General features: G+C 67.2%; 50 protein-coding genes, 1 pseudogene and 1 other annotated feature (1 of these 52 only partly in view). Of the genes and pseudogenes, 22 read left to right on the top strand and 29 right to left on the bottom strand.

Translation table 11 applies throughout. The annotated features are described in order from the left end of the window. Positions 1–164: 164 nt before the first annotated feature. The gene (locus tag AB0F40_RS00005; protein WP_357462202.1) at positions 165–791 is read right to left on the bottom strand and encodes a superoxide dismutase; all 627 of its coding nucleotides are present in this window, start codon (positions 789–791) and stop codon (positions 165–167) included. Positions 792–855: 64 nt separating this feature from the next. After that, a complete protein-coding gene (locus AB0F40_RS00010; RefSeq protein ID WP_357462204.1) occupies positions 856–1,692 on the bottom strand; it encodes an NAD(P)H-dependent oxidoreductase in 837 nt (278 codons plus the stop codon). Between the two features lie 111 nt (positions 1,693–1,803). Here AB0F40_RS00010 and AB0F40_RS00015 point away from each other — a divergent pair, with 111 nt between their 5' ends. Next, on the top strand, positions 1,804–2,157 hold the full coding sequence (locus AB0F40_RS00015; protein ID WP_357462207.1) for a helix-turn-helix domain-containing protein: 354 nt from the start codon (positions 1,804–1,806) through the stop codon (positions 2,155–2,157). Between the two features lie 23 nt (positions 2,158–2,180). Here the strand turns inward: AB0F40_RS00015 and AB0F40_RS00020 are convergent, their stop codons facing one another. From AB0F40_RS00020 to AB0F40_RS00030, 3 genes are all read right to left on the bottom strand, one after another. After that, positions 2,181–2,552 carry a nuclear transport factor 2 family protein gene (locus AB0F40_RS00020; RefSeq protein WP_357462209.1) on the bottom strand — a complete coding sequence of 124 codons (372 nt, stop codon included), beginning with the start codon at positions 2,550–2,552 and terminating at the stop codon, positions 2,181–2,183. Between the two features lie 112 nt (positions 2,553–2,664). Beyond that, positions 2,665–3,051: a VOC family protein gene (locus tag AB0F40_RS00025; protein WP_357462212.1), complete on the bottom strand. Its 387-nt coding sequence runs from the start codon at positions 3,049–3,051 to the stop codon at positions 2,665–2,667. Between the two features lie 148 nt (positions 3,052–3,199). Further along, a complete protein-coding gene (locus AB0F40_RS00030) occupies positions 3,200–3,589 on the bottom strand; it encodes a nuclear transport factor 2 family protein (RefSeq protein WP_357462215.1) in 390 nt (129 codons plus the stop codon). Between the two features lie 88 nt (positions 3,590–3,677). On the opposite strand from AB0F40_RS00030, the gene AB0F40_RS00035 reads away from it, so the two are divergent. Both AB0F40_RS00035 and AB0F40_RS00040 read left to right on the top strand, forming a co-directional pair. Next, positions 3,678–4,385: a TetR family transcriptional regulator gene (locus AB0F40_RS00035; RefSeq protein WP_357462218.1), complete on the top strand. Its 708-nt coding sequence runs from the start codon at positions 3,678–3,680 to the stop codon at positions 4,383–4,385. A 479-nt stretch (positions 4,386–4,864) separates the two neighbouring features. Further along, positions 4,865–5,077: a helix-turn-helix transcriptional regulator gene (locus AB0F40_RS00040; RefSeq protein ID WP_357462220.1), complete on the top strand. Its 213-nt coding sequence runs from the start codon at positions 4,865–4,867 to the stop codon at positions 5,075–5,077. 25 nt (positions 5,078–5,102) lie between these two features. Here AB0F40_RS00040 and AB0F40_RS00045 read toward each other — a convergent pair whose 3' ends face one another. From AB0F40_RS00045 to AB0F40_RS00070, 6 genes are all read right to left on the bottom strand, one after another. After that, the gene (locus tag AB0F40_RS00045; RefSeq protein ID WP_357462223.1) at positions 5,103–5,915 is read right to left on the bottom strand and encodes a GIY-YIG nuclease family protein; all 813 of its coding nucleotides are present in this window, start codon (positions 5,913–5,915) and stop codon (positions 5,103–5,105) included. A 25-nt stretch (positions 5,916–5,940) separates the two neighbouring features. Continuing rightward, positions 5,941–6,309, bottom strand: a complete 369-nt coding sequence (locus AB0F40_RS00050; RefSeq protein WP_357462226.1) for a hypothetical protein — start codon at positions 6,307–6,309, stop codon at positions 5,941–5,943. An 88-nt stretch (positions 6,310–6,397) separates the two neighbouring features. After that, positions 6,398–6,613: a helix-turn-helix transcriptional regulator gene (locus AB0F40_RS00055; protein WP_357462229.1), complete on the bottom strand. Its 216-nt coding sequence runs from the start codon at positions 6,611–6,613 to the stop codon at positions 6,398–6,400. Beyond that, positions 6,610–9,723, bottom strand: a complete 3,114-nt coding sequence (locus AB0F40_RS00060) for a type I restriction endonuclease (RefSeq protein WP_357462232.1) — start codon at positions 9,721–9,723, stop codon at positions 6,610–6,612. The genes AB0F40_RS00055 and AB0F40_RS00060 overlap by 4 nt, the downstream gene beginning before the upstream one ends. Continuing rightward, entirely contained in the window at positions 9,720–10,937 is a 1,218-nt protein-coding gene (locus tag AB0F40_RS00065; protein ID WP_357462235.1) for a hypothetical protein, read from the bottom strand. Before AB0F40_RS00065 ends, AB0F40_RS00060 begins: the two co-directional genes overlap by 4 nt. Next, positions 10,934–12,880, bottom strand: coding sequence for an N-6 DNA methylase (locus tag AB0F40_RS00070; RefSeq protein WP_357462238.1), 1,947 nt, complete (start codon positions 12,878–12,880; stop codon positions 10,934–10,936). Before AB0F40_RS00070 ends, AB0F40_RS00065 begins: the two co-directional genes overlap by 4 nt. 703 nt (positions 12,881–13,583) lie before the next feature. On the opposite strand from AB0F40_RS00070, the gene AB0F40_RS00075 reads away from it, so the two are divergent. Next, positions 13,584–14,336 carry a DNA methyltransferase gene (locus AB0F40_RS00075; RefSeq protein ID WP_357462241.1) on the top strand — a complete coding sequence of 251 codons (753 nt, stop codon included), beginning with the start codon at positions 13,584–13,586 and terminating at the stop codon, positions 14,334–14,336. Between the two features lie 27 nt (positions 14,337–14,363). On the opposite strand, the gene AB0F40_RS00080 is transcribed toward AB0F40_RS00075, so the two are convergent. Beyond that, the gene (locus AB0F40_RS00080) at positions 14,364–15,983 is read right to left on the bottom strand and encodes a DUF6119 family protein (RefSeq protein WP_357462244.1); all 1,620 of its coding nucleotides are present in this window, start codon (positions 15,981–15,983) and stop codon (positions 14,364–14,366) included. Between AB0F40_RS00080 and AB0F40_RS00085 the strand changes: the two genes are divergently transcribed. Continuing rightward, positions 15,867–16,988 (top strand): restriction endonuclease, encoded by a 1,122-nt coding sequence (locus AB0F40_RS00085; protein ID WP_357462246.1) that lies wholly within the window; start codon positions 15,867–15,869, stop codon positions 16,986–16,988. The genes AB0F40_RS00080 and AB0F40_RS00085 overlap by 117 nt on opposite strands. A gap of 25 nt (positions 16,989–17,013) precedes the next feature. On the opposite strand, the gene AB0F40_RS00090 is transcribed toward AB0F40_RS00085, so the two are convergent. Further along, positions 17,014–17,832 (bottom strand): endonuclease domain-containing protein, encoded by an 819-nt coding sequence (locus AB0F40_RS00090; RefSeq protein WP_357462249.1) that lies wholly within the window; start codon positions 17,830–17,832, stop codon positions 17,014–17,016. A 200-nt stretch (positions 17,833–18,032) separates the two neighbouring features. Here AB0F40_RS00090 and AB0F40_RS00095 point away from each other — a divergent pair, with 200 nt between their 5' ends. Then, positions 18,033–18,866 carry a hypothetical protein gene (locus AB0F40_RS00095; protein WP_357462251.1) on the top strand — a complete coding sequence of 278 codons (834 nt, stop codon included), beginning with the start codon at positions 18,033–18,035 and terminating at the stop codon, positions 18,864–18,866. 48 nt (positions 18,867–18,914) lie between these two features. Here the strand turns inward: AB0F40_RS00095 and mobF are convergent, their stop codons facing one another. Continuing rightward, positions 18,915–22,361 carry a MobF family relaxase gene (gene mobF, locus AB0F40_RS00100; RefSeq protein ID WP_357462979.1) on the bottom strand — a complete coding sequence of 1,149 codons (3,447 nt, stop codon included), beginning with the start codon at positions 22,359–22,361 and terminating at the stop codon, positions 18,915–18,917. 1,118 nt (positions 22,362–23,479) lie between these two features. On the opposite strand from mobF, the gene AB0F40_RS00105 reads away from it, so the two are divergent. The 4 genes from AB0F40_RS00105 to AB0F40_RS00120 all read left to right on the top strand — a co-directional run bounded on the left by AB0F40_RS00105 (position 23,480) and on the right by AB0F40_RS00120 (position 28,090). Further along, entirely contained in the window at positions 23,480–24,736 is a 1,257-nt protein-coding gene (locus AB0F40_RS00105; RefSeq protein ID WP_357462254.1) for a cytochrome P450, read from the top strand. Positions 24,737–24,885: 149 nt separating this feature from the next. Then, positions 24,886–26,181, top strand: coding sequence for a hypothetical protein (locus tag AB0F40_RS00110; RefSeq protein ID WP_357462257.1), 1,296 nt, complete (start codon positions 24,886–24,888; stop codon positions 26,179–26,181). A 148-nt stretch (positions 26,182–26,329) separates the two neighbouring features. Then, on the top strand, positions 26,330–27,652 hold the full coding sequence (locus tag AB0F40_RS00115) for an extracellular solute-binding protein (protein WP_357462259.1): 1,323 nt from the start codon (positions 26,330–26,332) through the stop codon (positions 27,650–27,652). 147 nt (positions 27,653–27,799) lie between these two features. Then, positions 27,800–28,090, top strand: coding sequence for a hypothetical protein (locus AB0F40_RS00120; RefSeq protein ID WP_357462262.1), 291 nt, complete (start codon positions 27,800–27,802; stop codon positions 28,088–28,090). 377 nt (positions 28,091–28,467) lie between these two features. On the opposite strand, the gene AB0F40_RS00125 is transcribed toward AB0F40_RS00120, so the two are convergent. The 7 genes from AB0F40_RS00125 to AB0F40_RS00155 form a co-directional block, all read right to left on the bottom strand. After that, the gene (locus AB0F40_RS00125) at positions 28,468–28,893 is read right to left on the bottom strand and encodes a hypothetical protein (RefSeq protein WP_357462265.1); all 426 of its coding nucleotides are present in this window, start codon (positions 28,891–28,893) and stop codon (positions 28,468–28,470) included. Beyond that, positions 28,890–30,122, bottom strand: a complete 1,233-nt coding sequence (locus tag AB0F40_RS00130; protein WP_357462267.1) for a hypothetical protein — start codon at positions 30,120–30,122, stop codon at positions 28,890–28,892. The genes AB0F40_RS00125 and AB0F40_RS00130 overlap by 4 nt, the downstream gene beginning before the upstream one ends. Continuing rightward, entirely contained in the window at positions 30,119–30,982 is an 864-nt protein-coding gene (locus tag AB0F40_RS00135) for a hypothetical protein (RefSeq protein WP_357462270.1), read from the bottom strand. Before AB0F40_RS00135 ends, AB0F40_RS00130 begins: the two co-directional genes overlap by 4 nt. A gap of 59 nt (positions 30,983–31,041) precedes the next feature. Beyond that, on the bottom strand, positions 31,042–32,265 hold the full coding sequence (locus AB0F40_RS00140; RefSeq protein ID WP_357462272.1) for a lanthionine synthetase LanC family protein: 1,224 nt from the start codon (positions 32,263–32,265) through the stop codon (positions 31,042–31,044). Between the two features lie 140 nt (positions 32,266–32,405). Further along, a complete protein-coding gene (locus AB0F40_RS00145; RefSeq protein ID WP_357462274.1) occupies positions 32,406–32,744 on the bottom strand; it encodes a hypothetical protein in 339 nt (112 codons plus the stop codon). Further along, positions 32,741–33,697: an HAD family hydrolase gene (locus AB0F40_RS00150; protein WP_357462277.1), complete on the bottom strand. Its 957-nt coding sequence runs from the start codon at positions 33,695–33,697 to the stop codon at positions 32,741–32,743. The genes AB0F40_RS00145 and AB0F40_RS00150 overlap by 4 nt, the downstream gene beginning before the upstream one ends. Before the next feature lie 376 nt (positions 33,698–34,073). Further along, positions 34,074–35,308 (bottom strand): IS3 family transposase gene (locus AB0F40_RS00155; RefSeq protein ID WP_357462280.1). Its coding sequence is split into 2 segments (ribosomal slippage): positions 34,074–35,029 and positions 35,029–35,308, totalling 1,236 coding nucleotides; the frame shifts between segments, so codons are not numbered across the junction. Beyond that, positions 34,917–35,030, bottom strand: a sequence feature (AL1L pseudoknot). (Overlaps the previous gene by 114 nt.) A 202-nt stretch (positions 35,309–35,510) precedes the next feature. Between AB0F40_RS00155 and fxlM the strand changes: the two genes are divergently transcribed. Further along, a complete protein-coding gene (gene fxlM, locus AB0F40_RS00160; protein WP_357462283.1) occupies positions 35,511–36,758 on the top strand; it encodes a methyltransferase, FxLD system in 1,248 nt (415 codons plus the stop codon). Positions 36,759–36,766: 8 nt separating this feature from the next. On the opposite strand, the gene AB0F40_RS00165 is transcribed toward fxlM, so the two are convergent. The 7 genes and pseudogenes from AB0F40_RS00165 to AB0F40_RS00195 all read right to left on the bottom strand — a co-directional run bounded on the left by AB0F40_RS00165 (position 36,767) and on the right by AB0F40_RS00195 (position 46,910). Next, complete coding sequence (locus tag AB0F40_RS00165; protein WP_357462286.1) at positions 36,767–37,990, bottom strand: lanthionine synthetase C family protein; 1,224 nt, start codon at positions 37,988–37,990, stop codon at positions 36,767–36,769. Between the two features lie 20 nt (positions 37,991–38,010). After that, the gene (locus tag AB0F40_RS00170) at positions 38,011–40,899 is read right to left on the bottom strand and encodes a lantibiotic dehydratase (RefSeq protein WP_357462288.1); all 2,889 of its coding nucleotides are present in this window, start codon (positions 40,897–40,899) and stop codon (positions 38,011–38,013) included. A gap of 463 nt (positions 40,900–41,362) precedes the next feature. Next, positions 41,363–41,839 (bottom strand): GNAT family N-acetyltransferase, encoded by a 477-nt coding sequence (locus AB0F40_RS00175; protein ID WP_357462291.1) that lies wholly within the window; start codon positions 41,837–41,839, stop codon positions 41,363–41,365. After that, positions 41,836–44,709 (bottom strand): orotidine 5'-phosphate decarboxylase / HUMPS family protein, encoded by a 2,874-nt coding sequence (locus AB0F40_RS00180; protein WP_357462982.1) that lies wholly within the window; start codon positions 44,707–44,709, stop codon positions 41,836–41,838. Before AB0F40_RS00180 ends, AB0F40_RS00175 begins: the two co-directional genes overlap by 4 nt. Before the next feature lie 45 nt (positions 44,710–44,754). Next, positions 44,755–44,901: pseudogene (locus tag AB0F40_RS00185) on the bottom strand (helix-turn-helix transcriptional regulator); the annotation flags it as partial. 340 nt (positions 44,902–45,241) lie between these two features. Beyond that, positions 45,242–46,057: a hypothetical protein gene (locus tag AB0F40_RS00190; protein WP_357462293.1), complete on the bottom strand. Its 816-nt coding sequence runs from the start codon at positions 46,055–46,057 to the stop codon at positions 45,242–45,244. 1 nt (position 46,058) lies between these two features. Then, complete coding sequence (locus AB0F40_RS00195) at positions 46,059–46,910, bottom strand: helix-turn-helix domain-containing protein (protein WP_357462296.1); 852 nt, start codon at positions 46,908–46,910, stop codon at positions 46,059–46,061. A gap of 408 nt (positions 46,911–47,318) precedes the next feature. On the opposite strand from AB0F40_RS00195, the gene AB0F40_RS00200 reads away from it, so the two are divergent. From AB0F40_RS00200 to AB0F40_RS00210, 3 genes are read left to right on the top strand one after another with little or no spacing between them, the layout of a single operon-like run. Further along, the gene (locus AB0F40_RS00200) at positions 47,319–47,639 is read left to right on the top strand and encodes a hypothetical protein (protein ID WP_357462299.1); all 321 of its coding nucleotides are present in this window, start codon (positions 47,319–47,321) and stop codon (positions 47,637–47,639) included. Then, positions 47,636–48,010, top strand: coding sequence for a hypothetical protein (locus AB0F40_RS00205; RefSeq protein WP_357462301.1), 375 nt, complete (start codon positions 47,636–47,638; stop codon positions 48,008–48,010). Before AB0F40_RS00200 ends, AB0F40_RS00205 begins: the two co-directional genes overlap by 4 nt. Then, complete coding sequence (locus AB0F40_RS00210) at positions 48,010–48,579, top strand: hypothetical protein (RefSeq protein ID WP_357462304.1); 570 nt, start codon at positions 48,010–48,012, stop codon at positions 48,577–48,579. The genes AB0F40_RS00205 and AB0F40_RS00210 overlap by 1 nt, the downstream gene beginning before the upstream one ends. 134 nt (positions 48,580–48,713) lie before the next feature. Here the strand turns inward: AB0F40_RS00210 and AB0F40_RS00215 are convergent, their stop codons facing one another. Then, positions 48,714–49,775, bottom strand: a complete 1,062-nt coding sequence (locus AB0F40_RS00215) for a PIN-like domain-containing protein (RefSeq protein ID WP_357462307.1) — start codon at positions 49,773–49,775, stop codon at positions 48,714–48,716. Between the two features lie 713 nt (positions 49,776–50,488). On the opposite strand from AB0F40_RS00215, the gene AB0F40_RS00220 reads away from it, so the two are divergent. The 8 genes from AB0F40_RS00220 to AB0F40_RS00255 all read left to right on the top strand — a co-directional run. Then, entirely contained in the window at positions 50,489–51,106 is a 618-nt protein-coding gene (locus tag AB0F40_RS00220) for a hypothetical protein (RefSeq protein ID WP_357462309.1), read from the top strand. 182 nt (positions 51,107–51,288) lie between these two features. Beyond that, positions 51,289–52,134: a hypothetical protein gene (locus AB0F40_RS00225; protein WP_357462312.1), complete on the top strand. Its 846-nt coding sequence runs from the start codon at positions 51,289–51,291 to the stop codon at positions 52,132–52,134. Between the two features lie 107 nt (positions 52,135–52,241). Then, positions 52,242–52,844 carry an SAF domain-containing protein gene (locus AB0F40_RS00230; RefSeq protein WP_357462315.1) on the top strand — a complete coding sequence of 201 codons (603 nt, stop codon included), beginning with the start codon at positions 52,242–52,244 and terminating at the stop codon, positions 52,842–52,844. Positions 52,845–52,887: 43 nt separating this feature from the next. Further along, on the top strand, positions 52,888–53,601 hold the full coding sequence (locus AB0F40_RS00235; protein WP_357462318.1) for a hypothetical protein: 714 nt from the start codon (positions 52,888–52,890) through the stop codon (positions 53,599–53,601). Continuing rightward, the gene (locus tag AB0F40_RS00240) at positions 53,598–55,157 is read left to right on the top strand and encodes an ATPase, T2SS/T4P/T4SS family (RefSeq protein WP_357462321.1); all 1,560 of its coding nucleotides are present in this window, start codon (positions 53,598–53,600) and stop codon (positions 55,155–55,157) included. Before AB0F40_RS00235 ends, AB0F40_RS00240 begins: the two co-directional genes overlap by 4 nt. Before the next feature lie 2 nt (positions 55,158–55,159). Continuing rightward, positions 55,160–56,083: a type II secretion system F family protein gene (locus tag AB0F40_RS00245; protein ID WP_357462323.1), complete on the top strand. Its 924-nt coding sequence runs from the start codon at positions 55,160–55,162 to the stop codon at positions 56,081–56,083. Then, positions 56,080–56,985, top strand: a complete 906-nt coding sequence (locus AB0F40_RS00250; RefSeq protein ID WP_357462325.1) for a hypothetical protein — start codon at positions 56,080–56,082, stop codon at positions 56,983–56,985. Before AB0F40_RS00245 ends, AB0F40_RS00250 begins: the two co-directional genes overlap by 4 nt. Before the next feature lie 108 nt (positions 56,986–57,093). Next, positions 57,094–57,276, top strand: the 5' portion of a protein-coding gene (locus AB0F40_RS00255; RefSeq protein WP_357462327.1) for a hypothetical protein. Its footprint extends 45 nt past the window's final position; 183 of the gene's 228 nt are visible here — the first part of the coding sequence; it begins with the start codon at positions 57,094–57,096; its stop codon lies beyond the right edge, outside the window.

Raw genomic sequence — 57,276 nt, forward strand, 5'->3', positions numbered from 1 at the left:
TGTGTGGTTCGGTTAAACCGGGTTCATATCCGCAACCAACTCTGCACTCGGCGTTGAGGGCCGCAACCATGTCTGCACTCGGCGGGTGGGGTGCCTGGCTCGGCGCCGACAGTCCGGCGCCGTCGGCCGTCACACCGCTGGGATGAGGAGCCTCATGGCGGCCGTCACACCGCCGTGATGAGGCTCCCGGTAGCGGCGCGCGCCCGATCGAACCGGGCGGCGACGTCGGACCAGTTGGCGAGGTTCCAGAACGCCTTGACGTAGTCGGCCTTGACGTTGAGGTAGTCCAGGTAGAACGCGTGCTCCCACATGTCGAGCATCAGCAGCGGGGTGACGCCGAGCGGCACGTTCGCCTGCTGGTCGAACAGCTGGAACACCAGCAGCCGCTCGCCGATGCTGTCCCAGCCGAGCACGGCCCAGCCAGAGCCCTGGATACCGGTGGCCGCGGCGCCGAAGTGGGCCTTGAACCCCGCGAAGCCGCCGAACTGCTCGGTGATCGCCGCCGCGAGCTCGCCGTCCGGCACGCCGCCGCCGTCGGGCGAGAGGTTGTGCCAGAAGACCGTGTGGTTGGTGTGCCCGCCCAGGTTGAACGCGAGGTTCTTCTCGTGCAGGTTCACCGCGGCGAGGTCGCCGCTCTCGCGGGCCGCGGCCAGCGCGTCGAGCGCGGCGTTCGCGCCGGCCACGTACGTGGCGTGGTGCTTGTCGTGGTGCAGCTCCATGATCCGCCCGCTGATGTGCGGCTCGAGCGCCGCGTAGTCGTAGGGCAGTTCAGGCAGGGTGTAGACGGGCATTGGTCGTCCTCTCATCGAATGCTTCCGACGCTAGAACCTCAACCACAGTTGAGGTCAACGAACGTCACGAGGCGAGACGGTGATCGTCGACACAGTGCTCGGCCGGACCTTGCTCGCCGAGCTCTCGCTCGCCGTCGCGGCGTTCGTGGATCCTTACTCCACGCTCTCCCGGCAGCACATCGACTCGCAACTTCCGGTCCCGCCCGTAGTCGCCGTCGGCCAGCGCGCGGTACCGGACCGGCTCCTCGGCGCCGAGGCCGGCGATCCGCTCGCGCAGACGCTCCACCTCCCGGTCGAACCGGTCCCATCCCGGCCGGTCGACGCCGGCGACCAGGTGCGGTCGGAACGGCTCCATGCCGGTGTACCACGCGACCCCGTGCAGGAAGGGGAAGAACAGCTCGTCGAGGTCGCCGTTCAGCCCCCGCGGATCGAACGACTCGGCCCGGTCCCCCGCCGAGACGACCGCGAGCACCCGCCGCCCGGCCAGGCCGCCGTCGCCGTACTTGCGGGGCAGGCCGGCGTCGTCCTGGAGGCCGAACGCGAAGCCGTTGACGAATACCCGGTCGAACCAGCCCTTGAGGATGGCGGGCATACCGTGCCACCACATCGGGAACACCAGGACCAGCAGGTCGGCCCGGCGCAGCTTGTCCTGTTCGGCGACGATCTCGGGCGCGAGCGCACCGGCGTCGTACGCGCGCCTCGACCGCACGGAGACGGTCTCGGCCCCGCCCTCGACGGCGCCGTAGTCCTCCAGGCGGACCGCCGGATCCCAGCCCATGGCATAGAGGTCGGACACCTCCACGGAGCTGCCGGAGCCCTCCAACGCGGAGCCGGCCACGCGGGCCAGCTCTGCGGTCAGCGAGCTCGGGCTGGGGTGCGCGGTGACGACCAGCGCGTGCATGTGCTTCTCCTTCGACGGCGAGCGGTACCTGCCTCACGCTAGGAACTCGGTACGGTCTGCACAAGTACGCACATCTATGACACATACTGACGGTTCGGATACTGTCAGTTCATGACCACAGCCGCCGAGACCATGCGTCCCCCCGTCCAGCGAGCCATCGAGGTCTGCCCCGTCGAGGTGTCGATGGCGGTGCTCGGCGGCGCCTGGAAGCTGAGCGCCGTCAAGTACCTGCTCGAACGCACGCACCGCTTCGGCGAGCTGCAGCGGCGCCTCGGGACGGTGACGCCGCGCACGCTGACGCGCGTGCTCCGCGACCTGGAGGCCGACGGCATCGTCGTCCGCACCGTGTACGCGGAGGTGCCGCCGCGCGTCGAGTACTCCCTCACCGACCTCGGCAGGTCCCTCGACCAGGTGGTCGGGTGGCTCGACGCCTGGGGCGACGCGTACCCGCGGCCCGTGGGCTGAGACCGGTCCGGGCGTACTGCCGCTCAGCCGGTCCGCGGCACCGGCGTCTGCTGGTAGAGCGCGAGCCGCCACGCGTCGTCCTGCCGGGTGTAGACGCTCGACATCAGCGCCACGAACGCCGGCTCGGCGCCGTCACGGTAGGCGCGGCCCGTGTAGACGAGGATCGCGTCGCGGTCCCCGAGCCGGATCAGCCGCTCGTCCGATATCTGGTAGGTGCGCCAGGGCGGTGCGGCATCGAGGGAGGCGACGACGGCCTGCCGATCGAGGACCTCGCCGTGGGCCAGGACCATGACGCCGTCCTCGGTCATGACCGACCCGTAGAAGTCCGCACCCGTGCTGTCGCACAGGGACTTCCACCCCTGGTGCTCAAGGTCCAGCAGCTCGTCGACGTCCACGGCCTCGCTCCCCTCGTCCGCTGTGGACGATAGGCACGGCGGGCCGCACCGGTCAACCAGCACGGGACCGCCGCGCCGCTCGACCGGCCCGAGCTGCAGGACCAGAGCCGGCTCAGTCCTGGATGAGCGCGACGACGTTGCCCGCCGGGTCGGCGATCCAGCCGATCGTCGGACCCTTGCTCGGGTCCGTGCTGCGCGATACGCCGCGCTCGTCCTGGTCGAACTCGGCGTACCGGATCAGGCTCGCTCCAGCCGCCTCCAGCTCGGTCACCGCCTCGTCGATGTCTGGCACCACGAGGTTGAGCACGGTGTACGACGCCGGTGTGTGAGCCGCCCCCTTCGGGTAGACGAACACCGTCGAGCCGTCGGTCAGGTCGATGTCGAGACCGCCCATGGCGTTCTCGCGCGCGGGCAGGCCAAGGGTGTCGCGATAGAAGCGGAGGGCGGCGTCGGCGTCGTCCACCGAGAAGCCGCTGAAGCTGCGGAGCGTGGTGACCATCGTGGGTTCCTTTCCTCGGAGCGGTTGTACTGCCGACTCCGGAACGCACGGGAAATCATCGGCTCGTGCCGCCGCTCGAAGCGGACCGGCACCTCCAGGCCGCGGGCCCGGCCATGCAAGCTCCGCCCGGGCCGGGCCCACCGTGGGATCAGAACATCCCGTTGTCGTTCACGGAGGTCTTCGGCACGTCCTGGATCACGTCCCAGTGCTCGACGACCTTGCCGTCCTCCAGGCGGAAGTAGTCGGCCAGTGCCTGGCCAGGATTGTCGGGGTCGCCCGGCTCAAGATCCAAGTGGGAGTGGGTGACTACCATGTCGCCCTCACCGATGATGCGCTTGATGACGAGTTTCAGGTTCGGGTACTCGCCGCGCAACCAGGTCACGAACCCGATGAACGCCTCCGGCCCGTCCTGCGCGGCCGGGTTGTGCTGGATGTAGTGAGACCCGAAGTGGTCCGCGATCGCCTTGGCGGGGTCTCCGGCGAAGGCGGTGGTGTAGTAGTCGACGACGACCTGTTTGTTGCGCTCGATATCCGACATGCTCTGCTCCAGCTTCTCGTGAGCCGTACGTACACTTGGTGTCACTACAAACTTACCGTAGCACCAAGTTCCCGTGTAACCTGCGATCGTGAGCTCGCACACCGTCGACTGGACCGCGCTACTCGCCCCGACCGCTGTCGCCGGCGAGGCCGCCGGGCTGCGGGAGCGTCGCAAGCGCGCCACCCGCAAACTGCTGATCGACACTGCCGTCGAGATGTTCTTGGCCCACGGTTTCGACGCGGTCACCATCGCGGACATCGCCCGCGTTTGTGACATCTCGCCCACGACGGTGTTCAACTACTTCCCGACCAAGGAGTCGCTCGTCCTCGACCTGCCGGACACACTGGTCGACGTCTTCCGCGCCGAGCTCGGTGATCCGGGAACCACACCGCTCCAGGCCATGCGACGAATCCTCGCCGGCGAGCTGGACAATCTGATCTCCTGGCTGGACGCCCAGGACGACAAGCTCCGAGCCATCGAAGCCGTGCAGCGCTTCGAAGCCATGGTCCGCGACACCCCCGCGCTCCAGGCACACCACCGCAACCTGCTCCAGCAGATGGCCCGCACGGCCGCCGAAGTCCTGGCACGCAGGGCCGGAGTGGACCAGTACGCCCCAGAGCCTCAGATCACCGCGACTGCACTTCTGGGACTGTGGCCCATCCAGGTCCATGCCTCGTGCAGGCTCCTGGACGGCACCCGGACCCCGGCCCAAGTCCGCGACGCGGTCACCGCCGAGGTACACCGGGCGGCGCGTCTGCTGGAAACCGGCCTGGCGGGGTTCCCTCCGGTCCGCTGAGGCCAGCTCCACGCCATCCAAGGTCAGGGGTTAGCGGGCCGGAGCAACAGCAACCCCCTACTGGCGCAACAACGAGCGGGAGCCCGGCCGCTGGCCGGACTCCCGCTCGAACGTTCCCGATATGAATGATGACGCGAGACATCAATGAACGATGTCCCGCGTCATCACATCGGTGGAGCTGGGGGGACTCGAACCCCCGACCCCCTGCATGCGGTGCTCGCACGCGGGGCTCGACGGGAGACCTCGACAACTCTCGGAGAAACACCGCTGACCTCGGACTATCCCGGAATCGGGCGGATGTTTGCGACCCGATCTTACCCCGAACTCTCGGCGAATCTCGTGGCTTCTCGGCGGCTCAAGTGGTGAGTTTCTGGCGGGACACGGGAGTCAGAGAAGTCAATCGGTGGTGATCATCGCCCCGGGAGGTGCTTGCGACATCATGAGGGGGCCGCCGTCCAGGGGCTCAGCCGCGACACGACGTGGCAGCGCAGGCACTCAAGTCGGCGCTCGGAGAGCAGCTCCGCGCCATTCGCCTGTCCCGGGGGCTCACGCAAGAACAACGCGCAGAGCAACTCGAGATGACACCCCGCTACCTTGCCGGGATCGAACGGGGTGAACGGAACCTGACGCTCGACTCCGTGGACGTTCTGGCCGAGCAGCTCGGAGCGGGCGTGCCCCCTGGCCTTCGGTAGCCGCTGAGGCCAGAGGCAGCTCAATTCAGTTGCGGTTGAGGCCATGCCTTCTGGTGTCCAGCGCGTGCTTGAAGTGACTCTCCGCTTCGTCGATGACACGCGTCGGCGTCGCCGGGTCGAAGACCCTCAGGATCGAGTACCGGAAGCTGGTCGGGTCAACGTTGCGCAACTCGACGTTGCCGCCGTGGCCGTTGGCCGCGTACGCGCTCCAGCGCTGGCGGATGCTCTCCGCACCATCGGCCTTGCCGACGTACTTACGTCCGTCTCGAGTATCCGTGATGAGGTAGATGCCCACCACCGATGACAGCGCCGTCCTCCAGGCCGCGTACCGGTGCTCGCGCATGACTGCCTGCAGCTGCGGGCGGTCGAGGACGAGCCGGTCGAAGCCTGGGAACGGCACCGGCTGGGCGTCGGCGATCTCCATAACCGGGTAGCCGGCCGCCGTCGGGCCGTTGAGCCTCCAGGTGCGCGGAGACCGCCAGCCGATCACGAGTCGGTTCCCCAGATCGGCGAGGTGCTCGGAGGCGACCAGGTCGAAGGTGCGCAGAGCGCCGTCGTTCGAGACCTCGCCCCGGTTCTCCAGCACCGACCAGAGGCGGGCCCTGTCACCGCCTTCACGGATGAACACCACCCAGATCGGCGGAGGATCGACCGGGAAGATCCGCGGCTTCGTCGACTGCTGGCTCGTGTACGCGAGGATCTCCTCGTCGGTCGAGTCCGCATGGATACCCGCGAGACCGGTGTCTTCGTGCTCGCGCACGAATGCATGGCGGATTGCCTGGGCGTCCACAGAATCGATCCCGGCGCTGCGGAGGATCACGTCGAGCGTCAAGGCCATCGCAGGTCCCTGCTCCTCGACGAGCTCATGTGGGCAGTCCCAACTTGTCGAAGGACGCCCTGTTGCGCTCCGTGGCCGCGTCGACCAGACCGTCGAAGCTCATGACCTCGATGTATGCCTTGGCAGCGTTGTTGTAGCCGACGTCGTCCGAGATCGTGAATCCGATGATCGGCTTCAAGGGGGCGCGCCCGGGGCCGGCCGGGCCGAAGCCGAGCTCGGCCTGGGAGTCGCGGTGCACCCTCACGTCGATCCGTCCGGGATCGTCGGGGCCGCCGGGCCACGCGTCGACCGCCTGTATGCCGTTGACGATGGCCTCTAGAAGCGCCAGGAGGGCATGGCTCTTGGGCAGGCTCGTGTTCCAGACTCTGCCGGCAAGCAACGTCGTCAGTGCCATGATCATCCCTCCCTCAGCCGTTGAGCTGAGCGTACTGGCGACCACTGACATGAGACGCGCAGAGGCGAGCCCAGGACATCCCGCGTGATCAGACGTCGTCCCTGAGCTCCAGCTTCAGGCCGAGCGCCTGCGCGACCTTCGCGATGGTCGCGGTCGTCACGTCGTTGTTCGCCTCGACGCGCGCGATGGTCGGGCGCGACAGGCCCGACATCTCCCCGAGCTCCGCCTGCGACCATCCCTGCTTCTTCCGGGCCTCGCGGATCACGTCTCCGAAGCCTCGCTGATCCGCCTCGCCCATGCTCATTGCCCTTCCAGGTCGGAGCCCGCGTCCGCGTCGGGGCGGTGCTGGGCATGGAGCGCGTCAGCGGCGATGTCGGAGAGCTGGCCGATGAACGCCGGGTCCGTCATGTAGGTCTGGATCTCCTTCGACTCGTTCACGGTCTTGAGGACCGCGAGCCCCACCGCGTTGCTGAAGCCTTCGGAGGCCTTGAGCTGAGCCACGGTGTTGTTCTTCGCCATCGCGGCCGCTTCCTCGCTGGCGTCCAGGAAGCCCCAGAAGGTCGTGATGAAGCCGGACACGCTCTCGGGGCTGACGTCGACGCCCTTGGCCTTGAACATCTCGTTGACCTTCTCGATGGCCTCGTCGAGCGGCCCCTTCTTCGGCGCGGCGCTGCCGCCGTACTCGCCGTCGAAGATGGGCAGCTTGATGCCGTCGCCGCTGCCTTCGCTGATCGAGTGGTCCTCCTCGATCGCGGAGGGGACGAGCTTGACGCCCGAGAGCTGCACGCCCTCGAGGAAGCTGTCATCGCGGTCCTCGCCATCCGTGTGGAGGTTCCGGCCCAGCAGCGTCGCGAGGATCGCACGGCGATGCAGCTCCGGGTCCTGGTAGTCGACGATCTGGCTGAGGAACTGCCAGGCGTTGCGGTAGCCGAGCACGTCGGCGCGGAAGGCCTCGAGTTCCTTCTTCCGCTTCTTGTCCTTCGACAGGACGGCCTGACGCCATTGCCCGGTCCAGCGGTTCTTGATCGGCGACAGGACCTTGGCGATCGCCTCGCCGCCGGCGTCGGTCAGGAAGGCGTCGGCGACCGCGTCCATTTCCTCGTGCGTGTAGAGCCCCGCGGTGTCGAGCCGCTCGCCGACCGTGATCAGCGCGTTCGGGTCGACGTCGCCGTCGACGTGGGCGTCGGAGTAGTAGAGCTTGAAGTCAGCCTGGACGCTCGCAGGGGTGTTGCGGAAGTCGACGACCATCGGCGCGGTCTTGCCCGGGTAGATGCGGTTCAGCCGGGACAGCGTCTGCACCGTGGCGACGCCGGAGAGCTTCTTGTCGACGTACATCGCCATGAGCCTGGGCTCGTCGAAGCCAGTCTGGAACTTGTTCGCGACGATGAGGACGCGGTAGACGCCCTCCTCCCGGAAGGCCCTCGCGACATCGCTCACGCCGTTGACGGACACCTCGGTGACGCTCTCGCCGTCCTCGTCGGTGAGCGAGCCCGAGAACGCCGCGAGGGTGTGCAGGTCGTAGCCCTTCTCGGCGATGTAGGCGTCCATCTTCCGCGACCAGCTCAGCGCCTCCATGCGCGAGCTGGTCACGACCATGGCGCGCGCCTGGCCGCCGATGAGCGGCTGCACGTTCCGCCGGAAGTGCTCGACCACGACCCGGACCTTCTGCGCGATCGCGGTCGGGTGGAGCCTCGCGTAGCGGACGATGCTCGAGACCGCCTCGCCGGTGTTGACCTGGATCTCGCTCTCCGACTCCTCGCCCTCCAGGGTGCTCTTCACCCGCAGGAACATGTCGTAGGTCGAGTAGTTGGTGAGCACGTCGAGGATGAAGCCCTCCTCGATCGCCTGCGCCATCGTGTACGTGTCGAAGGCCTCCCACCGGTCTCCGACCTGGGTGCCGAACAGGCGAAGGGTCTTCCCCTTCGGAGTCGCGGTCAGAGCGACGAAGGTGATGTTGGCAGACGCCGCGATCGCCGAGTCCTTGGCGGCCAGGAGGTCGTCGGCGCTGATCTCCTCGTCGGGGTCGACCTCGACGTCCACGAGCAGCTCCTTGAGCTGCTTGGCCGCGGAGCCCGACTGCGAGGAGTGCGCCTCGTCGGCGACGACTGCCCAGCGCCGGCCCCGCAGCTCCTCGGTGTCCTCGATGAGCTTCATGACCTCGGGGAAGGTCTGCAGGGTGCAGGTGACGATGTGGTCGCCCTCGACGAGCGCCTTCTTCAGCTGCGGGGACTTCGCGCCGAACCTCTCGCCCACGCCCACGACGAGGCCCTTACTTGACTGCACGAGGTTCATGTCGTCGCGGATGTTCTCGTCCAGGACCGTGCGGTCCGTGACGACGATGACCGAGTCGAACGTCGACTTCGAGTCGGCGCTCATGTGCCGGATCAGGCGGTGGCTGAGCCAGGCGATGGTCTTGGTCTTGCCGGACCCGGCAGAGTGCCAGACCAAATAGCGCTTGCCGGGGCCATACGCCTCGATGTCGGCGACCACGCGCTCGACGGCCCGCAGCTGGTGGAAGCGCGGGAAGACCAGGCGGCCGTCATCCTTCTTGCCGGACTTGCCAGGCTCGAAGAGCGCGAAGTCCTTGAGGATGCGCATAAAGGTCGAGCGCTCGAGGATCTCGTGCCACAGGTAGTTGGTCGACGATCCGGTGGCCGACGGCGGGTTGCCCCCGTGGCCGTCGTCGCCCTGGTTGAAGGGCAGAAAGACGGTGTCCCCGCCCTGCAGCTTCGTCGTCATGTAGACGAGGTCGTTGGACACCGCGAAGTGGACAAGCGCCCGGCCCGGGGCAAGAAGGGGCCGGCTCCTGCCGGGCTTGCGGTCCTCCTTGTACTGGCGGATCGCGTGGTTGACCGTCTGCGTGTTGTCGGTCTTGAGCTCCAGCGTGACTACCGGCAGGCCGTTGGCGAGGAGCACGACGTCGATGCTCTCGTTCGTCTTCGTGTCGAAGCGCACCTGGCGCAGGACCCTGAGCCGCACGGCCGCAGCCGCCTCCACGACCTCGGTCAGGTTGGGATTCGCCGGCGGGAAGGCCATCATCGGCCCGAACTTCGCCGTGGGACGGCCGATCTGGGCGTAGGAGAAGCCCTTGCGCAGCACGCCGAGCAGGCCGCCGACCGGGTGCCCGGTCGTCGGGTCCATCCGAGTCGCCTTGGCGAGCTCCTTGGTGATGTGCTCGAGGAGCTTCCGCTCGGCGTCTGATCTTGCCTCGCCGACCAGGTCGCCGGGGACGGCCTTCTCGTACTCGTCCGGGTACTGCGTGGCCAGCCAGTGCAGCACGTCGGCAGGCACCATCGCCAGGCCGACGTCCCAGCCGGTCGGCTTCCCGTCGCCCTCGTAGAGCCAGCCGCGCTCTGCCAGCTCGGAACAGAGGTTCTCCTCGAACTCGAGCTCCATCAGCTGCGCATGGCTCATGCGACTTCCTTCCGTCCGGTCACGACATCGAGGAGGAACGTAGATGAGCGCTCCACGAGCAGTTCGCGAAGGCTGGCGATCTTCGCCAACATCCCTTCGATGCGACCGGTAACCTCGTCCAGATCGTCCGCGATGCGCTTCTGCTCGTTCATGGGAGGCAGGGGCAAGGGCATCATGTCGAGCGCGATCTTCGTGACGCGCTGGGCGTTCGGACGAACCCCTGTGCCGATCGCCCCGAAATAGTCGACGTATCGGGGGCTGCGGAGCAGGTGGTGCACGTAGCGCGGGTGGAACCGCGGTGAGATCCAGAACGCCTTGTAGTCGGGGCTGATATAGCCGGTGAGCGATGACACCCCGAGGCCCCCGTGGTTGAGCCACATCATGTTGGCGGCGAGCTGGTCAGGTCTCACGACCCGGTACTTCGCCACGTCCAGCGACGCCTGCTGGCCGTCCGTCCGCGTGTTCAACTCGACGCCTCGGTACTCCGAGATCGAGAGGAGCGGACCCGGCGGGTCGTCGCCGTTCCGCTCGGTGCTCTCGGTGAAGTCGTAGCCGAACTTCGTGCGGTCCCAGTGCTCGGGCGTCCCGGACAGCGGGGACTGCGCGTCCTCGCCTCGACGGGAGTCGTCTTCGGAAAGGCCGAACAACGCAGCAGTGTCGATCGCTCGCGCTCGCAGCGCGTCGGTCAGCTGATCGAGCTTCCCGACCATGGCGTCGACCTCGTCGAGCCGGGCAGCGAGGTGACACTGGACGTCCAGCGGCGGAAGAGGGACCCGGATCCGCGACATCCGAGTGAAGTTCGTCGACCACAAGTCGTCGACGATGCCCGTACCCCAGCGGAAGAACTCGTTCTGAAACGCGATGCTGCGGAACAAGTGGTGGCCGTACTCCGGGAGCAGGAGGTCTGGCCTCGGAGTCATGACGGAGTAGACGACCGAGACGCTCCCGTCCTGCCGCGCCAGCCCGGACGCTCCACGCCTGTCGGATCTAGAGTTGATGACCAGGTCGCCGGCCCGGACGAGCTTCCGATCGCCTTCGGTCTGGGACTTGGCAACGCCCGCCAGCTGGGGCGTCACGCCCAGCTTCCCGACCGACAGCGGCGGATAGTCGGTCTCGCCGACCTTCTCGTTCCGCTCGATGACGACAGACCCGACCGGAGCCATGACGAAGGCGGGACTCTCGAGCAGCGACTGGTGGACCGCCTGATCGGTCACTGATCGCTCACCAGCTTGAACATGTCGACGAGCTCGCCCATTAGCCCCTGAACCTCCGAGTCGATCTCGTCGAGCGGACGCGGCGCGCGCGGCGTGTAGAAGATCCTCGTGAACGGGATCTCGTTGCCATGCTTCGCCTTGCCTTCGTCCCATTGCGCGTCCGGAGAGAAGGGAACCACCTCGCGCGCCATGTGGTCGGCCAGGTCTTCACTGAGGGGCACTCGCTCTGTGATCTTCCACCCGCTCGACGTGACCGCGTTGCCCTTCCTGTCGACTGCCGGCGGCGCGGACTCATCCGGCACCGCCATCGCCTTCATCACGGCGTCCACCAGGCCCAGCGGAGCCTTGAGCCCAGCGGCCTTCGCCGCCTTCGGCAAGCTCCTGGACAGTTCGTTCCAGCTCGTGCCGTCCAGCGACTTGAGCAAGGAGACGTGCTCGTCCGTGAAGTCCTTCCGCTCACGCAGGGCCTCTACGACTTCGTCGCTGAAACGGGCGGCCAGGCGAGCCTGCTTGTAGACCGGGATGTCCCGGAACCTGAAGTCGTCCGGAGTCATCACGCGAGAGATCTCCGGGTCCGCGCGGTCAAAGGCCTTGTACGCCTCAAGCACCGGATCCCGGTCCGTCGTGCTCATCTTGCGGCGCTTCTCGCCCATGGGCCTGCGCAGCAGAGTCCACTGGTCCGATCCGTCGAGCAACTGGATCTTGCCCACGCGTTCCGGGTCCTTGTTCGTGTCGAGGATCCAGACATAGGTCGGGATGCCGGTCCCGTAGAACATGCTGGGCGGCAGGGCGATGATCGCGTCGATGAGGTCCTCGTCGAGGAGCCACTCGCGGATGGCCGTCGGCCCCTTGTCCCCGTTGAAGAGCGGAGCCGCGTTCGAGACGACGGCTGCGCGACCGCCCTGGCCGTTCTTGCCGGCCGGGCTGAGCTTCGACGCGCAGTGGGCCAGGAACAGCATCTGCCCGTCGCTGATACTGGGGAGGCCGTGGTTGAACCGTGAGCCGGGCGTCCTCGCCTGCTCCCGTACAGACTTCTCCTCGACCTCCCAGTCGATCCCGAACGGCGGGTTCGAGAGCACGTAATCGAATGTCTGCCCCCCGTAGAGGTCCTCGATGAGCGTGTTGCCCTGCTTGATCGCGTCGGGGCGGCCGCCCTGGATGAGCAGGTCAGCCTTGCCGAGGGCGAACGCGGACGGCATGAGCTCCTGGCCGTAGAGCGTGACGTCGATCTTCTCGTTCATGCGCCTCAGCGCGTCCTGAGCGATCAGCAGCATGCCGCCGGAGCCGGCCGTCGGATCATAGATCGAGCGAGCTGCGCTCTCGCCGGCGAGGGTGTCGTCGTCGTTCGCGATCAGGACGTCGACCATGAGCTTGATCGCGTCGCGCGGGGTATAGAAGTTGCCCGCGGCCTTGCCCTTCTTGTTGAAGGCCCGGTACATCACGTCCTCGAAGACGTCGCCCATGCCGGTGTCGCTGAGCTCCTTCGGGCCGAGCGGCAGCGTCGAGAAGTGCTTGACGACGGCGTGCAGACGGTTGGCGTCGGCGAGGACCTTCGCGCGCCGATCGAAATCGAACGAGACCCAGATGTCGGCAATGTTGTTCGAGAAGCCGTCGATGTAGCTCTTGAGAGACTTGTCCACGTTGTCGTCGACCGAGGCGATGGTCGCGAGGTCGAGCGGCGAAACGTTGTAGAAGCCCAGGCCGAACCGGTCTTTGACTGCGATGTCGATGAGGTGCTGCGGCATGCCGGCCAAGGCGTCGACGTACTTGATGACGTCGTCCTTGCTGTCGGCGAGCATGCACTCCAGCCGGCGGAGCACCGTGAACGGCAGGATGTAGTCGCCGTAGTCCTCCTCGTCGACGATGTTGCGCAGGTACTTGTCCGCCGTGTCCCAGACGATCCGTGCCGTGGTCTTCCTGGATGCCTCTGCCGACTCGGCCATGCGTGCTCGTTCCTGCTCGTCGCGGTAGTCTCCTGTATCAAGAACTTTACACGGATCGGTGTATCAGGAACGTGACATCCCGCCTCGTGTCCGAGTCGATCCGGGTCCTCTGCGTCACCTGAGCGGCGACGCTGTTCGAGACCCGCTAGCCACCCCGAATGCCATCCGTGTCTCCCGCTCTCGCTCAGCGGTGCGTCTTGGCCGGCAGCCGACCCGGCAACGTCGTCTTGGATCCGTTCTCCGGATCTCGGGCGCCACTGGGCCGGCCGCGACCGAGTCCGGCCGTCGCTACATCGGGATCGACCTCAACAAGTCCTACCTCGACCTGTCACTGCGGACCCGACTGCGCCAGGGCGTGCTCGACCTCGAGACGGGCCCCTGACCATCCGCGCCTCGACAAAGGTGAACGGGCTATCCGTCACACTCATGCCAGAACCCACTGCTTCATGGTGGCCGCTCGAGGCGCTGGCTAATCCCGCGTGACGAGACTCCCTGAGCGGCTCTGGCCGCCATATGGCGGCAGGACGGGTGCGTCAGAGCACCTGAGCAGCATGAAGAACTCTTCCGGCAGTGAAACCGTGCACGGGGCTGGCCAGCAGCTCGATCTGGCACGCTCGACCACGACCGCTTTCCGAGACGCCGCCGATGGGCTCAACGACGCCGTCAGCTGCCCGGCGTACTTCCTCACGTTGCGAGGTCGGTCGTGACGCCGTACTTCAGTGACCAGGACGTCACCCTGTACCTGGGCGACGTCGCAGAGGTCCTGCCCACGCTGGGCACTTTCGATGCGGTCGTGACCGACCCTCCGTACGGTGAGACGTCGCTGGACTGGGACGTCTACCCGGTCGGGTGGCCGCAACTCGTGAGCGATCACGCGTCGTCGATGTGGTGCTTCGGGTCGATGAGGATGTTCCTGGACCACGTCGATGACTTCGCCGGGTGGCGCATGTCCCAGGACGTCATCTGGAACAAGGGAGCCGGAACCAGTCCCGCGACAGATCGTTTCCGGCGCGTCCACGAACACGTCCTGCACTTCTACCGTGGCCCCTGGCGAGACACGCACCACGACACCCCCCGAGTCCAGATCATGGGGCGGGCACGCAGCAGCCGGTCATCGAGTGGTCCCGGGCCGTCGACGCATGCTGGATACGGTCCGTCCGCCTGGGTCGACAACGGGACTCGCCTGATCGAGTCGGTGATTCACGCCCCGAAGGACCGCACTGGAAAGGCAACCAACCCCACCGCGAAACCGGTCGGGCTGCTCGAGCTGCTCATCACCTACTGCACACCGCCCGGGGCGATGGTGCTGGACCCGTTCGCCGGATCGGGCTCCACCGCTGTGGCTGCCCGTCATATAGGGCGCCGGGCCGTGCTCGTCGAGAAACGGGAGGAGCAGTGCGAGGCCGTCGCCCAGCGCCTGGCGCAGGGCGTTCTCGACCTGGCGGCAGACGCATGAGCTACTCATCGTCGAAGATCCTGCCGATTACTCGACGAGGATGGGCGCGACGTACACGTCGATGCCGCGGCCCTGGATGTCCTGGACCGCCCGCACGAGGTTGACCCGCGAAAATGTGAACAAACTCTGCGCGGATACCTCGGTCCTTCTCGCCATGGCGAGCACCACTCGTTCGGGACGGCCTCTGACCCATGACGGGTCGCCGCCCTCGGCCTCCACCCGCTCCCTCAGCCGCTGTACCGCTTGCTGATCCCACGCGAGTGCGTGGGTCGAGACGTAGGCCTGCGCGAACAGGTGGCTCGCCGGCGCCGAGGAGTCGAACTTCTTGACGTGGATCAACGATCCGTCACTGAGCAGCACATCGCACGCTTCGAATCCCCTGGGGTGAGCGTCAGTTCGGATCAGCTTTTGGTCGAGACAGATCCCACCGAGCTGGACTGCGAGGGCCCGGTTGTACTGCGCCTCGTTCTCCATCGCGGCCGTCCAGCCGGGCAGGGGCGGCTCGAGCCGCTTGCGGAAGATCCCCTCGGTCAGGCGCAGCAGTCGCTCGGCGTACTGCTCGTCCATCTGGAACCACTGCCCGTCGAACAGGCAGTACTTCTTGCCGTTGTGCGAAGTTTCGAAGGCTAGCCACTTGCGGGCTGGGATCGCTCCGCTGATCGGGTCGTCTTCGTCGGCGCTGCTGAACAGCTGGACCTTCATCTGCTTGAGCCGCCGCAACGGAGCCGTCGATCCCGCAAGGGGCGAGATCAGGTCCTCAAGAACGGGCAGGCCATCCTGCAAGGCTGAACTGCCTCTGCCAGCTCCGGAGCCCATGAGCTTGAAGTGCGTCGGAGGTGCGTTGTCTCCGATGTGCTCGAACGGCCAGGACAGGCCCAGCTGGCGTTCTTCGTCCGTCGTGAGCGCGTCGGCGAGCTGTTGGTCCAGCGCGCTGACCAGACTGGCGGGCTTTCGAATGGGGACCAGCTGCTCCAGGACGCTCATTCCTGGTGGAGGGTCAGCCGCCAACAGGGTCTCGATGTGGTCCAGGTCTGCCACGAGGTCTCGCGCCGTTCGGCCCAGCGGGATGTTGAGAGCATCCGCCCCGCGAACGGTCGTCTTACCTTCGTGTGTGAGGCCGGGCGCCGTCCCGCGGACGACGATCCGGGTTGCCATCTCACCGAACGCTTCGAAGCCGAACCCGTTCAGGCCGTCTCCGCTGGGCACGGTCACACGAGCAACCTGCGCGCGTGAGTCGATAGCGCTGCGAGTCACCGAGCTGATCTGGGTGGGGTCCGCGAGCCGGATCGCGACGCGCTGCCCGAAGCTGGAGTCCACGTATGACTGATCGATGAGCTGGAACCCCATGCCGAAGGTGACGGCCCAGGCGCCATCGTCTGCACGACGAACGATCAGCGCGCCTGCCGCCGTTACGTTCCCGATTGTTGCCGGGAACCCTGTCAGGGATTCGACGTCCCGGGCCCACTTGGCGTACTCCGTCGCCATGACGCCCAGCACGAGCAGTGCCTCACGTCCCCCGACGACGACGTCGTGCATCTCGAACTCCTCGTCCTCGACGTATCGTTCACGGACGGCGGCGCGCAGGTCTTGGACATCCACGAGGCGGTAGAGGGTGCGGGCGGTGGCGTTCGACTCTTTGCGAGGCACGAGATCGATGCTCCCAGCGTGCGTGAACTGCGCAAACGCTCGACGCGAAGATCACCCGCCCACGCAACTCCGCCGTCGTTCCACGGCCCGTGTCAGTGTCCGCCAGTACGGTCAGGAACACCTGATGGCCAGCGAAGGGACCGACCCGTGGCGGTGAACTCTGGTGAGCTCTTTGAGAGTTACGTTCACTACATTTATCAAACACTTCTGGGCTCTGCCGGCAAGAACATAACCGTCGCCAGAAGAGCCGACGTGTACGACAATCAAGGAAACCGGTACAACATAGACGTATTCTATGAGTTCGATGTCGTCGGCGTTCACCACAGGGTGGCAGTGGAATGCAAAGACACTCGTCGGCCGATCGAACGCGATGACGTCCTGGCTTTCGAGGCAAAAGTTCGCAACTTATCCAACACCATCGGGATATTCATTTCCAGGAGCGGATTCCAGTCCGGCGCGAAGAAATATCTCGAGGACCATGGAATCACACACTTCTCCGGCGACGACATGCCACAGTTCGGGAGTGTTATTGCGTCCAGGGTGAGGTCAGTAGCGCTCCCGGATGATTCCGCTGTAGGCCAGCCGTTCTGGGGCCTCATGGAAGTCAAGGAGGGCAACGTAACGGGGACTTGGGTAGCCATTCCGGACCGCAGCGAGACCCAATCCACCAGCGAAGGCTTGATTGACGCGCCAGAATCAAGCCTTCTCCCGCTGTTCCACTCCAGGCCGCAGGCCGACCGGTTTCGAAGGTTCGCCTGCAGCAACTCGGACGTGTGCGTACGAGGGATCGAACAGCCGACGTTACAGTTCCTCATACAAATGGCTTACTTTGACGGTCGAAAGTTTGCCATATGCGTGATTGTTGAAGACGAAATCGGTAACCCTCAAATGATGGCCCAGCCTTGGAGCGCAGTCGATCTGGCCAATGAGTACTCCACGGTCGATCTGACCTCACGATTCGATAAGGCGGCGGCACGGCTGCACAAGAAGTTCAGCAGTTCGTGAGCGCGGTGTGGCGCAGCAGGGATAGCTAACTGCCCGTCAGCCCGAGGCTGGCGGCAGCGAGCTCCCGCACGCGGCGTAGGCGGGCCTTCTCGCGTGGACTGGGCGTGCGCGGGTAAACCAGGCCCAGCGCACGAGCCGGCGGATCGTTGAGGTAGTCGGCGAAGGCGCATCCGGAAACGTGCAGGCAGCCCCCGACGCGGGTGTTGCAGTCACGGCACAGGTAGCCACGCACGAGTCCGGTCACCGGGTCGTGATCCACGGCAACTGCGATTGCCGTCTGACAGCACGCGCAGCCAGGCCCGAAGTTGGTGGTCAACCGTTCGCGGACACGGCCGATCCGGGTGCTGTCGATCGGCCGCGGCCAGTACTCGGCAAGGATTGGGCAACGCTCCACGCCAGCGACGCGGTCGGGTAGCTTCGCCGGTCCACTGACCTCCACTGTCCAGTCGATGTCGTCGCGGCCCGCCTCCCACTCCTCCGCCCCCTTGTAGGGCATTTGGATCCGGTAAGACGTCCCGTTCGTCGCCCAGAGGATCCACTGGCTGTGCTCGTGGTCACCGCACGGCACAGTCGATCCCGCTTGAACGAGGTGGTAGCGGCCGTCCGAGCCCAGCATCGCCATCGTGTCCGCGGCTGGGTATCGACGACTGTGCCGACCTACGCTGCAGGGCAGGTCACCCTGCCGAAACCGCGGCTCGGCGGCCGTCTGCTCCCACAAGACGTTCATCCATCGATGCGCGGGCAAGTCTCCCCAATCCAGAGCGGGCACCGCATGGGTCACCGCTTTCCGGTCGACCCCGAACACAGCGTTCGGATGTTCAGGGGGGCGCGGAAAGTCGACCATGGCGCCAGTGAAGCACTCGACACCGACACCCCCAACGCCCAGTCCTCCCGTAGCCCTCAGCACCAGCCTCCGACCTCTTCGCGCCTCCCTTCTGCTTAGCAGGGGCTGTCGGTGACTGCCGGTACGGTTCGCGACGCCAGCCAGCTCGCACGGGGCCGGTGGGTTTGATCATCGACGTGAGGGGAAACATGGCGTCAGGGATGTCCTCGGATCTCAAAGACCTGGGGTCGCACATCGAGAAGCTGTTCGGAGTCTCGTGGGACCGGGTCCTGGCCGGGTTCGTCTACAGCCTCGCCAGCGGCTGGCTCTTGTGGGCCGTGCTCACGTCGACTCGTCCGAGATCTCCGCTCGACGGCTTGACCCGCCTGCTGGAGACGCTCGCGATCACACCTCCCGCGTGGATCGGTGATGCAGCGGCCTGGATGAGTCACCCGGAGCGTGACGTCTTCGTCGTAGTCCTCGCGGTCGGTGCCGGACTCGCTGCCACGTTTTACGCCGGGACGCAGAGCACCGGTTCAGAGGCCGCGTCCGTGTTCCTTACCTTGGCTGCTCTCCAAGGCGGAGGCCCGGCCATAGTCATGATCACGCTGGTGACGATCGTGATCCCGGTGACGCTGTCGGTGCTGTTGGCGGTCGCGCAGGACAATTCGAAAGCTTCTGCCGGTGATCGCCCTCTCGAGAAGCTGCTCGGCCATCACACCGGATTCGTCACGGTCAATGCCGCGCTCACCTCGTTGTTCCCCTTCTTATTGATCCCATTTGCACCGCTCGCACTCGTCGTGATCGTGACACGGTGTCTGCGTGCGGACCGTGCCGTCGACGAGGCCGCGGCGCTGTCCTTTACTGCGCTTCACCGACTTCGGACCGGCTCGGCCGCGGACCAGCAGGCGGCGGCGCAAACACTGATCCTGGCCGGCGCCCTGCTGGCCGACCCCCACGACAACCAGGCCCGCCAGGACGCTGCTGGCAGCCTTCGCCAACTGTTCACCGGGCCGACCGGCGCAGGCCCCGGACAGTTGCGGCCCCGTCTGTGACGGCGCGGAAGGCCTCACGCTCACCAGGGTGGTAGTTCCTCTGGTCTGCTACGGACGAATCGGTGCAGCGCCGCGATGCCCGGACCGTACCGGCACCGGCACCGGCACCGGGCGACTCGGCTCCAAGTTCAGGGCGTTCGGAACTCGAGCAGCATCACCTGCATCGTGCACGGCAAGGGCGGCGATCAGACGTGCTCTTTCCTCAAGGGCTGCCCGCTCGTCCTGGGGCATCGGGCCGAGCGCTTCGGGGACGTCATCGGTAACGAAGCGCGTGTCCCCGGCGCCGCGCTTCCTGGTCGCTCGGGTCAGGCGTGCGGCGAGCATGGCGCATGCGTCGTCGGCGATCAGCAGGCCACGCTGGGCCGCGACCCGTGGCAGAACCGTCTCGACGTCGTGCCCGAGGGCTTCGGCACGGCGCAGGGCTCTGCACAGTGGGCCGAACGCGTCGGTCGTGACTGCCGCGGCGGCTTCGGTCGGGGTGAGCTTGCCCGTCGTGCTCAGCGTCGTGGTGACCAACCGGGTCCAGCGTAGCCGTTGGGCGACGTCGGCGATGTGCTCGTACTCGGCGATCAACTGGTCCCGCCCGGCCCACTTCTCGTGCTCCGCTCGACGGGTCTCATGTGCGGAGAGCTCTGCACCCGGGCGGGCCAGGATCCGGTAGAGGATCCCGCGCGCTGTGAGGTTCTCGGCGGGTGGGGTGTGGTCGTCGTCGGGCAGGTCGGTGGCGACGTAAGCATGGTTGGCGTGCCGGCCGCGTGTCAGGGCGACGTACAGGTTCTCCCGGACGGTCTTGGCGGTGATCAGGACGTGGGCGGTGTCGACGGTGATGCCCTGGGCGCGGTGGGCGGTGACGGCGTACCCGAGGTCGAGGTGCTCGGCCACGTACTGCGCGGGAAGGGTCACGCTCGACCCCAGTCGCGTGGACGCTCCGCTGTCTCGCCGGGCGGGCAGGACGCGGCGTGCTTCGACCGTGCCGTCGCGGCGGATGTTGGTGATCTGCCAGCGGTCGCCGTTGCGGACGAACCCGCCCCGGACGGTCACCAGGCGGCGGCGGTTGCGGCGGGTGATGACGAGGTCGCCTTCGGAGGCTTCGGTCCCGTCCGCCAGGGCTACGGCGCGGCGGGGGTCGACCCCGCCAGCGAGGATGCGGTCGGCGCGGGCGCGCCGGTTGAGCTCGGCCACCATGACGTTCGTGTCCGCCACGAGGACCGTTGCTCGGCCTGCGGTGTGGTCGTAGTGCCAAGCGGTGTAGGCAGCGTCGGCCATCTCCTCGGTAGTGCCGTCGTGGAGCCGACTGTGGTCGTCGTAGGCGGGTACGGCCTCGGGGCGCCCGTCGCGGAGCGCGAGGGAGGCGGTCTTCTCCCATGCGTGGGTGAAGCGGTGCAGCTCGAGCAGGCGGGGCGGACTGATGCGGGCGTGGACGAGCATCGCGAACGCTCCGCCGGCGTCGACGGCTTGGAGCTGGGCGGGGTCGCCGACCAGGAGCAGCTTCGCCCCCGCGCGCTTTGCCGCGGTGGCGAGGGCGTTGAGGGTGTGGGTGCCGGCGAGGGTGGCTTCGTCCACGATCACCAGTTGCCCCTGGTGCAGTTCGGCGTGGTGCCAGGGCTTGGTGCTGGTGTGGTCGTGGAGCCACTTCGCGGTGGTCTCGGCGTGCAGTCCGACGTCGTGTCCGAGGACGCTCGCGGCGGCAGCCGACGGCGCCAGTCCCACGACGCTCCCGTCACCGTGTTGGTGGGTCCATGCCTGGACGAGGGCGCGCATCGTGGAGGTCTTGCCCGCACCCGCAGGCCCAACGAGCACGTCCACCGTCCGGCCGGAGGCCGCGACCTGTCCAATGGCGGTCGCCTGCTCGCTGCTGAGGGTCCGGCCTCGGCGTGGGCGTTCGGTCGTGAACGCGACGTCGCTGGGGTGCAGGGTCGGTGCGGTGGTGTCGTCAGCCAGGTCCAGGAGGTGCTGTTCAGCGTCCCAGACCGCGGTGCTGCTGAAGACGGTGTGGCGCTTGGGTCGCAGCATCGTGGTGCCATCCGGGCGTCGCAGCGTGTCCGGGGTAGGTGCGAACTCGCCTGGTGTGAGCGGGATAGACCCGGCCTCGGCCAGGGCGACGATCCGGGTGGTGATCTGTTCCCGGTCGGCAGCCGAGGCGAGGCGCCAGCCGGTGGTCTGGCGGGAGGCTTCTGCCCACAGGTTCCAGTGCGTCCAGGTCGCCTTGCTGTCGGACACGGCCGCCAGGGTGCTGGTGGCGGCCTTGGCCAGCGCGTCGTCGGGCACCTGGTCCGCGCTATGGGTGCGGGCGATGCCGGTTGTGGTCAGGCGGCGGGCGAAGGCGACCGGGTCCCTGCCGTCGAGCGCGGGCAGCAGCAAGGCCACACGACGGCGCCAGGTGGTGGTCAGGTCGTGCAGGGAGTGCAGGGTCTTCTCCGGACGGGTGGCCAGCGTGGCCTGTGCCCGCAACTGGCCGACCATCGTCTTCGAGGGGCGGCGTCCATGCCGGGCGATGTACTCGGCGATCAGGACATCGGTAACGGCGTTGATCTGGGTGGACCGGGTCGAGAACTCGGCGATCAGATCCTCGCTGACGCCGTCGATCTCCCACTGTCGGTTCCGATCGGCCCCGCGCCGGCGATGCTCCCAGGTCAGGCCGAAGGTCCCGGTGAGGCGGTCGCGCAGGACCGCGTCATAGTGCGCCGACAACGCGACCGCCGCAGCGAACAATGGCTGACCGTCCAAGGTCCGCCAGATGCCATCGAGGACCGTCTTGACCTTGTTGGAGACCACGACGTGGGTATGGAGTTGGGGGTCATTGGCCCGGGAATCCCAGTGGTCGAACGCGGCAGCGATCACGCCCTCGACGTCGGCCTGGGCGATGCCGTCCCTGCCGACCCGTGTCGCGGCGACATGGCGTTCGAGCAGATCGAACGTCTCGCGAACCGCGGCGTGATGGGCCTCCACGATCCGCGCCTGCGTGTTCGCGTCCGCCAACGCCCACAGCACGCTCACCGACTTCGGCACCGAGAACGTCAGGTCGAAACCCGCCACCGCATGCCGATCACCAGCGCGGTGCTCCTCAGACTCGATCACCGCCGTTGCCACGGCGCGCTCGTCGTCAGTGAGCCACCGGTCAAGTTTCGCGACCCGATCCTCGATCCGCTGCGCGACCGGCTTGTAAGTCCGGTAGTCCCGGCCCAACCGCGCACCTGTGACTGGATGCCGGCCAGCGCCGATCAGCAGCTTGAGCTGATCCTCGGTCACCATGTCGCCCTCAGCCAGGCAAGCACTGTCGGGCGCCCCGTTACCCGGCGCAGCCTCCGGATCGGCCAGCGCGAGTGCTGGGTCCAGCCCCTCCAGTCCGGCGCCGAGCCAGAACCCTGGTGGCGTTCCTGCCTCCAGGTAATACCGCGTTACCCGATCCGGCGCTGACCGATCCCCGTCCCCACGGACGACAGAGCGCAGGAGGTAGGCGTAGCCGTCTCCAGCCGAGATCTTCCGGATCGACATCGTCACGAGCACGCACCCCCCTCGCTTCAGAGGTGGGCGAGCACAGCCGACCACACTCCTCTAGCCATGCCTGAATGCAATCAGTGTGAGGGGTGGCGAGGAGGGGGCTGGCGAGCGGGTGGGCCAGGGCGGAGGTGAGGAGGGGGCTGGGCAAGGCGGAGTGGGAGGCGAGAGCTGGGTGATGGAGGGTGACGCGGGAGGACCGGGGTGCGAAGGTCTGTGGCGTGGATGAAGGGGTGAGTGAAGGTCTGCCAGTGGGAGTCGGAGCCGTGCTGCGCCTGCGGTCAGCCCAGCAACAGACATGGAAGAGGCGGACGTTTCAGCGATCATCGCTTGCCTGCGCCGCGTGGTGGCTGGGTTCCCTTTCCGGACACGCGCAGACGTGAAGACCGGGATCGATTACGCGCTGGCGTTGCGGCGCTGCTCGAGCAGCGAGGGCGAGCTAACGGGCTCGGCGCGGACGAGTGTTGAGCGCCACGCGCATCAGGCTGCCAAACCCGACTAGCGCAAGCCATCCGGCGACCAGTGTGAACTTCGCAGCGTTGTAAGCGAATAGCACGACGAGAACCCAGGTCACCATGTGGTTCACCTCGTAGAAGAACCACGCACCACCGGCGTAACCAAGAGCGGCCAGAACAGCCAGGGAGAAACCCCAGCGGCGATTGCCGCGCTTGCACATCCAACGCGCTGCATGTGTGGTTGGGCCGGCCTCGAACCTCGGCGAAGCTGCTCTGGCCGGTCCGCCATGGAGCGGGGCAACGCGGGCACTCGGCGACTTACGGTAGCGACTGAGGTATGTGGGCACGCTCGTGTCGGGCAACAGGCCTGACCCAGCGGCATGAGTCATTTCGTACTTCACAGCAGTCGGTGCAGACATGACGTCTCGCCTCCGGTGTCGCCTTGTTCGAGTGCGCAGTTCAAGGTACGCCGATGCCCCGGGAGAACCAAGTAAGCGCGCCGATTTCGGCGTCATTTCCTGGGTTGTCGCTCATCGATGTCACGCCTGGGCGTCGCGCGCTTCGTAGGCGCCCCAGTCTGGCTGTTTGGGGCGCCCCAAACAGCCAGACTGGGGCGCCTGGACCTTGTGAGGAAATCTGGCCGCTGGTGCGGTTACGCCTATGACTTCTGAGGCGCCTGCGCGGCATGTTCTGGACCCGACCGGGCAAGATGTGTACGGCGAGATCGACCGGCTCCGCGGCGACGGTCCGGTAGTCCGGGTCGAGATGCCCGGCGGGCTACACGCATGGGTAGTCCTCGGGTACGCCGAGGCCGTCGAACTGCTCAAGGTCCGTAACAAGGACCCGCTGGTGTCCAAGGACATCGCGTACTGGGCCGACTACCTCGCGGGGCTCGTCCCCAACGACTGGCCGCTGCTGAGGTGGGCGGTCAAGGCCGGGATGTTCACCGCCGACCCGCCCCTGCACCGTGACCTCAAGTCGTGGGCAGCACCCGCGTTCACGCGACGCCGGATCACGCGGCTGACACCGGTCATCGAGCAGATCGTGACCGACCGCCTGGATGTCTTGCCGCGCGAGGCCACAGCTGGGCAGGTGGTGGATCTGCGGAGCGCGTTCTGCCTGCCCGTGCCGATCGAGGCGATCGGGGCGCTGTTGAGTGTCCCGGACGACCTGGCTCCGACGTTCCTGCTCGGCGCGGACGCATTGTTCGACACCGCGCTCGACCTCAAGCTAGCCGAAGCACGGTTCATGGCCCTGCTGAGCGCGATCGAGACGATGGTCGACCGCACGATCGCCGACCCGGACCTCCTGAGCCGCAGGGACCTGACCAGTGACATGGTCAGGTCCCTGGGCGAGAAGGACGCCTACACCCGTGAGGCGTTGCTGGAGACGATGCGGCTGACGATCGTGGCCGGGTACGAGACCACCGGCAACCTCATCGACCAGGCGACGTTCGCGCTGCTGACCCACCCCGAGCACCGGACGGCCGTGCTGGCGGGGAAGGTCTCGTGGGACGCGGTGATCGACGAGACCTTGCGATGGGCCGGCGTGGCCGGGAACCTCCCACTGCGGTTCGCCGTCCAGGACTTCGAGCTCGGCGGTGCCCACATCAAGGCGGGCGACGCGATCCTGGTCTCCTACGCCGGCACTGGACGCGACCCGGCCAAGTACTCCCAGCCCGACGTATTCGACCCGACCCGAGACTCTCGTGACCACCTCGGGTTCGGGCACGGCACCCACTACTGCCTCGGCGCACCCCTCGCTGTCCTGGAGGCCAAGACCGCGCTCCCGGCGCTGTTCGAGCGGTACCCGGACCTGTCCCTGGCCGAGGACCCCACGACGATCCCAGCGAACCCCGGGTTCATCACCAACGGGCACGCCCGCTTGCCCGTCCGCCTGGGCACCCCGACCGCCTGACCGACCCTGCCGGGGCCGCCATCCATGGCGGCCCCGGCTGCACCGTTTCACGAGCGCCGCCCACCGATGACCCTCGGGCGGGCACGTCCACGTTTCGTCGCGCCTGGGCTTCGTGCGCCCTGAACCCGTCCCCTTCGAGGAGAAATACGTTGTACGGCATTTCTGATGTCCGTCTGGATGTCCTGGCCGCCAACCCTGTGCCGGGGCTGCCGATGCTGGCCGCGGCGACCATGGCGCCCGACCCTGCGGCCGTGTATCGCACGTGGCGGGCGCAGTGGGGGCCGGTGGTCCCGGTCGAGCTGTCCGACGGGGTGCTGGCCTGGCTCGTGCTCGACTACACAGCTGGCATGGGCGTGCTGAAGAACGAGACCGCGTTTAGCCGCGACGTCGAGCACTGGGCCCCGTTCCAGGACGGGCGTGTCGCACCCGGCACCGGCCTGCACGCCTTCTTCAGCCCACGCGCCAACGCGTTCTACACCGACGGCAAGCCTCGTGCCCGCCTGCGGCAGGTGGTCGACGACGGATTCGCGAGCATCGACGAGACAAAGCTCGTCCGAGCCGTCCGCACCCAGTGCCGCACGCTGCTGGCCCAGATCGCGCCCCTGGGTAGTGCCGACCTGGTCGCCTCCTACACCGCAGCCGTCCCGGCGCTGGCCGTGGCCGCGATGTACGGGCTGCCGTCCCGCCTGGCCGACCGGGTCCGTCAGTTCGCCACCGACATCTTCTCCAACACTCCCGCCGCTGGGCCGGCGTTCGTCGGTCTGAACGCGTTGCTGACGGAGTTGATCGCGATCCGGCGCCAGGATCCGGGTGACGACCTGCTCTCGACGATCGTGCACCATCCGCTGGCTCTGGATGACCTTGAGCTGCTCGATACCGCACAGATGATCCAGTCCGCGGGGCACGAGATGTCCGTGGCCTGGACCACCATGACGCTCCTGCATCTGATGTCCGACCACGACTTCGCTACCCGCACCCGCCACGGTCGCCTCGGTATCGATGAGGCCCTGGACCACGTCCTGGTCCACCAGTCCCCGACCTGGCACACCCCCGCCCGGTTCATCACCGCCGACACCGAGCTCAGTGGCCGCGTCGTGCACCAGGGCGAAGCGATCGTCTGCGCGGTTGCGCACGCCACCAAGACCATGCACGAAGGCGCCAGCCTCTGGGACGCGTCCACCAGCCGCGCCACTCTCGCCTTCGGCGCCGGCGTGCACCGCTGCCCCGCCACACGTGTCTCGCGCCTGATCACCAAGACCGCCGTCGAGGAAGCAATGCGCGGCCTGCACGGCCTCAAGCTCGACACCCCCGTCGAGAACCTGCCCTTCGTCCCCGGGTTGTGGGCCCGCTCCGCGGCGACGCTCCCGGTGACCTACCTGCCGGGCCACCTGACCACTCCCGCCCGTCAGACCGCGTCAGCCGAGTGGGATCTCGTCGGCGCCTGACGCACACCCGGTGCACCGCCATGACCGCACCCCGCTGCCAGCTCGGCTCCGCCCGATGCGTGCCCAGCCTGCAAACACCCCACCCGTCGAGAGGAACCGCTCCATGCCCCGCTCCACATCAACCCACCGACCACGCCGGCACCGACGGATGATCGCCATAGCCGCCGCACTCGGTGCGCTCCTGGCCCTGAACGCATGCACCACCGGGCCCCGCAGCGCTGGAAACGTGGACTCGTCCGTTGGGACCGATGCGCAGGCTGACGTGCTGGCCGAGGGCGGTGAGCTGCTGGTCTGGGCTTGGGAACCGACCCTGGCACAGGTGGTCGAGGACTTCGAGGCCGAGTACCCCAACGTCGACGTCGAGCTCGCGAATGTCGGCACGGGCAACGACCACTACGTCGCGCTGCAGAACGCGATCAGCGCCGGCTCCGGCGTCCCCGACATCGCCCAGGTCGAGTACCACGCCCTGCCCCAGTTCACGATCGCCGACTCCCTGGCCGACCTGACCCCCTACGGCGCCAGCGACCTCGGCCGCACGTTCTCCCCGGGTACCTGGGATGCCGTCACCGGCGGCACCGACGCGGTGTTTGCGTTGCCGATGGACTCTGGACCCATGGCCCTGTTCTACAACGAGCAGGTCTTCACCGAGGCCGGGGTGGCCGTGCCGACCACGTGGGACGAGTTCGCTGACGCCGCCGAGGCCCTCCAGGACTATGACCCGGACACCTACATCACCGCGGACAACGGCATCAGCACCTTCACCACGTCGATGATCTGGCAGGCCGGCGGCCACCCCTTCACCGTCGACGGCACCACCGTGACCGTGAATCTGGCCGATGAAGGCACGCTCCGGTTCGCGAGCATGTGGCAGCAGCTCATCGACCAAGGCCTGGTCGCGGATATCTCGGACTGGTCTGACGAGTGGTTCCAGGGGCTGTCCGACGGGTCGATCGCCGCACTGGTGACCGGGGCTTGGATGCCCGCCAACCTCAGCACCGGCGCCGGCGCGGCGTCCGGGGACTGGCGGGTGGCCCGGATGCCGCAATGGACCGAGGGAGCCAACCAGACCGCTGAGCTCGGTGGGTCCTCTCTCGCGGTTACGCAAGCCAGCCGAAACCAGGAGCTCGCATACGCGTTCTTGAAGTACGCGAACATCGGTGACGGCGTCGCCACCCGACTGGACGCCGGTGCGTTCCCCGCCACGATGCGCGACCTGACCGACCCTGGCTTCCTGGCGCAGGAGCCGGAGTATTTCGGTGGGCAGCAGATCAACCGGGTCCTTGCCAACTCCGCCACCCACGTCATCCCCGGCTTCCAGTACCTGCCCTACCAGGTCCACGCCAACAGCATCTACCCCGACACTGTCGGCCAGGCCTACACCGGCACCACCACCCTCACCGACGGACTCGCAGCGTGGCAGGACGACATCGCCCGATACGGCACCGAGCAAGGCTTCACCGTCGAGCAGTAGCTACGGCAAGCCCTCAACCAGACGCATGAGGGGCAGCCGCGCGGTGCGGCTGCCCCCTCATCTTGTCCAGACGCGCCAGAACGGGCCGTCAATGCCCTCCATCAGGGCGTCACGCAGTGCGACCGGCTGCACGTCGTGATGGACCAAATGATCAACCTCGAGCCAATGAACGTCGGGCTCCGCGTCACGGTCGTGCTCTCGGGCGGACAACACTTGTGCCTCGAAAACCAGGTCCACTGCGTACTGGGCGTCGTCGCCTGTCCTCTGATGTTGTTCGACACCGCCGGCGAAGCCGGTGATCCTGGCAGTCAGGCCGGCCTGTTCAGCTATGTAGTCGACAAGGCTGCTCTGCACGGGCATCTCGGGTCTGACCAGGCCGCCGGGCAACGTCCACGACGCGTCCGCGTCTCGGCGGACCACTGCCAGCTGACCGCCTGACCGGATCAGTGCGTGCACCGCCAGCTGGCCGACAAGTCGTTGAACGGCTGCCCTGGCTTGAACCTCTCCCTTGCCTTGCCCGGCCGTGGGTGCACTGGTCCTCGGGGTGTTTCCGCGTGGCGTGCGCACGAAGCCGAGTTCCGCGTCAGAGGCCGCGCGTAGGACGCTCCGGAATGCCTCCCTGTAGCGAACACTCGGCCATAACACTTCGCCCCGTTCGTAGCGTCCAATGTCTTTGGTCCGTAACCCGCCAAGGCGCCCAGTCCGCGCACGGATGTACTCGTTGACGAGAACGGCCAGCTCCGATCGCGACATCGGCCGGCCTGGAACCGAGGGTGAGCGCATTGCCTCTCGCCGCACACGCAGCTTTTCGTTCCTCATGCATCACCTGCTGCAAGACCCTGCCCGGTCTCCATGCCGGTGCCGCTGGACACCGTGATCGACAACAGGATGTCGTGGGTGACGTCGCCAGCCAGCCATCCGCGCCAGCGCCAGTCGCCCCCTGCGCCGCGACAAGGAAGGGCGGACAGGCGCAGGACCGCGGCGAAAAACGCGGCATCGCCCCACACAGGAATGCGCAGGTGTGCGTCGATGACACGGATCGGGCTTCCATCGACACTTCGCAGAGGGAGGGCGCTCGCGCCAAACTGCACGACGCAGTTCGCCGAGATCCCCGTGATCGCGGCCAAACGGCGCAGATGGATCCCTACCTCGGACAGCCGGGCCTTGCCCACCCGCAGCGGGTCGACTCCCTCGCGGCGTGTCTCGTCGCCGGCTCCGGTGCGAATCGCCGGGCCGGTCATGGGTCGTGCCTGACGGCGTAGGCGGCGAGCTCGACAGCGTCCTCGAGCTGATTGAGTAGACGGCCGGTCAGACCCTTCCCGGTCAGCCCCGCCACCTCGACAATTTGTTCAAGGCGGGCGCGGTGCTGATCGGAGATCGTCGCCCTGATCGCGACGTGCCGCAGGACTTCCTCGGCCGCGTACCCGTCACCCGAGCCCAAGGCCTCCCTGCCTACCTGGACCGCGACACCTGCGGCGGCGGGGTGCCGGTGTGCACGGGCGATGACGGCGACAGCAGCGCCATACCGTGCCCGGAAGTACGCGTACCCATCGCCCGGGCTCCTGCTGGCCCGGTACCGGTCGACCATCACGCTGGCAGCGTCGTACCTCTTCGCGGTCGGCGCGCACAGCGCCGTCAGGCAGGCAGCCAGGTCGTCGTCGATGTCCGAGGGCCTGTCCGACTGGGCTATGAGGTCCCGGGCGACGTTGCCGTCCCGGGTCAGCAGGCGCGAGATGGCCTGGACCTGTCGGCCTTCCAGCAGACGTTTGCCCGTCCCGCCGTAGGTGCGGGCAAGGTCGGCAGCCTCAGCCCAACGACCGACATGCGCGAGAGCCGTAGTTCCGCCGACGAGGAGCTGGGCCTGTGCCAGCGCGACGAGCCGGCGGTGCTCCTCCGGGGTGCTGTTGACGTCACCCAGCGGGAGAATCAGCGGCTGGATTCCTCGTTCGGCCTGAGTTACCGAGTCGAGCTCGATCGTTGCTCTGCGGTAGGTGGCCTCCAAGATCCGGACCAGCAACGCTAGACCACGGTCCGGGCCTGGGTCGGCCTGCAGCGCGGTGCGCGCGAGACTGGTCGCCGCCCCGACGACCTGCCCTGCTTCCAAGGCCGTTAGTGGGCGTGTGAGCCCGGTGTAGAGCTCGATGTGCCGGGTGATGATCTGTCGGGCACGGTCCAGCTGGTGGCAGTCTCGGGCGATCAGCGCGGCACCGGTCAGCACCTTGCCGGCCTCCTGGACCACGCGTGGCTCGTCGGTCTCGGAAAGCGCCGCTCGCGCAGCAATCGTGACCCGGTCCAGCCGGGCACGCAGCGGCAGGCATGCCGGGCGACGCCGGGCCGCCAGCGGGAAGCAGACCCCGATCTCGCCCTTCTCCACTCGTGCTGTCCCGGCCGAGGGTGGTGTGCCCCGACCCAGTGCGGTATCGATAGGCGACTGCTCTTCCTGGGTGGTTCTTGACGTGGTAGTGCTCATGAGGCTCGCCTTCTCAGTGCGCCGCGGGTCGCGACGGCGAGGATGGTCTGGTCTGTCCTGGTCAGCCCCAACCGGTCCCACTGGGCCGCGAGCGCGAACTGCAGCTGGGCGCGCAGGTGCGCGACGCCTTCGGCGTGCGGTAGGCCGCTCAGCTGTGCAGCCGAGCCAAGGCTTCGGGCGATCACGAGCAGGTCCGTAGCCCACGGGGTGATCGCCCCGCCAAGAGTGTGAGAGGCAGGTGCCTGCCACAGCAGGGTCAGGAGGTCGGTCAGGCCATGTGCACGGACCCGGGCCGATTCGTTCAGCCCACCCGCGTTGCGGCGCGCCAGGGAATCCAGGACATCCGAGGACATCCCAGCGTCGAACCCGGCCTCAGTGCAGACTGTGCGGGCCAGGATCCCGAGGACGTGCGCGGTGCGCAGCGGCGATCGATGGGTCTCTGGTAGGCCTAGTTCACGCAGGTAGGCCAGCGTGCCACGCGAGTCCGCGCGGTGCAGATCTGTCGCGGCGCCAGGTGCCAGCCGATCGCAGGACAGACCCCCGATAACTGATCCCGTCGTCGGGCCAACAGGGCTAGGCGCGCACCTGAGGTCCGTGGTCCAGTCCTGCAGGATGCCGCGCTGGACGAGCCTGTTCAGTGCCAGGGCGATGCGCGCCCGATCGACGCCGTCCAGGTGCACATGCCATCCGCTCGCGTCTCGCAGGAACCACCATGTCCCCCGGGTCGCAGCGCAAGCCTCGTCCAGGTGCGGCCCGACGGCGTGTGCGCCCAGGCTCGTGATCGCGTCGACCTTCGAGAACTCGATCTCGACCCGCAGGCTGGTTGCTGCGGCGCGGCGCGGCCCCGGTGAACCGGGCATGCGGGCACGTCCCGCGCGGGGCCCGGGGCGTGCAGGGGTGATTGCGGTGCTGGGCTGGTTCATGAGTCGGCCCATGCAATGCCCAGGCACCGGTCCCAGCCGCAGACTGGCTCCCAGCGGCGTAGAAGGGTTTGGTTGGCCAGCCGGGTCCCGGACCGCCCTGTCAACAGCGCGGTGTCCTCGGCCCAGCCGCGGCCGGTGCGGGCCAGAGCTTCGGCCGCGACGGTCAGGCGTTGCCTCAGCAGCGGGGATGCTGCGTCCTGCACGGCCCGGAACGCCGTCTGGTAGACCCCCGCTGTCCCAGTGACCAGCCCTGGGTCGGTCAGCCGGCCCAGCGACTGGGGGCTCAGGGCCGATGCCATCGCCTGCTCGGCGGTCTCTCGCCAGGCAGGCTCCCCTGTGACAATGCCCGCCATCTGCAACGCACGGGCGATCCCTACTGTCCCGACCCATGTCGGTGCCGAAGGTGTGGCCTGAATGCTGCGGCCAGTGCGTAGCTCGTCCAGGGAGAGCCGGTATGGCCACCACGGCCCGTCAGGACCGTCCTGCTTCCAGGCGTCCAGCCATCCGACCAGGCTGTCGAAGGCCGCCTTCGGGACCTGGTCGCCATGGCCTGCCCGTATCGCGCTGGCCAGGAACGCCAGCAATCCTGCAGCGCCCTGCTCCATCCCAAGTTCCGCGTACCCTTCGTGCGGGGCGAACAGGCGCGGATCGGCCCACCACCCCGGCACCCGCACCCCGTCCAGAGACAGGTCCCGCGTCAAGTCGACGACATGGTCCACCACCCTGCTAAGGGTTCGACTGTGTGGCGCGCGGCGCAGCAACAGCACACCGAGACCGATGAGACCGTTGAAGAGGTTGACCTCGTCGATCAGGGGTGCGAGGCCTGCGGCCTTGCGCTCTTTGATCGCGGTCAGGTGCGCCGCGGTGAGAGTCTTGACGACCTTGTCCAGGTCCACCAGCACGTTCGCGTACCGGGCCGTGCCGTCCACATCGGCAGCATCGAATACGAATGCCGCTGCTGGCGCACCGTAGAACAACCCCTCAGGAAGTGCGCCATCGCCGCGCAGCTCGCGTGCCGTCACCGACCGCGGGTCGTACGCGTGCGTCACCTCGTCCCACGAACCGAAGCTGGTCAGGGCCAGCTCGACGTTCAAGAGCGCTTCACCGAGCGCACCATCGACGAGCGAGATGTTCCGCTCGTGCGCGGGACCAGCGGTGCGGTGCCCGGCACGGTCGCTCGGGGGCTGAAGGTGGGGAACGGGGTTGCGGGTGACGTTCATGGTGCTACCTCGGTAGTGATCAGTGCGAGTTCGAGTTCCGTATCCCACGGGCTGTCCTCGGACGGTCCCGTGGAGCGCGTAGTCGTTGATGGTCCGTGGCAGTTCGGGCGGGTAGTCCGTGGTCGGGACGGGGCGTCTGGTCATGTCCGTGTCACGTCCAACGTGTAAGTCGTGGTCTCGGCGCAGTCCTTCTGCCAGGCGGGCCGGCCATCAGACGTGAGCGGGTACGCGTATCCGGCCAACGTGATCACGTGTGCGAGGTCGCGCTGACTCGTCTCGATGCCCGAAGGCATGTCGCTCAGGTAGGTCCACCGACCTTCAGGGGCCGCAGCCCAGACTTCGCAGGTCGGTGATGTCGGCCCCAGGCCGGCCAGTGAGATCCGGATCGACGCCCGACCCTCGGGGCTGGTCCACTGGTCGAGCTGAGTGCGGATCACCTCCACCAGCGCGGCGGGAATCTCGGTGTTCGTGGCGATCACCCCGCGGCGGGGGCCTGGGCTGAGAGCCGGGGGTTTGGCAATGATTGCAAGACAGCGATGACGCCCTGCTCGTCTACCGAGCCGGTAGTTTCGTCCGCAGCAGCGCGGACCTCCTCGCTGGCCTGGCCCATCGCCACTGCCCGCGCGGCCCAGTGGAAGGCCTCGATGTCGTTGACTCCGTCACCGACTGCAACGGTTCGCTCTTGCGAGACCCCGAGCCGGTTCCGCACCTGCTCCAGTGCGCTGGCCTTGGACAGACCGGCGGGCGTGACGTCGATCCAGTCCGGACCGTCAGAGTGCGCCGTGACACCCAGATCGTGGAGAGGCTTGAGCAACTTGTCGACGATCCCCGACCCGGACAGGACGACGCGAGGCGCGGGCCGCTCCCAGAGCTCGACTGTTCCATCCACCGTCCGCTGTCTGCCGTTGAGCTGGCCGTCAGCGAATTGTCGGTTGACCAGATAGCCCCACCCGGTGTCCTCGACCGCGACCCGAAGTTCGGGGGCAAGCGCCAGCCCCATGCGGACAACGGGCGCGACATTGAGCGTGCTGGCGTCGACTAGGACGTACCCACCAGGTGCCTGCGCGTCTAGGCGCGCGGTAATCGCGCCGTTGGACGCAACCACCCACCCGGTCGGGCCAAAGGCATTCGCGATCGGCAGCGCGCCCACCAAGGATCGTCCCGTGGCGACCACGATCTCGTGGCCGCTGGCACGTGCCGACCTGACCGCGCCAGCGGTTTCCGGGGGCACATCGGGGCGCCCTGGGCCGGTCAAGGTGCCGTCGACGTCCAGGGCCACAAGCCAGCCCGGAACGACGCCCGCACCCGTGGAACCCATCGCAGGGCCGCCCGCTAATGGCGAGACCTCGATGCCCCAATCGTGTGGGCCGATCGACCAATAAGCATCCATGGTTAATATCGAACCGTCCGGCAACGGGTCGCCCCAGGGCACCCATGTAGCACCCCTGTGGCAGGTCTGTTGCAACAGGCTTACCCCACCCGCGAATGTCCGTTACACGGCGAGACGGCACAACGTCGCCGAGCAAGTGATCGTGATTCCAAACGTCCCGAACGATCTTCTCGGAGCGCCCGTCCTCTTCACGCCGCTCCCACCGATACGGCGTCGAACGATCCAACCGCCCTGATCCCGCACGATGATGGCTGCCTGATTCCGGACGACGTATCGATGCACCGTCTTGGCAAGCGGATCTTGATGCAGAACGCCATGAGATTCCTGAGGGTCGTGTCGGGTCGATCGCCCGGACAAAGTGCCCGACACTGCGACGTGCCATTGAAGGCAGTTCCAAGTCCACTGTCTCGCCCCGGGTTTAGTGGAGGCTCGGAACTGACGCGTCGACGGTAGTCGGCGCGGGGTTGTGACGGTAATACGCCTCTTCGAACTCGGTCGGAGGGACCAGGCCGATCTCGCCGTGCAGGCGATGGTGGTTGAACCAGTCGATGTACTCAGCGATAGCGAGCTCGAGGTCGTCGATGTTCTTCCACGGTCCCTTGTTGCGCACGAGCTCGGCCTTGAACAGGGAGTTGAATGCCTCGGCCAGGGCGTTGTCGTAGGAGTCTCCGGTCGAGCCGACCGAGGCGACGATGCCTGCCTCGGCGAGGCGTTGGGTGTAGCGAACAGCGACGTATTGAACGCCCTTGTCGCTGTGGTGGGTCAGCCCGCTCACGTCCTGCCCGGTCCGGGTACGGTTCCACAGCCCCATCTCCAGGGCGTCCAACGCGAGGTCGGTGCGCAGCGACTTGGAGACCTGCCAGCCGACCACCCGGCGAGAGAACACGTCGATCACGAACGAGGCATACGCCCAGCCGGAGAACGTGCGGCAGTAGGTGATGTCCGCGACCCACAGCCGGTTCGGGGCGGTGGCGGTGAAGTCGCGCTCGACCAGGTCCGGGCGGGTCTCCGGACCGGTGCCAGCCACCGTGGTGCGCGGCCCTTTGGCCCGGGTGATGCCCCGCAGTCCCGCGGTCCGCATCAGTCGTTCGACCGTGCAGCGCGCGATCTGGTGGCCCTGCCGGTGCAGCTCGGCGTGCATCTTGCGGGCGCCGTAGACGCCGTAGTTGGCTCGGTGGACCTGCTCGATCACCTCGGTCCTGGCCGCGTCGGTGACCGACCGGGCCGAGGGCGGGCGGGACACGGCCGCGTAGTACGTCGACGGGGCGACCTGTAACACCCTGCAGATCGGCTCGACCCCGAACTCCTGACGGTGGGTCTGGATGTAGTCGACGATCACCTTTGTGGGCGGTCGAGCTCCGCCGCGAAGAAAGCCGACGCGCTGCGCAAGATCGCGTTCGCCCGCCGCAGCTCACGCACCTCGCGCTCCAGCTCCGCCGACCGCTGGGCATCGTCGCTACTCGTACCCGGCCGGTCACCGGCATCGATCTCGGCCTGGTTGACCCAGTTCCGTAGCGTCTCCGGATGGATCCCGAGCTGCTCACCCACCCGCCGTAACGCGCCAGGCTTCGTGGCCGGGTCCTTCCGCAGGTCCACCGCCATCCGGATCGCTCGCTCCCGAAGCTCCTCGGGGTACTTCCTCGGTGCAGCCATAACTCTCATCCTTCCCTGGAATGAGAGCCTCCATCAGACCCGGGGCGAGACACACCGTTCTTGCGTCGGCAAGGTGACGCGGAATGTAGCAGCGGCAGTGGACCGTGGCCCGACGGTGACCGTTGTGGCATCTGTGTGGCATCTGGACTCGTTGCGCCGGTTCGTCGGGACAGCGAATCCAGCCGGCTCGTAGCCTCTGCGCGTGGACGAATCGAACAAGGAAGCTGAAGCACTGCGGGCCGAGATGCTGGACCGGTTACGAAGAATTCAGGGTCACCTCGCCGAGGATGTCGCTGGAGCGATGAGTGTGGTTCCGCGACATGTGTTTGTTCCACAGGTGTCGTTGGAGCGCGCTTATGGCGCTGGGCCCGTGGTCACGCATCGTGACGAGCAGGGCGTGGCGATCAGCTCGGCCTCGGCTGCGGGAACGGTGGCCGGGATGCTCGAACAAGCACAGGTCCGACCGGGGCATCGGGTGCTCGAGATCGGGTCCGGTACCGGTTACAACGCTGCTCTGCTCGCGCATCTAGTCGGCCCGTCCGGCGCGGTGACAACGATCGAGTACGACACCCGAGTCGCCGACGCGGCGCGCCATGCCCTGAGCGCCTACGGTGCGGAGCATGTCAATGTGATCACCGGGGACGGGACATTGGGCAGCGTGGAGGACGCGCCCTTCGATCGGATCCTGGTCACGGCCGGGGCATGGGATATCCCTTCCGCGTGGCGCGATCAGCTGGCACCCGGGGGCCGGCTGGTTCTGCCGCTGCGGCTACGCGGCCTGACGCGCGTGGCCGCGTTCGAACGAGACGGCCAGGCGCTGCGCAGCTTGTCTGTGGCCGAGGACGGCTTCATACCGATGCAAGGCATCGGAGCGGTGGCGGAACAGAACGTCTCGATCGGTCCAGGGCCTGACCTGACCCTGCGCGTCGATGACGGACAGCCGATGGACTATGCCGCGCTCGCCCAGGCCCTCGACCGGGCGCCGTCGATCGTCTGGACCGGCGTCAGCGCGCCGTGGGCGTGGACGGAGAACCTCGACTTCTGGCTGGCCACATTGCCTGGGTTCTGCCGGATCTTCGTGGATCAGGACGCGGTCGCCGCCGGACGCGTCCCACGTCCGAAGGACTCTTGGGGAGGATCATGGGGTGTCTTCTCGGGCGGCTCGGTCGCATATTTGACGGCACGCCGCACGGGCGGCTCTGACGATATGCCCATGCTGGAGGCGGGCGCCTGCGGCTTCGGACCTGACGGCACGAAGCTAGCCCGCGCGTTGGCCGATCGCGTGACCTCCTGGAAGCGGGAAGCAGACGGCATCGAGATCACGATTGAGGCTTGGCCGAAGGGTGACCTACCGGCCGACCACGAGGCAGGGGCGCTCCTGGTCGTCGACAAGGCAGAGAACACCTTTGCCGTGCAGATCTCGGAGCGTACGGCATCTGTGAAGGCTTGAGGTTCAGGTCAGGACAGCAGCATCAAGGCGTCCCAGGAGGTCCTGACCGAGGCAACCGGTAGGTCCGCGTGCTCGGCCAGCGCGAGACCCACACCGGCTGCCCCGGTCAGGAATCCCGGGTTGTCAAAGGTCTGCGCATGGTCACGGTGACCGACGACGAACGGCCTGTTCAGATCCAGATCCCTCGCGACTGTGCGCACGGCGATCTGGGTGACGGCATCGTTCATTCCTGTGGCGCAACGCATGACCCCAGCGAAGCCGTGGCAGAGGGTCGGTCCTTCGGCGTCCCACTGGTCCGGATGTTCAGCGAGGGCGGTCAGCTCGGCGAGCGATGTGCCGACCAAGTGCGGATCGTTGAGTGCTCGGCCGGCTAGCAGCAGCGCACGGCTGATTCCAGGCACGCCGTAGCACCACGCAGTTGTCCGTCCATCCCGGGACACCGCTGCATCAGCGTCGAGCTCACTCCCCGTCAGATAGGCGGGCCAGCCACCCGGTGCGGCGCGCCGCTCGCTCAACCACTGGGTGGAGGACCGGAGTGCAGCCTCTTGACCGTCGACGGTGTAGCCGGCGACCGCCGCGCGGGCGAGGAGGGCCACTGGCCCAGCGACACCATGAGCCATCCCCGTGGTGGCGGCGCCCGATGCGTCGACGCTCGGAGCCACGGCGGGTGGGTGCTGTTCGGGCGCGGCCCACCAGCCAGGTCGGCGTCCGTCGCATTCTGTCAGCACCGTGGTGAGGGTCCCGAGGGCGGCCTCGAGCCCGGCTTCGCCGGTCGTGTGACCTTCCGTGACCGCCGCAAGCAGTATCCGTCCGACGCCGGCCAGCCCTGAGATAACGTCGTAGACGTACCAGGGTGCGCCGCGGCCACCAGCCCGCAGATGGGCTTGCTGGTGCTCGGCCAGGGACCGTGCGTAGACGGATGTCCAGTGCGCGGCACGGCTGACTGCGGCCTGGTTGACGTCGGGGTCGGGCAGGTAGGGCGATCCGATGATCAGCGACGCGGCCAGGCCGCCAACCGCGTGGTAGACCCCACCGGCGGCTGTCGTTCGTGTAGCCAGGTCGGCAGCATGTGCCCAGTGGACCGTGGCTGCTCGCTCGAAGCCTGGGTCAAGCCGTGAGAGGCGAGCGTGCAGCAGCGCCGTGCCCGGGAGCCCGTCGGCAAGGGTTGCGGCAGCGCCTGGCCGCACTGCCGCGATCACGACCTCGGGGTCGAGCAGCCGTTCGGCGATCATCGTTGCCGCCGCCCCTGCGTTCATCGCCGTCCCTTGGCGAGGAGTTCAGCGGCGAGCGCGCGCGCTTTGCGTTCTCGGTCTCGGTCCCCGAGCAAGCGGTTGGCGTGCATGTGGATCATCGACGATGCGCAGTCGGTGCGACGAGACTCGGGGACGTTGTCGCGGTACGTCGCCAGTGCGAGCGCGCGCCGTTCCCACGCGTCCCGGACGGTGCCGTCCAGCGGACCTGTGGTCATGGCGGGTGCGGTGGCGCGTAGCGAGTTGACGTGCCGTCGTGCCGCGCGGTCGAGACGGGGACGCCCGATGGCGTCTGAGTCGGCCGTGGTCAGTATGCGAGCGATTGCTAGTGCCGAGAGCGCGACTTCGGTGATCTGCTGGTCCTCGTTCGGTTCTCTGGACAGAACGTCGAGGGCCAGCAGTCCGTCGGTGTGGAAGACACGCTCTGCGGCCTCGATGGAGGTTGGTCCGCCGTACCTGTCGATCTCGGGCGCGTATGGCTCGACCACGAGGTTGCTCACGACTCCGAGCGTCATCAGTTGGGCGCACCGTTTCGAGATCTCGGGAAGCACACGGGTAGTCAGAGCTGCCGGGTCGCCGGCGAAACGGACGCGCAGGTGGGGCCCGTGGGCCGTGCTGTTGTATCGCAACCAGAACCAGCGGTCGATGTCGTCTCGTAACTCGTCAGCGACCTTCGCAATCTGGCTGAGGACGTCGTCCTGGAGACGAGTCGGCACCACGAGGGTCAAGGAGAGCCATTCCGTCCCAGGTAGGTAGATCACGGGGTCGGCGCTGGTCGTGGTCTGAGGCCACGTGCGGGCTGGTGTTGTCGGTTGCCGGCCTTTGAGCGGGATGACGAGCTCTAAGAGGTGACCACCATCGGGGCCGGCAACGACTCCCTGGATCGCATCGGGTCCGCCGGGCTGCTCGGTCAGTGTGTCGGTCCCGCGTCGGGCGTACCGGCGGAGAAGGTCTCGGTCACGCGGATCGTCGAGATCCAGCGGAAGGCGCCGGTCAGCCTCTTCGGCGACTACGACCTGCGGCAGGCACGGGACTGTGGTCGCCCGCCACCGGGCCAGTTCGCTCGCCCAGACCGTAGAGTCGGAAGCCGCCGCGACCAAGGTTTGAGGAAGGCGCCAGCGGGCCGGCGACAAGATCGTCCTGCGCCAGCGGATTCGCGGTTGGAACGGCGCGGCGGACAGCGGCCCCCAGGACCATGTATGCCACGGGCGAGTGCCGGCGGCCGAGAGTTGTTGCAGCAGTCGAGCGACGGGTGGGATGTAGGACGGTCCGATCCGGGAGAACAACGTCGGGGTGACGCATTGAGCTCGTTCACGTGACCAGAGGACGAGACGGTGTCCGTCTGACACGAGTTCGAGGTCGTCGAGTGTGAGGTCGCCGGGTCGTGGGGCGACTCCGACGCAGATGCGAGTTTCTGCGAAGTCTGCAGGCGGGGCCACGGTGTCCAGCTTGGCAATGCGTGGCCGGACCACCACTTCAGCTGCCACCACGGATTCCGTCCGGGGCATGTTCCAAGCGGCATCGGGAAGCAGCGATGCGAACCGACCTGTGCTCGACCCGGCGTCCTGTGTGCACCCCATGTACATGGCCAGCTGGAAGCGGTCCGCTTGAAGATCCATTGGCGAGGCGGAAACGACCCTCGTGTACACCTCGCCGGTAGGCGGCGGCGGGACGCCGTCGTCTGGGACTCGCAGCCCGGCGATGGCTGGATCGTCGAGCTCTATCTCGAGCTCGCTCGTGGCTGTTGCCCGAGCTATTAGCTCTGCCAGGACTCGTCCGCGCGCCCGGTCTGCATCGTGATTCTCGATGCGGGCATCAACGTCTGTCTCTCCCAGACCGGCGACCGGGTCGATGACGGACAGCAGCGGCACCCTTCTGCCGATTCCGTAGCGTTCGACGAACCGAGCGTGATAGTCGTCCAGGTTCGTGGCCGTCGGGGTGATGCTCCACAGGAGAGCGATCGCCTCGGCTGCGTCGTCCAGGAGCGATGCGGGGATGTCCAGATCGGCGTCCACGGCAACATCGATGGTGATCGGGCTGGTGTGCCGAGCGATCTTGTCGCACAGGTCCCTCGCTGCTGTGAGCAGCGCGAGTCGTTGCGGCGCACCGGGCGGGTGGAGGTCAGCGTCCTGCAGGTGTTCACGGATCGCTGCAAGCACCGCGCCGACATCGCTGGCCTCGGGCAACTTGGACAGGATGTGGCCCAGCGGATCCTGTGCGATGTCCTGAGGGAGAAGGTCGGTCCGCAGGTGTCCGGTACGGATCATCTGCTGGACGGTCTCGCGAATCTTCTCCTCCGGCGCGTCGTTCCATGCATCGAGGACCGCCGCGGTGATCTCGTCCGGGATCGCGCCGGCCTTGCATGTGCGCATGATCAGTGCGACGACGGGTGTGGCCCGCAACGTCATGAGCACAGGGGCGCCCGCGTCGTCTGCTTGTTCGTGCTCGAATCGGTCTCCGCGGCGCGTCACCAGGCTGTTGGCCGTCAGCAGGAGGCGCTGTACGACGCCTGGTGCCTCGACCAGCTGGCGTACGAGATCGTCCAACCACGCACCGCTGGGCATGCTTCGGGCCCGGTGAGCGGAGCCCATCTGTAACCGCGCCGAACTCCTGGTCGAATGAGCAACCTGGACTCCAGCGAACGCCCCACGTGGCGTTGCACGATTACGGGCTCTTTGCTCATAGGCACGGACCGTCAGTGCGAGTTGGTTGTCGGCGGCCAGGTCCGCTGAGGAGATGTTACCGATGGAGCGGGACGCAAAACGCACCGCCTCGAGAAGCGGCCCAGCCAAGGCTTCGCCGCGTTGAGCTGCCGGCTCGACTGGAAGCAGCGGAATCCGTGCCACGACCGGAAACTCCGACAGCCACTTGACCGTTTGTGCCCGCCCCATCGGAATCAACCCCTACTTGCAGGAGCAGGTCGGCGTGCAGCCGACGCTTGGGCACTCCTTCGAGCACCCGTCGGTCGTCGTGTCGGAGCACGCAGCGTTAGGCGTCGTGGGAAGAGGAATCGACCTCACATCGAGGTCGAAGAGATCTGCGGTAGTGCGATCCAGGACCGCGGAGAGTTCAGCCATGAGAGACCCTTTCGATGGGTGACGGTTGGTCGCTCCCATCGAACCGGCGGCTTGGGCCGCGAGACATTGCACCCGTGCGGCATCCTTGTGGCATCGGTGTAGCACTACCTCGACGCCACGCCTCGGAGGCTCGGACGATTAGTAGCGCTGGCAGTCCAACTGGCTCGCCTGACGGCGAACCCGCTCAGCGCTGGCTGCTCGATTCAGCGTTGCATGGATCAGACGGCTCGGTCAGAGCCAGGCGCCATGGGGGTCATCCCCTGGCTTGTTCCGGTCTTCAGGCCACGATGAGCTCGTACACCGCCCGGTCTTTGCCTGGGCCCTTGAAGTCGCGTGTCACCTGGACGCCGTTGAGGGCATAGTCGCCCGGAACGTTGACGAATCCGAGCTTGCGCCAGGTGGAGTCGGCACCCGAGTTGTCAGACTCAGAGGTGAGGTAGAGCCGGCGGCATCCCCATGATTCGGCGACAGCAAACACGGATCCCACGAGAGCGTTCGCAACGCCACGGCGTCGATAGTCCGGGTGCACCATGACGTCCTGCAGGTACACGTCAGCCGGTTCATCCTGGCTTCGGAAGCCGATGATCGCTCCCGCAAGCTGCCCGTCGATCATGGCGACGGGGCAGGTGGTGGAGAACAAGGTCGCATACGCCCAGTAGTCCGAGCTTGTTCGCGGGCGGATGTACGGCTCTCCGAGGGCCATCAACTCGATGATGTCATCGGTCATGGCGACGGTCAGGCTGGTGACGTTCACGTTTTCCTCTCAGACGGCTGGGACAGCAGGGCGACGATGTCACGGGTTGCGCGCAGCGGGTTCACCGACTCGGTGACACTGCGTCCGACGATCAGCGTGTCCCAGTGCGGACTAGTGATCACGGCGGGGTCACTTGCAGTGAATCCACCGGAAACTGCGACGGGCAGGCGCGTCCAGTGCCGAAGCTGCTCCGCTCGGCGCAATGGGTGCCGGCCTGCCGGTCCGATGTCAATATTGGTGGTTACCGCAAACCCATCGACGCCGGCTCGCATCATGTCCTTCGCCCATTCGGGCGTATGCAACGCAGCGGGCGCGTCAAGCAAGATCGCGGTGTCCAACCGCCGAGCCGCCGCAGATGCAGCTGCCACGCTGGCCAGCGTGGCAGGACCGATAAGCAGTACTGCGTCTGCGCCGTGGGCAACCGCGGTCTCGACCTGATCGCGTCCCCAGTCCGACGACATCATCTCGGCCACGACCACGGCATCAGGCACAGCTACCTTGATTGCTTCGATCGCCGCGACGCCGTGCGCCTTGATCAACGGATCCCCAACCTCGACGAACGTGGCGCCACCCGCGACCGCGGCGCGGGCCACGTCCACCGCGAGCGCCAGGTCGCCCAGATCGAGAGCGATCTGAAGGTGCCTGGCACCTCGCAGCCGTCGGTACCACTCGCTCGCCGGTCTCCGCGTGGTTGTCTCACCACCATCGTTGCTGAGGGTCACGGCGACCTCGGCTCCCTCGCGGGCCACGATGCGGGATGCAGAACCAGCAGCTAGCTCTGCGATGCGGGCGGCGCGAGTCGACGGCACCTCCAGTGCGCCGGCACGGATCTCGCGCAGCAGGGGTACAAGTGTCCGTTCGTTGCCGAGCGTGGTGACAGCGGGCAGCCGGCCACGTAGCAAGGCAAGCCTGTCGAGGAGCGCTCGGACGTATCCCGGCGCTTTTCGCCATGACGGGTCAGCCTCAATTTCCCGCAGGATACTTTCGACGTGTTCGAAGCCATCGCTTCGTTGGGTCAAGGCGTCGAGTACGCGTGACCGTACGTACCAGTTGGTGTCGTTCAGCAAGGTTGGCAACTGGAGCGTAAGTACATTGTCGGGCACCTGGCACAGGACTCGCGCGACGGCAGCGCGGACCTTGTAGTCGTGGTCGGCGGCAAGAAGCTCGGTGCCGTGAGCGACGACGGGCGCCGCGGGGCGCATCCGTGCCAGACCGTCCGCGACAGCGGCTCGGACACGCCAGTCGTCATGACCTAGCAGCGAGGTCAGAACGCCTGCTCGTTCCTCCTCCTTGGCGAACAGATCGAGATGGCCGGCAATGAAAGCGGCCACTTCGACGTCGCTGAGGTCGGCAGTACGGACGAAGGCCGCAGAGGCTTCACCATCCATTGTCTGTGCTATGTGATCCGCAACATTCGTCCATATGTCGGATCCGTGTTGCCGCAGGAGACCGAAGAGCCATGCGGTTCGCTGCTCGTCGAGTGCGTCGCCGATGTGCGGCTGATGCAGAAGTGCTCGGGCCAGGAGAAGCGCGGACGGACCTTCGGTTTCGCACACGCGCACGCATGCGCGAAGTACCTCGGGACCGGCGAAATTCGCACCGTCGGTGGCAATCTCCAAGAGCTGAGCGGTCGCGCGTGAGCCAACCAATGCGGGAGCCAAAGCGACCGAGGCCATCAGATGTGGTGCCGACTGATCCAATGCCATGACTGTGAAGTGCAACAGCCCAGCTGCCACGGCATCGGACTCAGCTTCTTTGGCCATTTCGGTGATGAGAGATACAAGGCGGGAACGCCCCCAGCCTGGTGCCGAAAGCGCGATCCGGGTCGCGGCAAAGTACTCGTGAATCAGCGAGTGCGCGAATTCAAAACTGCCGTTGGGAGCACGTTGAGCAAGAGCAGGGGGTACGGCTGAAACCTCACGATTGTCAGTGGCGAGCTCACCGACCACGGAACGGAGACGGGGACCCAGTGAGCTGATCGCAGCGTCGCCGAGAGAGCGAACCAGGCCGTCTGCATCGACGTTGCCAGCCGTAGCTAAGGCGCGAACGCAGTGATCGACCAGTTGATACGGGCTGATGCGATCCGATGCGACAAGCGGCCCTGCGCTACGCAGCAGACTCATGAACAGAGGGAGACGGATCAGGTCGCGTACGGATGGATGAAGTACCAGGAACTCGGGGACTCCAGGGGGTCGTTCACGGTCCCAGGCAGCTCCGGTGCGATCCAGGCTCCATCGTGAGGTCTCGTGCGACGTATTGCTCCCACGTGGGTGGATGGTCGCCGAGAGCAAAGGAAAGACCGCAACGTCTGGCACCGGTGGTGTCCGGATGGCCAGAACGAAGCGAAGGTTCGGTGTCGTGACCTGTCGCAGGAGTGCGTCGACAGCGCGCGCCGTCGAGTCGAATTCTTCCGGTGTACCGATGGCGTCGATCGTCACGACCAATGGTCGAGTCAGCGTTCGAGCGAACGTCTCTAGTGTGAGAAGCGGCTCGTGGCCCGGTGCGATCGACCCATAGCGCAGAATCCCTGAGGCGAGGCCCTCGGAGCCGTCACGCGAAGCGAGATGAACCTGAAAATCAGCTCGCCCGGCGAATACTGTCGCAGCATGGCGCACTAGGACGGACTTGCCCGTTCCGGCTGCGCCACTCAGCAGGAATACACGAGCATTTCCGGTGATGAAGTCATCGATGGCGGCGAGCCCGGTGCTGTCAGGTATTACGGTCCCGCTCTCGAGGGCAACGGTCGTCGCGGCAGTGCGCGAGGTGGATGCCGCCGCGATATCGGGGGACTCCGCCGGGCGACCGGTGCCGTTTCCGCTTGCCGGCGATGTCTCGTCAATTAGGTCCCCAAGATCCTCGAGGGAAACCATTAGGGCCTGTGATAGTGGGCCTCGCAGGTAGGCATGAGGTGTCGTTGCCCCAATTTCCCATCGGGCGACCGTGGTGCGATCGACGCCCAGTGCCTCGGCTAAGGACTCTTGTGACAGTCCAGCTGCTCGACGCCTTTCGATCAGCCGCTCACGCCGCACTGTCGGTGGTCGTCGTGTGTGTTGCGCGGTCATGCTCCCCCCAGGTCTCAATTGTTTCCTCGTAGGTCAGAATCCCTGACGCGACGAGTGCTGCGGTACGAGCGAGAAAGCCACTCAGCTCTGAGCTCTGACCGCAGTGCGTCATGTCATTTCAGCCAGCGTCGGGTTCTGTTGGGCGTCGTGCTGCCAGAGCCCGCATCTCTCGGATCTGGGTTGCGGGCAGCCACAGTCGCCTGTCGCGCGCAAACTGCGTGGCAAGCGTCGCCTGCGATACGCCGAGCAGGCCGCGGCGCGCAGCGAGGTGGTCATGCCACCCCACTGCTCGTGTTGGTCTTGCCCCCATCGCTCTCCTCTCGTCGACACCGTCGGCTCGTCAATTCCCGCCGCTGTAGGCAACGGTCGCGTCGTCGGAGATCTTGTTCCGTGGCCAGCGTTTCGCTTCTGGGTCGCTGGCCTCAGCGGCCCGCACCTCACGTATCAGCGCCTCCGGTCCGCGGTACTGCAGCAGCTCAAGGACTCCAGGCCAGTCGTGGATGCCGAAGAGATCGACCACGCGCGCAGCCCCGTCGCTGAGGACCGCAACCTGACGCACCTCTTCAAGTTGGACCTCGCCGGTCATCGCGTGCCGAGCAGCGTCTGGGTCAGTGGTGGCCACCCAGTACCCGTCCGGGACGTTGCGGGCAGCCAGTTCGGCGTGCTTCATACGCACCAGTGCTGCTGGCTTCTCGGGATCGGTGGCAGCCATGGCATCAGCCACTGCCCGCTCGGCTGATGCGGTCTGGCTGACGCGCTGATCACTAGTCACCCGGATGCCGCTTGCCGTCTCCATCACGACCGTCACGTCGCCCAGGACCAGGTAACGCAGAGCATCGCCAGCGACATGCACGATGGCAACAGCCGCAGACGGCGTTCCGGGATGGGTCAGGTCGCAGGTGTCTCGGTGCAGATCAGCGGTTCGCTGGATCGCTGCTGCGAGTGCGTGTGCTGGTTCCCCTGAGGCGTTGCCCTGCAGCTCTTGAACGATGGCATCGGCCAGATGCTGCGCAAACCACGCCACGCCATGGATGCAGCCGGTCTCTGTGCGGGCAGTGGCACCATCGAGCAGGACCAAGAGGCCAGGCGTTGTTGCCGTGCTGTCCTCACTGCGTCGGTCGAGGGCGCCCGGTTCGGCGGCTATGGCGAAATGCATCTCAGCTCCCGCCGTGCGCATACAGCGGCGTGATGCGCTCGATCGACAAGTGCTCGCGGTGGTTCGTTGTACCAGAGTCCGGTCCGGAGGTGCAGGCAAGGATGGCCGAGAATCTACGGTCCTTGACTTCCTTGTAGAGCGCGTTGAGGTTGTCCGCGACGAACTGGGCCGCTCCGAGGGTGCCTTGGGCGTGAATGCCTGCGAGGTAGAGGAACGTGCCCTTACCGTCTGGTCGCGGCAGCCTGCCGATGTAGGCGTAGTCGGTGGGCTCGCCTCGGTCTCTGGGCGAGCGGTACTCGGTGCCGGTCGTCTGGTCGACCAGGAACCAGCCCTGGTCGTCGTTGCCGAACCCGATGTGGGGGTCTGCTCCCATCGCTTGGCCGACGAACGGCAAGAGACGCGGACTGGTGAGGACGACGAGGTTGTCCCGGTTCAGGTCCACGAGGCCGGGCGGTGGCACCATCTCGTGCTCGGAGTCGAGGCCGCTCGCCTTGGCCGCACTGGCGAGGGTCTCGTAGGCCGCAAACGTCTCAGCGGACAGCATGTTGCTGGAGTCGTCCCGCCCGGCCTCCAACTTGCTGCCGATTGCGAATGTCAGCAGACCAGCCCCGAAGAAGGCTCCTTCCTGGCGCGTGCCGGCCGAGAGCATTTTCGAGATGCGGGAGGCCGATACGCCAAGCAGCTGGGCCATCTCATTCTGGGTCCAACGCATGGCCTTGAGCTCTTCCAGCGCCTCACGCCGCATCCGGGCAAGTGCGCGCCCGATCTCCTGGTGTTCATCGATCCGCGCCGACAGCGCCACTGCCCGCTCTGCTGGGTCGCTGATAGCGGTCACGGACGTCAGGTCCGTCATAGATCCTCCACCTCGTTGACGGGGCATGTAACACCCTAATCACTTGATGAGGGGTTGAACACCCTGAGGCGTTAACCACCTAGCAAATGTGAACACTGTTGATAGGGGGTTGACATGCCCAGATCGGCATGGTGCCGTGTCTATCGAAGCCAGGTGTCAGCCGTTTCATAGGGGGTTAACACCCGAAGTTCCAGCCCGAGAGGAAGGCATAGGCGATGGCAGAACTGGTGATCGCCGTCTATCTCCTGCTCGTCGCGGTCGCGCTCGTGTGGGCAGCGGTCGCATGGCGCCACTGACCGTCCGCCCCCGCCCGCCGCACCACCTCTGAACCACGTCAACGACCCCGCAACCGCGACATGTCCGGCCACGACTCGCGGCCTGGCAACCGACCCAACCGGGAGACGCATGATGGGCAACACGACAGTAGAGATCGTCAGCGACTATCTCGATGACCTGGAGCGCCTGCTCCAACACGCAGACGCAGCGTCGGTGGCCGTGATGGCTCCCGCCGAGCTGCGCCGCACGCTCCGCGCGCTGCGGGCGATCCTGGCCAAGCACTGCCCCGGCCCCGACGCTTACCAGAGCAGCGGTTTCGTCTCACGGCTCTGGTGGCGGGCGTGGCAGCAGATCTGCTCGTCCAGCGCGTGGCAGGTCGCGTACCAGCACCTCATCGCCGCGTCGCCAGTGGACCCGACGGGGCCCATCGATGCCGTTGGTGGCCCCCGATGATCCTCACCACGAACCCGGCACCCAGGGCACAGGTCGCGGCGGCGCCCACCCGCCCATCTGTCACGACAGCAGAGGACTACTGGTGGCAGGCGGCTGTGCTGGCCGCGTGGTCCGGCGCAGACGTCGTCGGCGTCGAGACCAGCAGCACAGTGCGGGCCGTCGGGCCAGACGACCTCGTAACGGTCGTCGAGATCGTCATGACGGTCCGCACGACCCACGACGCCCGAACCCTGGCCGCGCTCCTCGAGCCCACCGCACCTCACGACCCGGACACTGCCTGGCAGGCATGGACCGGATGGGTCTCCGCCCTGTCCGCCGAGCGGCCCGTGCTGGTCACCGTCACCGCACCCACCACGTACCCGGAGGCGTGATGACCCGCCACCACACCCTGCACGCACCCAGGGCTGGAATCCGGCTGGCGGTAACCACAGCAAGCACCATCGTCCTCGATCCAGGGCACGACGAGCACGCCCGCCGGCACAACCTGGCCCGCGAACGACTCTTGCTCGCCGCCGCGGTCGTGATGACGGTCGTCAGCATGTACCTCCTGCGGACCTCCGAGCCGCACGAGCGACCATGGACATTGGCCGCCGGGCTCCTGCTCGCCGCTCTGGCCTGCCATGCAGCCCGCCCCGCGCACCGCACTGTGCCCGCCTCGCTGCTCGAGGTCCTCGAACCCCTGCGGACCGCCACTCCCGCACAGCCCCGACAGGTCCAACAGCTCGTCTGGGAGGCCTGCGACCTCATGGCCGCGGAGGCCTGCCCCGACACGCCTTCCTGCCCGAGCTGTGTGGACCGCATCGCACAGATCCAGGCCCACCTGCGGACGCTCACCGCCACAACCGCATCGCCCCGGCCGGTCCCCGGGGGCTCGCCGACTGCGATGACCGCGCTCACCCACGATCGGAACGCTGCGCCACCGAGGGCGGTCCTCCGTTGACGCGTGACTGCAGGAGACGTGGGCTCGTCTCGCTAGCTCTGGGCTCGCCGGCTTGAAGACCTCGTTCCAGAATGATCGCCCAGGGAGTTTGTGACAGCAGTTGATGGCGCAGGCCAGGTGCGGTGGATCAGGGCTCAGGCGGGGGCTTCGCGGGCGTACGCCTCGCGGAGCGCGGACTTCGCACGGTGGAGCCCCGCACTCACCTGGTTGGGCGTGAGCCCGAGCACGGGCGCGATCTGGGCCGGGCGGAGTTCGTCGACCAGGGAGTACCAGAGAAGCTCACGAAAGGACTCGTCCAACGTGAGGTAGGCGCGAGAGACGGCCCTGCGCTCCTCCTCCCGGACCGCGACGATCTCATCGAGCGTATCTTCGGCCGCTTCCTGCCCAGCGGCCTCGACTGCCAGCCGCACGAAGTCGTCCAGCCCGATCTGGTGGTAGGCCCGGCCCGTGGCTCGCTGGAACTCCAGGATCAGTGCGCGGTGCGGGCGCCGGACGCCGTCAGTGGTCTCCCACCAGTCCTCCTTACCGTCCTCGGTCACAAACACAATGTCATCGCCAACTTCGGCGGCATGCTGGAGGATCTCGGCCCAGATCAGGTAGTCGCCTGCCTTGCGGACCGTGCCCTCCTTGCCCCGGTCCTCGAATCCCGGTGGGATGCGACCGGGTACGCGCCAGGTCTCGAACTCCTCGACCCGGCCACGGAGCACCGCGGGGTCGGGTGCGGCGGCAGCCCGCCCTTCGAACGCAGCCTCGATGCGGTCGAGCACCGAGTCGTCGTCGGGCCCCGTGAGCATGGTGTCGGCCTCGCGCAGCGCCTGGATCGACGAGCGAATCCCGGCGACGGCTTCGCGCACGACGCGTGCGACGTCCTTGCGCAGATCCTCGTGTGTCTTGCCCTTGCCGAGCCGCTGTGCCGCGAGCCGTTCGAACTGGGCGACCTCCTTGACGACGTTCTGATAGGCCATTGCTCTCATATCGCGGTGGACGGCGTGGTTGCGGTAGAACTCCACCCCGACATGGTGTGGGAGCCACAGTCGCGGTGCGGTGGACTCGATCGCGCGCAGGGCGTCCTCGCGGGCCGTGGCCGACAGCTTGTACGGCGCCAGCAGGACGTTCGTGTCCAGCACGACGGCCGCGGAACGGAAGAACGCGTCCTCGTCGACCGGCGCTGGCGGGATGAAGTCGTCACGACGCACGCAGGGCACCGTACCGCCTGGGACGTAGGGTGGCCTGGCGTTACGCACCGCCGTCGTACCCCGAAAGCGTCCAAGCTCGAGAGGTTGTGTTCCTCGACGAACTGGATCCGCTGCAGCGCGGGGTGCTGCCCCCAACCAGGAACGGTGAGGAAGTGGGTGCGAGCTCGCCTTGGAGACTGCACCGACACCACACAGCAGATTTCTCATCCGGCGCACTGGACGGTCGTCGCACCGTGGGCGTAACGCCGTCCACCGTGGTCACGATCTGCGACGTCCGTCCCGGACCGGGGACGTGATCCGCTCGGCAACTGAGCGAGCGACATCAGCGACAGGCTTTTCAGATGGTGAAATTCGCGGACACGCCCCTCGGAGTCCGGTGTCGATCGCCGCCATACCCTCCGCGGGAGACTGAAATCTGACCCCAGCGGCAGATTTAGCCCATGCGCTGCAAGCGTTTCTGACCTGTGTGAACGCATGCATTCGGCTGTCGGCGCGTTTTCAGTTGTCCGCGATTTTGCACCCAGCGCCGTGCGAGCGTAGTGCTCAGTGATCGTCGAGTCCTCCACCTGTTGATCGACAACTGGCAGCGCTGAGTTGGACAAGTGACCAAGTAGCACTTACCGAGATGTGGTGTAACCCTGGGCTCCCGATCGGGCACTTTGCGATCGTGATCCTTCGTGGAAACCCTTCCGCACCCAGACGAAGGAAAGAGTATGAGAGTCCGGTTCAGCCTCATCCCAGTTGTCATCGCCACGGCGTTCGCCGCAGCGGGGTGTACTCCTGGCGCCACGGAGCCGTCACCGACCGCACCGCCTACGTCGGCAGCGAGCTCGACGAGTCCTGCCTCCCCGAGCCCGGCGCCGAGCACGGAAGCGGAACGTGCCACATCCAGTGCGACAGAGCTGGTGCACGAGTACTACCGCACCACCGACGCCGTTGCCGCAGATCCGGCCCGCCTCGAGCCGCTGGAATCGGTAGCAACGAGTGCCGAGTTGCTCAGGCTCCAGAACACGTTCAAGCCGTGGGCGGACGACGGATGGCACCAGACCGGCAACGTACAGGTCGTGAAGCTGGTGACGCAGTCTGTCTCCCTGGACAACTCCGACCCGGATGCGGGTGTGATCCCGACCGTCCAGGTCGAGGTTTGCTACGACGTCTCGGACGTCGACGTCGTCGACCGGGCGGGCGCGTCGCAGGTGACCGCGAACCGTTCAGAGCGCGGCTGGGAGCGCTTGTGGGTGTCGAACCCGGACTACGACGACGACCCCTCCTCCGGCTGGCGAGTGGCTGACCGCAAGACACTGGAGCGCGAGCCATGCGCCGCAGACTGAGCATCGCAGTCGTCGCTGCGTGCGTGGCCGTGGGGGCGCTGTCCGGGGCGTCCCTGAGCGCCTCAGCGGTCGGCTACGGGCCCGAACCTGGAATAGATACTGGATGCGCTACGCCTGTGGACCTACGAACAGGCATGTGCACAGCAGAGCTGACCTTGCCGGGTACTGGAGGCGGCCCCCGCGTGCCGGGGGCGGACAGTCGTGCTGACGGGTCATCGCGGACCCCGGCAAAGGCCGAACCGTCGACGGGCCGGCCGGCGAAGGCCAGCGATGGGCAGCCCGCGTGCGTGCGCACTGATGGCGCAAAGCCGCGGCCGGTGCCGTGCACATCAGAGCATGGGATCTGGCAGGCGGACGCGGAGTGCTACGCGAGCGCAACGCCGTCCAACCCACAGCCGCCGCAGTCATCGGCGGTGTGGGACCACTTCGACGAGAACTTCGGCGTCGGGCAGGAACAGGGCGCCGTGTATGACTGCTACTACCCCGAGACGGGGCAGACGGCTCTGATCTACCTGTTCGATCCGCCGACGGCCGCGCAGGCTCCGCCGACGCCGGGCGAGGTCGCTCGCGAAGCCCTGGCGAAGCTGGATCTGCGGGCGATCGAGATCGGCATGGCGCCGCAGCCCCCGGCTTCGGCGGTGGTGGGTGTGCCGGTGTGGCTCTGGGTCGACCAGCCGTCGGACGAGACGTTCGGGCCGGCTTCGGCGTCGGCGACCGTGCGCGGGGTGACCGTGACGGTCACGGCCCGGGTAACCGACGTCCTTTGGGATCTAGGTGATGGCACGACGCTGTCCTGTGATGCCGGGACCGCCTACCGGTCGCGTTTCGGGGCGGCGGAGTCGCCTGACTGCGGCCATGTCTTTCTGCGTGAGTCCGGTACCCGGCCGGGCGGCGCTTACACGGTGACGGCGACCTCGACGTGGTCGGTCGAGTGGGCTGGTGCCGGGCAGACCGGGACGATCGCCATGGACCCGTTGGTGGCCCAGACCCAGGTGATCGTGGCAGAGGGTCAGGTGCTCGTGAGCTAAGCAGGGCACCGAATGAGGGGGCACAGATGTCCGATTCCACCACCACACGACCGACCGTCACCAATCACGAGCCTGCGGCCACTCGGCCACTCGTCACACCGCCGCCCTTGCGGCGCCAGCCTTGGCTCGCGGTGCTGGCTGGAGCAGCGCTGGCCGCGGGCGGTGTGCTCGGCCTGATCACGTGGATGGTCATGTCCACGTCGCAGGATGTCGTGGTCGCAGCCCATGACCTGGACGCCTTCGACGTGTTGAGTGCTGACGACGTCCGGGTCGTCTCGGTCACCCTCGACCCGTCAGTCGCGGCGATCCCCGGTGAGGATGCGGCTGCGCTGATCGGTCAGCGGCTCACAGGCGCGGTCGAGACCGGTGCGGTTCTCGCGCCCGGCCAGGTGTCCGAGGATGCGTTCCCGCCGGAGGGGCAGTCGGTTGTCCGGGTGACGCTGACTCCGGACCAGTCCGGAGAGCTCGCTCTCGTGCCGGGTGACGCGGTGCGGGTCGTGGTGTCGGCGGCGACCGCTCAGTCCGACGCCGAGCCGACCTACACCTCGGCCCAGGTCGCCGCAGTGCGCGTGGGTACCTCACGGACCGTGGTGGAGGTGCTGGTCCCGCACGAGGAGGCCGTCGCGCTGTCGGACGCTGTGGTGGCGGGACGAGCCTCCCTCGTCCAAGACTCCGGTGTCCCCGTCGAGACCGCTGCTGGGGGTGAGTGAGATGGCCGTGATCGCACTCGCATCGACGAACGGTGCGCCTGGCGTGAGCACCACCTGCCTCGCCTTGGCACTGACGTGGCCGCGCCCCGCCCTGCTCCTGGAGGCCGATCCGCGCGGGGTGTCCGCGCTGATGACCGGATGGTTCCAGGGTGCCCGGCCGTACACGACAGGTCTGGTCGAGCTCGCGCTGTCGTCCCTTGCCCCGGTCGACGCGCTGCAGGACGTCAGCTCGCCGTTCGAGGGGACGCAGGCGTCGTTCGTGGTCGGACTGCGCACCCATACCCAGGCCCCGACGCTCCGTGGGCAGTGGGAACCGATCGCTCAGGCGCTGGCCGAGCTGGACGCCGAAGGCACCGACGTGATCGTGGACGCCGGCGCCTTGGGCTATCCCGGATCACCGGACCCCGTGCTCGCCTCGGCCGACCTCACCCTCCTGACGGTTCGGTCTTCGCTTCCGGCGATCGGTGGTGCTCGCCCGTGGGCGGACGTCGTCGTACGCGAGGACCGGTGGCGACACCCGGGCTTGCTCCTGGTCGGCGAGAACCGCCCCTACGCCAGCCGTGAGGTGGCCGGCGCTCTGGGGCTTCCCGTGCTGGCACAGGTGGCCTGGGACCCCGACGGTGCCGAGTATTTCTCCCAGGGCGCTCGACAGTCGGCCTCTTTTCACACCAGTAAGTACATCCGGTCGCTGAACGCGGCGGTCGAAACCCTTCAGGCCGTGCGTGCGAACCACCGCGCCCTGGAGGTGCACGCATGACCGCGCTGCGTGACACCCCGCCGGCCCGCGACGACATGCCTAACAGTGACCTGTCTCGGCCGACGTCGATCCCGTTCCTCTCCGCACCACTGCCCGACTCGACCTCGGGGACGGCGACTACTGCTGCTGCGACCGCTCCCAAGCCGATGGACGGTTCCACCAATCCGTGGGTGGCGCCGTCCGGCACGGTCCACCTCGGCCCCGAGGTGAACTGGGCTCTGGTCGGTAGCCTGCGCACCCAGGCATCGAAGGAACTGTCGGCACGGGTCGCGGCCTCGGACGGCACTCTTGACCGGTCCGCCCGTGAGCAGCTGGCCTGGGACATCATCCAGGGCTTGATCGAACAGATCAGGATCCGCCGGGCGAACACGGACGGTGGCACGTTGAGCGCGGTGCAACAGTCCGAGCTCGCGCAAGCGGTGTTCGATGCCCTGTTCCGGATGGGGCGGCTCCAGCCGTTGCTGGACGACGCACGGGTCGAGAACGTGCTGATCTACGGAGCCGACGAGGTGTGGCTCGAGCTGGACGACGGTGCTCTGGTCGCCGGCCCGCCGGTCGCCGACAGCGATGACCAGCTGATCGAGTTCCTGCAGTTCCTCGCTTCGCGCTCCGAGGCCAACGCGAGGATCTTCTCCGAGGCGCGACCGCGCCTGCACCTGCAGCTGGACGACGGATCCCGGTTGGCGGCGGTCGCGTGGGTCACTCCGCGCCCACAGGTCACCATCCGCCGCCATCGCGTGGTCGACGTCTCCCTGGACGACCTCGCCCGCGACGGGGTCATGACTGAACTGGCGGCGCAGTTCCTCGCCGCGGCGATCCGAGACCGCCGCTCCGTCGTGGTGTCCGGCTCCCCCGGCGCAGGCAAGACGACGCTCGTGCGCGCCCTGTGCTCGCACATCCACGCGGACGAGCAGATCGCGACGATCGAGACCGAAGCCGAGCTGCGTCTGCAGGATCGGCGTCGGTTCGTTCGAGCGTGGGAGGCCCGGCCCGGCACCGGGGAGATCGGCCCGGATGGCAAGCAGGCCGGCGAGTACACGCTGTCCGACGCGGTGTGGGACTCCTTGCGGTTCAACGTGCAGCGCACGGTGGTCGGCGAGGTCCGCGGGCCCGAGGTGATCGCGATGCTCAAGGCGATGGAGAACGGCTCCGGGACGCTGTCCACGACCCACGCCCGGGGTGCCGTCGACGCGATCGAGAAGCTGACCACGTGCGCTATGGAGGCCGGTCCTCAGTTCACCCACGCCATGGTCACCGCGAAACTAGCCCAGGCCGTTGACCTGGTGGTCCACATCGAGCTGGCCCTGCCCGACGAGGACGATGAACGCGACCGTGTCGGCGGAGCGCGCCTGGCCAAGCTCCGCCGCCGAGTGACGGAGATCAGGGCGATCAGCCCCGGCGACCAGCCCGGCAAGTTCGCTTCGACTCGGGTGTTCGCCACCGGACCTGACGGTCAGCTGGTGCCCGGGACGCTGCCAGACGAGTACCGCAGCCTCGCTCGACGCAGATTCGACCTGGCGGCCTATGCCGACGCGCAGAGCTCGGGAGGCCGGTGACCATGTGGCTTGCAATCCTGGCCGGCGCCGTGTTCGGGCTCGGCGTTTTCCTGCTGGTCGCGTGGTGGCGAGCCTGGCCCCTCCTGCCCAGCATGGACGCCTGGCGCCGAAGCCGCCTGGCCGGCGTCTCGCGCCGCCGATGGATGCTGGTCGGAGCAGGACTGGTCGGCGGGATCGTCGTGTGGGTAGTCACCGGGATGCTGCTCGCGCTGGTCGGGATCCCCGCCGCCGTGATTGGCCTGCCGACCCTGCTGTCCAACCGGGCCGAGACGAACCAGATCGCCCGGCTGGATGCGATGGCCGAGTGGTGTCGTTCGCTCGCCGGCGTGATCACCGTCGGGATCGGCCTCGAGCAAGCCCTGCGCGACTCGGCACGATCGGCGCCGACACCGATCAAGGACCCGGTCGAGCAGCTCGTCCACCGTCTCGACGCACGGTGGGACACCGAGACAGCGATCCGGGCGTTCGCCGAGGACCTGCACGACCCCACCGGCGACCTGATCGCCATCGAGCTCTCGCTCGCGGCACGTCGCCGCGGGACCGGTCTGGCCACGATGCTGGAAGCAGTGGCCGACTCCGCCGCGGCCGACGTCCGCTCCCGGCGTCAGGTGGCGGCAGACCGCGCCAAGTCCCGGGCGACCGCTCGCTGGGTCACCGCCTTATTCGTCGGGGTCCTGGTCGTGCTCGCGTTCAGCGGTGAGTACGCCGCCCCGTACACCACTGTCCTGGGCCAGATCGTCCTTGCGGTGCTGATCGGTGCCTACCTCGGGACGCTGGTCTGGCTGGACAGGATCGCCCGCGGCAAGCCCCCGGCCCGCAGCCTGGGTGTGCAGGCACGCGCGGAGCGGGACCGGCGCGTGCGCGGAACCGCTCTCGGTTCTGCTGTCCCGTCCGCGCCGGCCACTGCGTGGGGAGGCGCGTCATGACCGGCCTGGTGGGAGCAGTGATCGCCGGTAGCCTCGTTGCCCTGGGTGCGACGTTGCTGGGCATCTACCTCCTCGCGCCCACGCGAGTCGACCCCGCCAAGGCCCTGACCGCGCTCGCGCCGTCACGCTCCATGGCCCAGTCCCGAGTCCAAGCAGCGCCGCAGGACGGTGTCGAACGCCTGGGCACCTGGGCGATGCGGAACCTACCCGACACGGTGTGGCTGCGCACCCCGGTCAGCGAGCTCAGCCTGCTGGGCCGATCACTGACCCGGTTCTACGGTGAGCGGCTCGTGTTCGCTGCCTACGGGCTGGTCATCGCACCACTGGCGGTCTGGGTGCTGAGCCTGCTCGGCCTAGAGCTGCCGACGGTGGTCTCCGTCGCAGGAGCGTTCGTTCTGGCTCTGGTGATGTTCTTCATCCCGAACTACAACGCGATCGACGACGCGAAGAAGATGCGCGTCGAGCTGCGGCGCGAAATCGCCACCTACGTCGAGGCCGTCGCCTTCGAACGCGCCGGCGGGTCCGGCGTGCGTCAAGCCATGGAACACGCCGCTGCCGCCGGAGACCACTGGATCTGGACGAGGATCAGCCAAGAACTGACCCAGTCACGCACCTCCGGGCAGTCTCCGTGGGACGCACTAGAAGACCTCGGCCACGAGCTGACCGTGCCGGAACTGACGAACGTCGCCCACGTCCTACGCCTGGCTGGCGAAGAGGGCACCGCCGTCGCAGCCAGCCTGCAGGCCCAGCGCACGGCACTGCGCGCGGCACTGGTCACCGACGACCTGGCCACCGCCAACGCTGCCAACGAGCGCATGGACGTGCCCCGATCCTTGCTCGGCGTCATCTTCCTCGCACTACTGATGGCACCCGCCGTCCTGCGGATCTTCCAGAACACCTGACCACCACACCCTGCACGCACAAAGACTCGGATCAGACGGGAGGGACCTGCCCATCAGTACCCCAGACCCGGCGGCGGACGTCGCCGGACCGACGGAAGGACCACCCCCATGCTTCACCTCTACGTCACCCTCCAGGTAGCCCAGACCATCCTCTTCGACCGGCTCACCGACCCGACCCGTCGCGAGCGCACCGAGACCGACCGGGAAGCAGGTGGGATCACGCTGGAGTTCGTCTCGTTGGCCGTCGGTGTGCTCGTCGTTGCCGGGATCGTCATCGCCGTAGTGACCCAG

It is taken from the genome of Promicromonospora sp. NPDC023987 (genome assembly GCF_040639055.1).
Lineage (GTDB): Bacteria > Actinomycetota > Actinomycetes > Actinomycetales > Cellulomonadaceae > Promicromonospora.

Excerpts from the sequence above, each read along its gene's own strand:
- AB0F40_RS00030 (WP_357462215.1), bottom strand. The coding sequence starts at position 3,589 with ATGTCGGATATCGAGCGCAACAAACAGGTCGTCGTCGACTACTACACC.
- AB0F40_RS00095 (WP_357462251.1), top strand. The coding sequence starts at position 18,033 with ATGTCCTCGGATCTCAAAGACCTGGGGTCGCACATCGAGAAGCTGTTC.
- AB0F40_RS00220 (WP_357462309.1), top strand. The coding sequence starts at position 50,489 with ATGAGAGTCCGGTTCAGCCTCATCCCAGTTGTCATCGCCACGGCGTTC.
- AB0F40_RS00050 (WP_357462226.1), bottom strand. The coding sequence starts at position 6,309 with ATGGCACTGACGACGTTGCTTGCCGGCAGAGTCTGGAACACGAGCCTG.
- AB0F40_RS00060 (WP_357462232.1), bottom strand. The coding sequence starts at position 9,723 with ATGAGCCATGCGCAGCTGATGGAGCTCGAGTTCGAGGAGAACCTCTGT.
- mobF (WP_357462979.1), bottom strand. The coding sequence starts at position 22,361 with ATGTCGATCCGGAAGATCTCGGCTGGAGACGGCTACGCCTACCTCCTG.
- AB0F40_RS00015 (WP_357462207.1), top strand. The coding sequence starts at position 1,804 with ATGACCACAGCCGCCGAGACCATGCGTCCCCCCGTCCAGCGAGCCATC.
- AB0F40_RS00190 (WP_357462293.1), bottom strand. The coding sequence starts at position 46,057 with ATGCATTTCGCCATAGCCGCCGAACCGGGCGCCCTCGACCGACGCAGT.
- AB0F40_RS00005 (WP_357462202.1), bottom strand. The coding sequence starts at position 791 with ATGCCCGTCTACACCCTGCCTGAACTGCCCTACGACTACGCGGCGCTC.
- AB0F40_RS00195 (WP_357462296.1), bottom strand. The coding sequence starts at position 46,910 with ATGACGGACCTGACGTCCGTGACCGCTATCAGCGACCCAGCAGAGCGG.
- AB0F40_RS00170 (WP_357462288.1), bottom strand. The coding sequence starts at position 40,899 with ATGGGGCGGGCACAAACGGTCAAGTGGCTGTCGGAGTTTCCGGTCGTG.
- AB0F40_RS00200 (WP_357462299.1), top strand. The coding sequence starts at position 47,319 with ATGGGCAACACGACAGTAGAGATCGTCAGCGACTATCTCGATGACCTG.
- AB0F40_RS00205 (WP_357462301.1), top strand. The coding sequence starts at position 47,636 with ATGATCCTCACCACGAACCCGGCACCCAGGGCACAGGTCGCGGCGGCG.
- AB0F40_RS00165 (WP_357462286.1), bottom strand. The coding sequence starts at position 37,990 with ATGATCGCCGAACGGCTGCTCGACCCCGAGGTCGTGATCGCGGCAGTG.
- AB0F40_RS00210 (WP_357462304.1), top strand. The coding sequence starts at position 48,010 with ATGACCCGCCACCACACCCTGCACGCACCCAGGGCTGGAATCCGGCTG.
- AB0F40_RS00010 (WP_357462204.1), bottom strand. The coding sequence starts at position 1,692 with ATGCACGCGCTGGTCGTCACCGCGCACCCCAGCCCGAGCTCGCTGACC.
- AB0F40_RS00180 (WP_357462982.1), bottom strand. The coding sequence starts at position 44,709 with ATGGTTTCCCTCGAGGATCTTGGGGACCTAATTGACGAGACATCGCCG.
- AB0F40_RS00090 (WP_357462249.1), bottom strand. The coding sequence starts at position 17,832 with ATGGTCGACTTTCCGCGCCCCCCTGAACATCCGAACGCTGTGTTCGGG.
- AB0F40_RS00140 (WP_357462272.1), bottom strand. The coding sequence starts at position 32,265 with ATGAACGTCACCCGCAACCCCGTTCCCCACCTTCAGCCCCCGAGCGAC.
- AB0F40_RS00105 (WP_357462254.1), top strand. The coding sequence starts at position 23,480 with ATGACTTCTGAGGCGCCTGCGCGGCATGTTCTGGACCCGACCGGGCAA.
- AB0F40_RS00250 (WP_357462325.1), top strand. The coding sequence starts at position 56,080 with ATGACCGGCCTGGTGGGAGCAGTGATCGCCGGTAGCCTCGTTGCCCTG.
- AB0F40_RS00045 (WP_357462223.1), bottom strand. The coding sequence starts at position 5,915 with ATGGCCTTGACGCTCGACGTGATCCTCCGCAGCGCCGGGATCGATTCT.
- AB0F40_RS00130 (WP_357462267.1), bottom strand. The coding sequence starts at position 30,122 with ATGAGCACTACCACGTCAAGAACCACCCAGGAAGAGCAGTCGCCTATC.
- AB0F40_RS00070 (WP_357462238.1), bottom strand. The coding sequence starts at position 12,880 with ATGGCCGAGTCGGCAGAGGCATCCAGGAAGACCACGGCACGGATCGTC.
- AB0F40_RS00055 (WP_357462229.1), bottom strand. The coding sequence starts at position 6,613 with ATGAGCATGGGCGAGGCGGATCAGCGAGGCTTCGGAGACGTGATCCGC.
- AB0F40_RS00025 (WP_357462212.1), bottom strand. The coding sequence starts at position 3,051 with ATGGTCACCACGCTCCGCAGCTTCAGCGGCTTCTCGGTGGACGACGCC.
- AB0F40_RS00245 (WP_357462323.1), top strand. The coding sequence starts at position 55,160 with ATGTGGCTTGCAATCCTGGCCGGCGCCGTGTTCGGGCTCGGCGTTTTC.
- AB0F40_RS00125 (WP_357462265.1), bottom strand. The coding sequence starts at position 28,893 with ATGACCGGCCCGGCGATTCGCACCGGAGCCGGCGACGAGACACGCCGC.
- AB0F40_RS00120 (WP_357462262.1), top strand. The coding sequence starts at position 27,800 with ATGATCAACCTCGAGCCAATGAACGTCGGGCTCCGCGTCACGGTCGTG.
- AB0F40_RS00115 (WP_357462259.1), top strand. The coding sequence starts at position 26,330 with ATGATCGCCATAGCCGCCGCACTCGGTGCGCTCCTGGCCCTGAACGCA.
- AB0F40_RS00240 (WP_357462321.1), top strand. The coding sequence starts at position 53,598 with ATGACCGCGCTGCGTGACACCCCGCCGGCCCGCGACGACATGCCTAAC.
- AB0F40_RS00135 (WP_357462270.1), bottom strand. The coding sequence starts at position 30,982 with ATGCCCGGTTCACCGGGGCCGCGCCGCGCCGCAGCAACCAGCCTGCGG.